The sequence below is a fragment of the Paenibacillus sp. YYML68 genome (assembly GCF_027923405.1).
Lineage (GTDB): Bacteria > Bacillota > Bacilli > Paenibacillales > NBRC-103111 > Paenibacillus_G.
Window position 1 is genome coordinate 4,950,430 of sequence record NZ_BQYI01000001.1, and the last position, 57,671, is coordinate 5,008,100.

The following is a 57,671-nucleotide window of genomic DNA, read 5'->3' on the forward strand; positions in this document are numbered from 1 at the left end:
CGATGCTGCCGATCAGCAGCGTCGTGAGCGGCGTCAACGGCGAAGGAAGTACCACTCCCGTACAGCCAGAGGCGAGGATCGGACCAAGCTTATACCCCAGGTTCAGCAGCGGGAAGTTCCAGGTCAAGTAGCCGACCACGACACCGACAGGCTCTCTTGTGATGAAGCTGCGGCAGGAGCCGTCCTCCTCTTCCATGATGCGACCATGCAGCCGCTTCGCTTCCTCGTAAAAATATCTCAGGCAGCGCGGCAGCATGTCGAAGTCTTCCTCCGCTTGTACGAGCGGCTTGCCCGTCTCGCTCATCAGTACGTCGAGAATATGCTCGCGCTTCGCCTCGATCGCTTGTGCCAGCTCCTCCATCCATGCGCCCCGCTGCTGCAGCGGCAGCTTGGACCATGCCGGGAATGCCTCCTGCGCAGCTACAAGCGCAGCCTGCGCCTGCTCCTTCGTAGCTGCCAGCAACGTGCCAGCCTCCTGCTCGGTAGCAGGGTTGCGAACAGACAACGCTGCGCCTGAGCCTTGAACCATCACACCACCAATATAATGTGCGTACATTGTCCCCACGTCCTTAATTGAGTATATAAAATATAATTCTATATATAAAATTGTAACGGTAGCGTTTTCAGCTGTCAACTTATTTTTAAATAGGAAGAACAAATTTATATGTAACTATCGCTTGAACTAACTGTTTATTTTTAAACAACATATTTATATAATATTAACACGGGTCGATACTGGAGGAGATTGCATATGCTTATCAAGAAATACAAAGCGCCAGCAGCCGAAAAAATGCTAGACATTATCGAGCTGCTGACGAAGGAAAATAAATATTTCAGCGTCACCGAAATCAGTCAACGGCTCGGCCTAACGTCGAACTCCGTCTTCCGTATCATGAAGGAGCTGGAGGACAAGGAATATATCGAGCGCAATGCGCAGGACAGCACATACCAGCTGACCGCTAAGCTGTACTTCCTCGGCAGCTCAATCGGCAACCGCCTCTCCCTGCACAGCATTGCGGCGCCGTCCATGGAGCGTCTGAGCGAGCTGACGAGGGAGACGACACTGCTCACCCGGCTCGGCACGCGAGGCACGACGCTGCTGCTGCATCAGCTGGAGAGCCCTGAGCCAGTCAAGTTCCTGTCTGCAGTCGGCGTCGAGTATGCGTCCCATTGCTCCGCGCTCGGCAAGTCGATGCTCGCCTTCAGCTCGCCAACGCTCGTAGACGCTTACCTCGAACACCATGACCTGCAGCCGGTCACACGCCATACGATCACGGAGCGCGAGGCGTTCCTGAAGGAGCTAGAGGCTGTTCGGCAGCTCGGCTGGGCAACAGATATGGAGGAGTCGTGCGAGGGCTTGCGCTGCATCGGCGCTCCGATCCGCAATCCGCACGGCGAGGTGGAGGGCGCGATCGGCATCTCTGGTCCGATCTTCCGCATGTCGAAGAACCATATACGGCGGTACGCGGAGCTCGTGATGCAGGAGGCGCGGTATATCTCGGAGCTGCTGGGGTATCAGGATTAGAAGTTTTCGCCAATGTCATTTCCGGTAAAAAAAATCAGCCGCCAGAAGCGACTGATTACTCTACCTATGTTGACGCACCATTGAAACCCTCGAATAGTTGTTCTGTAATCACTTGGGGCTCTAGCATAGCTGCCCCTTTCGCCGTAAACAATGACTGCTTGCGAAGTGTAAATTGCCCCTCGTTCCATTCATATTCGTACTGCATATACCCAATAGGGTAATTCCGATGGACGCCGGGAATCAGCTTGACCAGCTTGATTACAGCCGCTGCATGCTCGCTTGCTTGTTCAACATTGATCGTTGTAAACCATTTGGCAGGTTGGAGTTGCTGCGCAATATTTGGAGCTTCAACCGCTTGTTTGTAAAGTGTTTTGTACTCCTCATTATAGAAATCAATCTGAAAATCACTCGTAAAGCCAGTAGCTCGATCTTTGATATGGATATGGCCCACTTGATCGAATTCAACCTCGTAACTTCCTGCTTGCTCCATCGGAAGCTCCGCCGAACTGAAGAGAGTATTTAATTTCTCTCCTTGCTTGCCAAGGACGAGAAGCTGCCATCTGTCATCGATTGGACTCGAGACCGTTTCCTCAGATGCATAGTAATGAATGTGAACTGCGAGCGCCTTTTGTCCCTTGGTGTCCAAATTAAGTACTTGAACAGATTCTGGATAGCCTACCTCCTCGAAAGGCACCACCAGCTTGTCCTTCGCTGTTTCTGCACGAAGCTCAATCGGTGGGACGTTGCTATAGCTAAGCTTTACAGCCTCAGCTTGCGATGCCCCACTCCACGAGATCGTCATATCAGTCAACACTTTGAACGGCTTGCTTGGGGACTGCTGCTCCATCTCTTTGTGCTGCGCTCGGTTCGGGTCCGATACAGGCAGCGCCTTCGGTCCGCAAGCGGTGAACAGCACAACAGACAATAACCCCGTCCACAATAGCTTCTGCCTTCTTCTCATTCGTATCCTGCTCCGCAATTAATGAATCCCCCATTTTATCTTTTTCACTTTACCTTATGACTTTCTGTTCGACTTATCTATAATTACCAGGTAGTTTGCGCCAGTCAAGAGACCCCCCTCGAAAAATGCCAGTTGAATCCCTTTTCCATCCACATTAGACCCGCCATAAGTGACAACGTTAGCTTCTGATTCGCAAGAGGAGCCATGCTACGAGTTTCAAGACTTTACTGGAAATTATCAGCCGTCAAGCATAACGATTTATCGGGGCAATTTCTGATGATGAAAGACAATGAAGAGGCCCCTTACTCCGAAATTACGTGAGTGTTGACATTAGCGCACGCTTACTGACGGTTCAGCCTGCTTAATCATCACTAAAGAGTGAAGAAGCTAATCGTTTAAATTCGACACAAAACCTTCTGTTACCTCTCTATTTGTTCACAAAATGACATGTTTACATTCTTAAATATGTAATGTAATGTAATATAAAGCATAATTCTCTAGAAAGTTATAATCTACCACTTCCGCAATAATTTATATAATAATTGATATATGGAGGTTAGTAATGAAGAATCGCAATAGTTATTTCTACACATATAGTGTTATTGTCGTATGGATCGTTGTAATTATGGCTACAGGGTGTACAGCTTCTCCAACTAGAACCGAAACGAAACAAGTAACCATTCTCTATAGTTCAGTATCGGATTTTATGAATGATTTTGGGGGAACTTTGCGCAGTGAGTTTACGGATATAAATATTCAAGTAATCGAGTTTGAATCTGTTTTGGGTAAGGGAGTTTGGAATGGATTTAAATACGTTCCTGCTTCTGGGCAGAATTGGGATGACCAGGCCTTCATACAATTGATTAAAGAGACAAATCCGGACATTCTTTACTTTCCGGAATCACTTTACCCAAAGCTATTAGAGGAGGGACTACTTCGGGATGTTACAAATCAATTAAGCAGTGAGCAGTATTGGAATATCGATCCTTCGTTGATAGAAACATTTAAAAAAATGGGTGATGGAAGGGTGTTTTTTATATCAGATTCTTTGGCCTCGCAAGCTATATATTATAACAAGGATATATTCTTGAATTATGGACTGGATGAACCTCATGACAAGATGACATGGGAGGATGTGTTGGAATTATCCGATCTCATTACAAAGAGGGGGCTAGAAGATCAAGTTATTGGATTACAGACACCTAATTACAGCATGATTGATTTACTGTTTATAATAGGAGAAGCTCAGGGTCTGAATTGGTACGATACTCAAAGCCAAACTACATTATTTTCAAATCCTGGCTGGAGGCCTGTTGTAGAGAAAGTCGTACGAGAATATAAGAGCGAAAAAGGTATTAAAATAGAAAACAAATCAACAGCTCATTGGTTTAATGGTGGACACGTCGCAATGGTCCTAGATACGTTTCGCTTAAAGGATGAACTGCAAAAATTAGATAGTTCTGTAAATTGGAGAATGGTTTCTGCTCCGATCGTTCATGAAGATGATTCATTGAGCAATTCAAATACGTTTCAATATTTAAATGGAATTCATGAGTCTACGACTCAAAGTCAAGAAGTATGGAAGGTTTGGTCATATATGAACAGCAGGGACGTAGGGCTAGCAAGGCATAATGGGAGTATGTTTAGGTTTACAATACCTGTCCGATCTTTTATCAGAGATGATGAGGTGAGGAATCTAGCTTCATTATATAAAGTCACACCTTGGGTGTTATCAGGTAAGGCAAATATGAATGCTTCAGTTCGAATGGAGAACACCGCAAAAGCCTATTTACTACAACAATTGCAAAAAATATTAATGGATGAATTGACTCTAGAAAATGCATTGACAAGATGGGATACAGAGTTGCATAAAGTTATGATGCCTTAAGGAATTATGGGAGGGAATTATGAAGAAAATTCTTGTGTTTATAATGTTAAGTTCTGTTCTAGTAGTGTCAGGCTGTACATCATCACAGCCTAAGGTAGATGAAGACTACTCTAATAAACGATTTATCATACATACATCATTTTCTGACGAGGCCTCGTTCTACAAATCCTATGGAAATTTGATACTTCAGCATTTTCCAGGGTTGGATGTACGACTTGTTCTCAGGCATGAATGGGAACATGAAAGAGCGAATGGGCAATCGCCTGATCTGATATTCGCCTTTACAACTGATTATGTGAAACTACGCGATGATTCATACTTAATGGATTTGAGATCTAATATGAAAAAGGATTCCTTTAAGTTGGATCGATACTCTGAAGACATGATCAAGGCGTTGAGCGATGACTCGGGAGTTTTATACGGCCTAGCACCCAATGTACATATTTTTGGGATGTTCTATAATAAGCAGCTTTTTGATCAAAGACAGATTCCCTATCCTCAAAATAATATGGATTGGTATGAAACGCTTCAATTATCTACACGATTTGATGGTGTAGCAGGCTATGAAAGTTCTTTTTCTGCAAGTGACATGTTGATGAATATTGCACACACCAATAAGTGGAGAATTCTCGATCATGCGCGTAGTAACATTACGATGAGTTCGGCAGATTGGGTAAAGGGAATTGAAGCTGTTCAGCATGTTTATCAGACAGGTTCTATTGTTAAGGGGACGGGTGAGTTTTTCAATCAAGGTAAGTCAGCGATGCTTGCAGAACATATATCTTTCTCAAAAACATTGAATGATCGTCCATCTTTCTCTTGGGGAGTAGTTCCTTCTCCAGTTAATACGAATAATAGACAAGAAAGTCGAAGCGTGTTCTTCCATCAAGTATTGTCTGTGCCTAAAGCCACGACACAACCTGAGTTAGCATGGGAGGTGATCAAACTGTTAATGAGTGAAGAGGCTGTGCAGTATTATGCAGAGAACCATAATCCAGCAACCGTGCCTACCTTAAAAAGTAAGATGATGGATTATAACGGAATTAATTTAACGGCATTTTGGGAACAGTCAATCGATTCCAGTCCTGGGATACCAGATTACTCATTCTCGACTGAGTTTACTGGTGAAATATACGGAGTAACTGAGAAGTACTTACAAAAGATTATTCAAGACGAAATATCGGCCTTGGAAGGGCTGAGTCTAATAAACAATGAGCTGAACACAGCTTACGCTAAGGAGAAGTTAAACCATGAGTGAGCATTCAGAACACCGTAAAGGTTATGATGAAGCATCATTATTAAATATCCAGAGCAGGTTCGAACGTATGAACGTGTATCTATATCAAGCCAACTATGTTGATGAGGCATACAAAGGAGGAGACTTATAATGACACAAACCAAGCTTAACTTTCGGTTAACGGATGAAGAGGATCGTTATTTAAGTAAGGTTCTGGATCGACTGATCGCAAAGGGAGCACAGGTCGATGTGGTCAATCAGGCTAGAGAACATATTCTGGAGCATTTTCAAGAAGCTCGCGTTCAGGATCAAAATAGCTTAGAAGGCTTAGGAACTGCTGATCACTTCGTAGAAGATTATTTAAAACGATCAAACCATAATTCTTCTCGTACCTTTAGGTATGTCTCCATCCTTGTGTTCGCGTTGATCGTTTACGGTGGTTACTACCTCTTTTTGCGTTGAATATGGTTCTTCTAGTGCACCTCAATCGTGACCTCTGTAGATCCTTTTACTCGCTTCTCACCGCTTACCCCAAAATCAACAGCTATAGATATGGTGTAAGTCCCCTTCGGTAGCTTCGCAGGGTTAGTAGTCGTGGTCTCTAAAAATGTCTGATAATCATGCCGCCCACTTCGAAGATAGTTGTATTCGCGGATGCTATGAAAAGGAAGCGAGCTAACCACTTCATTTCCTTTCTCTACATGCTTGCTCATTTTTTGAGCGGTCGAATATCCGCCTACCTTCAATCCGCTTGCATCTGTCATGGTGTAAATTAACAATGGATATCCGTGTGTGATATGTATAGGGTCCTCACCCATATAGCTAATCGAAGACCATACACGTATCAGATCGTCCTGATCGTATATCTTTTTCTCCGAGTGCAATTGTAGCCTAAAATCATTAAACTCTGTAGATGAATGGTGGGAAGCCCATACTTCATTGTTCGCTACATCGTTGAATTCAATCCCATTCTCGCTATAAAATACAGATGCACCCATTTCTTCAGCAAAGCTCCTTAATGGCACATAAGCTTGACCGTCGATCTGATACATCGCGATAGAAGATTTGGGTTCTCCATTAAAGAATAATTGCTTCGGGTACTCGAACGCTTTACTAAACGGCCCGACATTCGTGAAGCCTACAAGCAAACCTGAGGCGAGCAAGCATGCACCTAGGATGACACCTTTACTACCACCAATACTGAACACGCCAACACCTCCCTCTAAATGTATTCTTAACAATATTTTACCACTAATATGACAAAGAAGCACTGCACCTGAAGATCTCTCTTCAAATGCAGTGCTGCTCATACCTCTATTACTTCTTGCCTACATAAGCATCATGGTACTTCTGATACATACCTACGTACTCATCGATCTTCAGCTTCTTCAGCTGCGCCAGGTGGTTATCCCAATCTGCATCTGTGAAGCCGTCCATGACGAACTTCGCGAACATGCTGGAATAGTAGCCGTTTCTCTCACCAAGGTCAAGCTGAATTGGCGCGAGCTTCTCGGCATCCTCGCTCGACCACAGCGTATTCACGACAATGTCCTTCGGCGCGAATGCATCGTACAGCTTGTAGTAGCTGCGCTTCTCGTCCGCTTGTGCGTCCTTGTAACGGTCAACCATGTCCTTCAGCACGATCACGACTGCGCCGTTGCCCGGAGCCTCGGAGTGCTTGAACGCGCCTGCGCCTACGCCTTGCGGAGTCGGCAGCTTCTCGATGGTGCCATCTGCATTCTCCTTGGACGTCAGACCGAATGGACCGGATTCGAATTGGAAGCTGAGCTTCTCATCGAATGCGGAATCGATCCACTTCATCGTCACCTCTGGATGCTTGTTCGCCGAAGTAATCGCGAACGAACCGATGCTGTAGCCAACCGACGTGCGCAACCAGCCGCCCTGCTCACCATTGGGACCCTTCAGCGGAGCTACCGGAACGTAATCGTTGTTGGCGCCGCCGAATACGCTAGCGAGCGAGTAGCCGTAGAACGCACCGACCAGACCTTCCTTCGTTCTGACCTTCGTCAAGTACTGATTCAGGTTGTGCGTGAACACTTCCTGGTCAATCAGCTTCTCCTTGTACAGCTTGCTTACATATTGCAGGTAGTTCTTGTATTCCGGCTCAGCAGGTGCGAACTTCAGCTTACCGTTGCTATCTGGGAACAAGTGGTGCTTCGTGTCGTCCATCTTGACGCCGAACGAGCCAGCGAGCGAGTTGGAGCCGTTCTGCGAGTTGTTGAACAGGAAGGAGAACGGAATCTCATCATTCTTGCCGTTGCCGTTCGGGTCTTTCTCCTTGAACGCCTGGAGCGTCTTGTACAGCTCATCGGTCGTCGTCGGGATCGGGAGACCAAGCTGGTCGAGCCACTTCTTATTCATGAAGAGAGTCGATGGGATTGCATTGAATTCACGCTCTACGGTCGTCGGCAGCGTGTAGATTTTGCCATCCGGCGCAGTGAGCAGCTTCTTGAATTCCGGACGCTTCTCGAAGATCTTCTTCAGGTTCGGTGCATGTGCATCGATCAGATCGTCCAGCGGAATGATCGCGCCTTGGCTGCCCAGCTTCACAACCTCTTGATCCGTCAGCACCGCACGGCCATAGAATGCATCCGGCAGGTCGCCGCTCGCGATCGTAATGTTCTTCTTCTCAATGAGCTGCTCCGTACTAACCTGAGTCCACTCCACCTGAACGTTCGTCTTCTGCTGCAGGTCCTTGAACATCTGCATCTCGTTGTAGCCCTTCTTCACCTGTGGGTCAGCGCTGGCGAATATCTTCAGCTGAACCGGCTGCTCGAGCGGGAACTGCACTTGCTTCGCAGCGGCCTTCTCCTTATTGTCCTCGGAATTTCCGCTAGTGCAGCCTGTTACAGCCAGCGCAGCGGTGAGCATGATGCTTGTACTTGCAGTCAGCCATTTTTTATTCATTGTGTGATCCCCCTAGTATGAATAACTCTCTATCCATGAAGCCCGGCAATCCGTTAATCCATTAACCTTTGACCGAGCCGATCATGACACCCTTAACGAAGTAGCGCTGCAGGAACGGATACAAGATCAGCACCGGCAAGCTGGAGACGACGACCATACCGTACTTGATCAACTCGGCTACCTTCTGCTCTTCAGCGGCATCTGCAGACACGTCGATCATATCCATCTGCGCCTCGCTGATGATTAATATTTTACGAAGGACAATCTGCAGCGGATGGAGCGCAACGTCATTCAGATAGATCAGCGCCTGGAAGTACGAGTTCCACATCGCTACCGCGTTGAACAATACGATAACCGCGATAATCGGCAAGGACAGCGGCAGCACCATACGTAGGAAGAACTTGAAGTTACCACAGCCGTCCATCATCGCCGCCTCGAGCATCTCCTGCGGAATCGTGCTCTGGAAGAACGTACGTACGATGATGAGCTGGTACACGCTTACTGCGCCCGGGATAATCATCGCCCAGATCGTGTTGACCATGCCGAGCTCCTTCACGAGCAAGTATGTCGGGATAAGTCCACCATTGAAGAACATAGTGAACAGAATGAGCATCATGATCGGACCAGACAGCGGCAAGTCTCTGCGCGACAGCGCGTAGCCGCCGGTGATCGTCAGCGTAACCCGGAAGATGGTGCCCAGCACCGTGTAGATGAGCGAGTTCTTGTACCCGTTCCACACCTCGGCGTCACCTAGAATACGCTCGTACCCGATCCACGATATTTCGCGCGGGATGAACGCAATCTTCCCCGCATTCACAAGGTCAGGATTACTAATCGATGCAATGATGATGAAATAGATTGGATAAATGACGATGAAGAGCAGTACACAGAAGAATGCGATATTGAACCAGTCAAACAACCGATCGACTCTACTTCTATTCCAAGTGTCCATTATTGTCGTCTCCTTCTACCACAGACTTGCCTGACCGAAGCGCTTGGCTATGAAATTCACGAGCATCAGCAGGATACAATTGACTATCGAGTTGAACATACCGATCGCTGCCGAGTAGCTGTATTGCGCACCGAGCAAGCCGCTCTTGTACACGTAGGTCTGAATAACCTCGGCTGAAGTGACGTTCAACGGATTCTGCATGAGATATACTTTCTCGAAGCCGACCGACATGAAGTTGCCGACATTCAGAATGAGCAGCACGATAACCGTTGGCATAATGCCCGGCAGGTCGATGTGAAGAATACGCTTCAGCTTGTTCGCGCCGTCGACTACGGCCGATTCGTGCAGCTCCGGGTTAATGCCCGTCAGTGCGGCGAGATAGATGATCGTTCCCCAGCCTGCATTCTGCCATACACCGGACCAGACGAAGATCGAGGAGAACAGCTCCGGCTTCGCCATGAAGAATACGCCTTCGAAGCCGAGGGAGACGAGCACCTGATTGACAATACCGTTACGCGGCGACAAGAACAGATAGAGCATACCAACGATAACGACGGTAGAGATGAAGTGCGGCGCATACGTTATCGTCTGCACAACCTTCTTGAACTTCGCGCTGGTCAGCTGGTTAATGAGCAAGGCCAGAATGACCGGAATCGGGAACAGCACGAGCTCGTACAGACTGATCGTGAGCGTATTGATTAATACTTCCCAGAACTTATAGCTCTCGAAGAAGCGGATGAAATGATCGAACCCGACCCATGGACTGCCTTCGATTCCCTTGAACGGGGTGAAATTTTTGAACGCGATTTGCAAGCCGTAGATCGGACCGTACTCGAAGATCGCGAAATACAGCAAGGCAGGGAGCAGCAATAGATACAGCTCGTAGTGCCTTTTCAATTGATTCAACACGTGCTTTCCCTCCAGATGTCAGCTTCCAAAACCATGAGCACGACACTCGCCAAGCTCGTCTCTTCACGGGATGACCGTCAGCCTGGCTCGCTGTGTGCAGCTTCCTATATCGCAGCTAGTGACTATGCCTCTCGCTTGCACTGACCAAGACCTTGATCGCCTTGAATGGCTTCCGCCACCTTCGTCCAGTTGTCCGCTTGATCCATAATGAACTTGAACACGTTCTTCATGTTGACTTGCTTCAAGCCGCGGTAATCGGCCAGCTTGCCAAGTCCTTGGCGCCACTCCTGCAGCCTTGCCTCCATGCGGACCTGCTGCTCGGCATAGTCCGGGTTCCCGAACAAGTTGTTCATCTCGTGCGGATCATTGCGCAGGTCGTACAGCTCACCGCCCACCAGCGGTCCATCGAAGAACGGAGAATACTTCAGATAATGGTCGCCGTACAGCTTCTCGTGAATCGACTCCTGCTCTGGATACAACGTCAGCTTCCACTCCGCATCTCGCAGCATCATCGCCGGCTCGACATGGATCGATCCACAGAAGTACTGGCTGTGCACCTCCGTCCGATGCACCTTCACCTCACCGCGGCATACAGGCAGCAGGCTTCGACCTTGAACATGATCGGGCAACGGAATGTCGGCCGCGTCCAGCACCGTCGGCAGGAGGTCAATAATCTCAGCGAACGTATCAAGTCTCGTCCCCTTATTCGCGTTCTTAGGCAGCTTCACCAATAGCGGAATGCGTACGACCGGCTCGTACATATGGCCCCACTTCTCAATGAAGCCATGCTCCCCCATCATCGCGCCGTGGTCCGACGTGAAGATGATGAGTGCATCGTCGTACAGGTCCAGTTCCTTCAGCCTCGCGATCACCTTGCCCATACGATCATCCACATGCGTCACGAGTCCGTAGTAGCTGGCAAGGCTCTTGCGGTAGTCCTCCTCGTTCAGCTTGTCGAAGCCCCGTACCTTGTGGAAGTAGCGCTGCGTGATCGGCTTATCCTCGAGCGTCCGTCCCGCGTTCGGCGGCAGCGGCATCTCGGCTGGATCATACAGATCCGCGTAAGGCTTCGTCGGCATGTACGGCGTATGCGGGTCAAGGATCGACAAGTAGTGGAAGATCGGCTGCCCGCTCTCCTTCACAGCCGAGATCCGCTCGATATAATCGTCGACTAGGCGTGAGCAGGAGGTCTCGTCCGGGTCGGTCGGGCTAACGCCGTGAATGACGAGCGGAATGTCGCCCTCGTTCTTCTTGAACGTCGACTTGCGGCGCATCTCATGGTCACGAATACCGAGGAAGCTCGTATAAGGGTCCGGGTAGCCGTACTGGAACTCGTCGAAGCCGCACTCCTCTGGCGTTAGATGCACATGTAGCTTTCCATACATCGTCGTCGTATATCCATTTTCTCTCAATAGATGCGGCAGCGGCTGCTCATCGTCCACCATACGCATCGCATTATCGAGAATGCCGTGGCTGATCGGATTGCGTCCGGTCATCATGCTCGCTCTCGCCGGAACACACATCGGACAGTTCGTGTATGCGTTCTCGAAAATAACGGAATCTGCTGCAAGCTGGTCCAGATGCGGCGTCTTCACGATGTCGTTACCCATAAAGCCGAGTGTATCGGCACGCAGCTCATCGCACATCAGAAAAAATACATGCGGTCGCTTCGGTGTACTCATGCTCCATCTCTCCTTGAAAACGATATTTGTTAGCGATTTCATTCGATCACAGCACCGTTCTTTAGTTGAAACTATACCGTATAATTTATATATAGTCAATAATTTTATATTTATCAGAAGGCAGAAATGACGCATGTAGCCCGACATTGAAACGTTAAACATGGTATAATAAGTAGAAGCTAGATTTGATCCCCATCCATACTTGTTGGAGGCTGTATATATGACCGAAACTGTCAAAAAATATAAAGCGCCGGCCGCCGAAAAAATGCTCGACATTCTGGAGCTAATGGCTAAGGAGAACAAATATTTCTCCGTAACTGAAATAAGCCAGCGCCTCGCGATTACACCGAACTCCGTGTTCCGTATTATGAAGGAGCTGGAGGAGAAGAAGTATATTCAGAAGAACCCGCTGGACAGCTCGTACCAGCTGACCGGTAAGCTGTACTACCTCGGCAGCTCGATCGGCAATCGGATCGCTCTGCGCAATGTAGCTGAGCAGTCGATGCACACGCTGCGGGATGCGACGAGAGAGACGACGCTGCTGACGAAGGTCGGCTCGTACGGTCGAACACTCGTCGTGGAGCAGCTCGAGAGTCTCGAGCCGATCAAGTTCTTGTCTACCGTCGGTCTGGAGTATCCGTCCCACACCTCCGCACTGGGCAAGGCGATGCTGGCGTTCAGCCCGAGCAGCCTGGTCGAGCAATACGTGGAGAACAACGAGCTGAACCCGGTTACTCGAGCCTCGATCTCGGAGGCTGCCGCACTTCGAGAGGAGCTGGAGTTCGTCCACAAGCGCGGCTATGCGACGGACCTCGAGGAATCGTGCGAGGGACTGCGCTGCATCGGCGCACCGATCTTCAACGCCACAGGCGAGATCGAAGGTGCGATTGGCATCTCCGGACCGATCTTCCGCATGTCCGAGACGACGATCCGCCGCTACAGCGAGCTCGTGATGGAGCAGGCGCTGCATATCTCAGAGCTGCTCGGGTATCATCGCGGGTAGGCTGCAATGGAGACCGCTGAAGAGCTAACTTGATAGGATCGGCGATCTTATGTCATGCATAAAAAAGACGAACTCTCATCCATTTTTGGAATGAAAGTTCGTCTTAATGTTTTTGGCAAATGAAACCGTACAATTGTTGAGGATTCAAAAATTGAAAAAACGTAAGTCCCCAATTTTTATGTACATTTTCCAACTGGTCATTGTAATTGTCGTTGTAGCATGCCATATATATGAAAGGTGTACAGAAATATTGGGATAAATAAGTATATGCACGTTTAAGGTACTCTACTTTTTTAGCATCCCGCTCATTGAGTTTGCTAATTGGTAAATTAGATGGGATTACATTTGCAATGTTAGTCTTACATTCTACAAATTCTAAAGGTTTCATTTCTTCGATAAAAAACACCGAATCAATCTTACTTTGATTCCCTATAAGTATACCATCATGTGTAATTATTGGCTCGATGTAAACCATTTTCCTATCTAATTCTTTGGTAAATGGGCCATATTTATACACGATGACCTCAAGAATTTCTGATTTAATTTCCCTAAACTTATTGCTACGATAAATACGTTTTAAAACATCCCCAAGTTTGGATTTTAAGACTTGGTTCAATGCATGTCTAGGCGAACTTAGAGTACTGTCTATTACAGCATCCACTATATCAAGAACCTCTACATTTCTTTGAGTATTAAAAACTCTAGAAATTAATATAAACGCAACTGGCTCTTCTTCAATAATAGCAATTACTTCTTGAACTTCCGAACGTGCACTTGGGTTCCTACTGCTTACAAATAAGAGTGCCACTTGATTTCCCCCGCTAGATGGTTTTTTTTAGAGGGATTACAAGCGTCGGAAGTCTCATCTTGGTGGTTAGATTATGAACGATTTCCCGTATATACGGCCATGCGTTTATAGTTACATTTCTTTCTGCAAACAGTTCTAATACGTCAGAAAAGTCATGTACTACCTGTTCTTTTATATTAATTTCATCAGTATTGATGAAGTATGTTAAAAGCAACTCAATTTCAATACTGAACAAAGTATTTACTAGTGGAATCGAATCAATATTATCGTTCTCAATAGACTCGTCTTTATTGTATGCCTTTACCTTAAAAATAAAAGGAATGAGTATTTCCAAGCCCATTTGCTGAGCTTTTTCAACTGTATAGTCCATGGCCACATCCAAAGAAACACTGTCTTGCTTAAAATCTTTATTTTTATTACAGAATACCTTTTCCACACTGATGTCCTGAAGTTCTATTAATTCTATAAACTGATTATATTTTTCCTTGTTAACCTCTTTCATTTACATTACCTCGTTAAGCAATATTATAATAACCACTGTCGTTTAACTTATATTTTTGGTGTTGGACATAGTAGTTGTGTTCATTAATTTTCACTTCTGTTTTCTGAGACTGATACGACAACGAATCCACCGCCAGATCTACTTTTAGATACACAGGAGCATCCTTTATAAATGCAACCATGTTTTCCAAAAAAATAATATTTAGTTCTGAGTTAAGAATTTTATTAGCAATGTCAACCTGGTTTAATATAATATCTTTCAGTAGCTTTGAATCCTCTTTACTTAATCTACGCTTTCCTAATTCCGCTATAATTCCATTGATAATCGTCAATCCCTGTTTATGAAATCCCTCTTTAACTTTTTTAATTTCAATTAGCCAATTATGATAAGGATTTTCTGCACCGTAAGTTTCACTTGCCATCTGATAATACACCCAACACATTAAATTAGAGATTCTCTCATCTAAATAGTTCGAATAGCCTTCAAGTAATCTCTGAATTTCTAAAGAGTCCTGACGCCAACTTTTATTATGAAAATCATACTTAGGGACTGAATTTGGAATAATCACCGCACCGTTCAGAACAATCGCCTCCTTGTATAGAGACATGCTAATTACCCCCACTCTAACATATGGAAATTGTGTTGTAAAGTTTTACAAATGACTAAAAACGCACCAAATATACGGCTATATTCTCTCCAAATCTATGCAAAAAATACCTTTCTTATACCGGAAGTCAAAGAATCGGCCGCCCCGATCCTAAGCGTTGCAAATCACAGAGCTACTTGGGGATCATAGCAGCATTAGATTATTCCGCTGAGATTACATTAGCATCATGCAAAGGCTGGATAATGGATTTGATTATTTTCTTATCGTTAATCGATAGGAGACTGTTGGAGATTGATTTTTATTTCCATGAAGAGTTAGTAGACGGTGCGTTTCCTCTAACTCACCCTACCACTCTAGCAACGCGAAGCAGGCCATGGAGCTGGATTTCCGCTCCATGGCCTATTTTTAGCTTAGCTGAACCATTCCTCTTACTTCGACTGAATCGTCTTGTCGCCGCGCTCCTTGATGTTCGCGATCGTCTTCGCGAGGTCCTGCTCCTTGACGAGGTACTTCTCGACTTCCTCGGTGACCACCTTCTCATACTTCACGTTGTTCGGTCCCATAATCTTCTCCCCCACGAAGATCGTATCTGGGCTCGCGAAGATGTGCTTCAGCTGCTCCGACGTAATGCCATCCTCGGCGAGCGCCTTGTTATAGACATCGAACAGCTCCTTCTGCTCCACCGTACGGTTCGCGGACTCGGACGAGTCGGCATACTTGGCCGACAGTCTGCTCAGCTCCACCGCGATGTCGAGCGCCAGCTTCGGATCTGCGGACGTTGGCGAGATGCCGAAGCCGTTCACGATGCCCCACGTCTTCATCTTGCTGCCGCTGTCGACTGGAAGCGGAGCGACGCCGATCTTCCAATCACGAGGGAACTTCGTCTTGTCTGCTGCCCACGGGAGCACCCAACCGCCCTGAATATCCATGCCGTACTTGCCGTTCATGAAGGCGGGTGGGTCGGTCTTCGCTGTTACTGTATTCGCATGAGAAGGCATGCTGCCGTCCGTATGCATCATATGGAACACCCGCTCCATCGAGCGTGCGAAGGCCGGATGCTCGATGTTCGACAGCTTCTTATCGTTGTAGAAGTGCTCGCCGCCGCCAAGCTCCATGATCGCGTCACCGTACCAGAACGTGCCCCACGGCAAGTAGAATGCGCCATAGACCTTCGATGCGCCGCTGCCGCTCGTCAGCTTCTTCGCTGTCTCCCGATATTGATCCCACGTCATGGGCACCTTCGGGTCCGGGTACGCCACGCCGGCCTTGTCGAAGATCGCCTTATTGTAATAGAGTGCCCATCTCGTAATGTTGTGCGGCACCGTGTACAGCTTACCATTATTCGAGGCGTTCGCGACATACGGACCATACTCCTTATTGAAGTCAACGCCAATCGACTTCGCGATGTCATCCAGCGGTACGATCGTCCCGGCATCCGCCCATTGCTGCTGAATCATCGGATTCGCCACAACGATAATGTCGACCTGATTCCCACCGGCAATCGCGATCGGCACCGCCGTCATGAAGTCCGCCTCACGTCCGTGGAAATCGAACTTGACGTTCTTGTACTTCTCCAGCGTCTGAATCTCCTTCATCGCCTTCTGCATCTTAATATCCTCATCGATGCCGTTCAGATGAATGACCATCTTCTTCTGCTGCTCCTTGGCCCCTGCGTCGTTCCCCTTCTCCTTCGCCTCTGGCGCACAAGCGCTTGCCGAGAACACGAGTGCTGCAGCCAGCACGGCAGACATCAGCTTCTTCATAGGTAGTTCCCCCTCGAATGGATATGTATCAAGCAGCGGTGAGCCGCTTCATAGCATGCTTATCACCTTGCACTTGCAAGTACCTTGCTTACCCCTTCACACCCGACAACGCCACTCCCTCGATAAAATGCTTCTGAGCCGCCAAATAAACGGCGATGATCGGCAGCAGCGCCATCGTCGCCCCGGCCATCTGCACGCCGAAGTTGGACGAATATTCACCCTTGAAGCTCGCAATGCCGACGCTGAGCACCTGCTTCGTCAGGTCGTTAATATAAATCATCGGACCTAAATATTCATTCCAGCCCCAGGTGAAGGAGAGAATGAACAGCGCCGTCAGCTGCGAGCGCGACAACGGCAGCACGATACGGAAGAAGATCTTGTATTCGTTGCACCCATCTATCCGCGCCGCTTGCAGCAGATCGTTCGGGATTGACATGAAGAACTGCCGCATCAGGAAGATTGAGAACGCATTGAACATCCACGGCAGCGCCACGCTAATCACATCGTTCAGCAGCCCGAGCGACTTGAAGATCATGAACTGCGGAATGATACGCACCTCGACCGGAATCATCATCGTAGAGATGAACAAGAGGAAGATCAGGTTCCTTCCCTTGAACTCCAGCTTCGCAAAGGCGTAGCCCGCGGCCGAGCTGACGAACAGCACGAAGAACACGACATAGACGGTCAAGAGCGCTGTATTGAAGTACCAGTTCATGAACGGAAATTCTTGTATCGCAGTTGTAAAATTGCTGAGATGCGCGTTGGCCGGAATCCAATCGATCGGCATCTTGAACACGTCGCTCTCGTACTTCACCGATGCCGACAGCATCCACGCAATCGGGAACACCATGAACACCCCGACAGCGGCCAGCAGCACCGTCAGCCCGACGCTCATCCCGAGCTCTCTAGCCTGTCTCATTCCACTTCGCCTCCTCTCTACGTGTACTTGACCCATCGCTTCTGCAGCGTCCACTGCACCAGCGTCACCAGCACGACGAGCACGAAGAATATCCACGACACGGCCGACGCATAGCCCATGTTGTACTGCTTGAACGCCGTATCATAGATGTGGTACACCATCGTGACCGAAGCCGTACCCGGACCGCCTTGCGTCATCACCTGCACCTCTGCGAATATTTGGAACGAGGAGATGACCGACGTCACGACCAGGAAGAACGTCGTCGGCGACAGCAGCGGCACGGTCACGCTCATGAACTGCTGCAGCTTCCCGGCACCGTCAATAGAGGCCGCCTCGTAATAATCGCGCGGAATGCCCTGCAGGCCCGCCAAGTAGATGACGATGCAGTAGCCGATGTGCTTCCAGATCCAGAACAGCGCAATCGTCGGCAACGCCCAGCGCACACTCGTCGCCCAGCCAGGCAGCTCCTCGACACCCGCCGAACGCAGGAACGAGTTAATCGGGCCATACTCCGGATGGAACAGCGCCGAGAACACGAGCGCAGCCGCCGTGATCGTCGTAATGTACGGGACGAAATACATCGCCCGCATAATGCCGCGGCCATAGATGCGCGTATTCAGCAGCGTTGCCAGAATGAGCGACAGCACGATCAAGATCGGCACACCCATCGCCGCCAGCACGATGTTGTTGACGAAGCCGACGCGGAAATATTCGTTCTCGAACGCTTCCCTGTAATTATCGAGCCCGATGAAGGTGGAGCCCTCCGCACCACGGAACATGTTCCAATCCATGAAGCTTAAGTACAGCGAATTCACCAGCGGATACGCCATGAACATGACGAATCCGACGACCGCAGGCGCTATGAACGAATAGCCGATCATATCGCCCTTCCAGCCTGACCTTCCTCCCGCTCCCATGATGCCATCATCCTTTCTTAGAGCAGTGATAGTTAGCGCAGTTACTTCATAATTTATTTGTAAAATTATATTATATACTTAGATATTAGGTGAAGCGCTTTCAAATGTCAAGTCTTGGATTTATATTTTGACTATATATTTATATATAAATAACTTCCGTCGGACAGGTTTTCATACCAAATAAAGCTTACCGTATGCGATTCTAGGAATCACACATGGTAAGCTTTTGCTACTAGATATTCTTTTTACTTCATCTCAACTTCACGCCACGAAGTACGTCCATCCTTGTCATATCCGGTCATCTCGGAAGCGTTCACGATTTCCTTTCTTTCTCCAAGACCACAGCGTAACATCGCAGAAAATCGTAAAACAAGCGATAACTGCAAACAACAAGCTCACTGGTTTGAACGCTAACTCCATAAAGAGGATCATGAAGGATGCGCAATAGGTGATAAAGGAGCATGCACCATGGAAGTAATAAAACAACCTATGCTTTGAAGACATCGATTCAACCTCTTGTGAGATCGAAGTGAATCCGACGTCCAGATTCCTTTTCAGCAAGTATCTTGAAATAAACAGCAATCCAAACAACCCACTCCACAAAACCTTGTCTGTGTCCAAATATATGGTTATGATTCCATACACAGCATAGCTACCTACGGCTACCATGAAGATGGTGGTTATCATTTTATATAAATTCATGTGTGGTTAACTCCTGGAACAGGTTATAGAGCTACTCAATCTTAAATTTCCAGCAACTGTATGAATATGTTATTCGTGAATCCGTGATAAAAGAATATGAAAACAAGAGAAAAATAGAGGGAATCCAAGATTTTGTGTCGAAATTAAAGGATTATAACGATCCAATACTTTCACCAATGGGGTGATTGGCTTGAAGTTCGAATTCGTCCAATCTAATGAGTACTTAACCACACATACCGGGTTAACCGCTATTGGAGCTTTGCTAGCAAAGACTAATCTCGGTGCACGTTTGAATAAAACGGTATTGCCCGAGAACCCGAATCCAGATATCTCGAATGCTGATGTGATGAAAAGCTACTTGGGTCTGCTCTGCCAAGGCAAGAGCGACTTTGATCATATTGAGCCATTCCGGCAAGACGATGCGTTCAGCATCAGTCTTGACATTCGCGATGTTCCATCTAGTCCAACCTTGCGCCAGCGCTTAGATATGGCGGGTTCGTCGATATGGAAAGATATTGTGCTGGAAGAGTCGGCGGACCTGTTACGCCGAGTGGCCGCCCCGCTTACGGGTGTTGATCTTCTTGTCCTGGGCGAGAAGGAACGGACTACGTTGTTGCCGCTCGATATCGATGTGTCTCCCTTTGACAACTCCCGCACGAAAAAGAAGGCGTATCTCGCACCTACAAAGGCCATGATGGTTTTGCTCCGATCTTCTCTTACTTGGGCAAAGAGGGCTACGGCGTCCATGTGGAACTGCGTGAGGGCAGCGTGCATTGCCAGAAGAACACGGATGAATTTTTGAAGGCCAGCATTCAATATGCACGCCGAGTCACAGACCGTCCGCTCCTTGTTCGAATGGATGCAGGCAACGACTGCTTGGCGAATCTGAAGGTCTGTCACACTCAAGAAACTCGTGCCGATTACATCATCAAGAAAAATCTGCGAAGAGATCCAAAGGAGACGTGGCTCTTGTTCGCACAAGATCTGGGCATATGCTGCGAAGAACGCGAAGGAAAGAAGGTATACATCGGGTCGATGCTCATTCGTGAACAAGGATTTGACGAGCCGCTGCGTCAAGTGTTTCGTGTCATCGAACGAACCATAAGCCGTGAAGGTCAAATCTTCCTCGTTCCTGAGATCGAGGTCGAGGTGTACTGGACTTCCTTGCGTTGCTCGGCTTGGCGGGTCATTGAACTGTATCGCGATCACGGCACCAGTGAACAGTACCACAGTGAGATCAAGACAGACCTTGATCTGGAACGCTTGCCCGCTGGCAAGTTTGCAACCAACAATCTCATATTGCATGCGGGCGTGTTCGCATACAATATGCTTCGCTTGATGGGGCAACTCAGTCTGCAGATTCCCGACTCTCCGATTCGAAACAATGTTGGCCGCAGACGGATTCGCACGGTCATTCAGAATATGATCTACCATGCTTCACGACTCGTAAGACATGCTAGGCAAGTCAAATTCGCATTTGGAACGCACAGTCCTTGGTTTCAAACGTTGCGACGTGTGTATCTCACCATCCTAACCACTTGAGACTCAATGTTTAATAGGGGTGTATACGCCTTCACGCGTAGGCGTGTTTCAACATGTGCTTTTTTTGTCCACGCGAGGAAGTTCAATTGAAATGCTCATTACCTTGATGCTTTTACCATTTCCCTACAGTCACGAGCGGGCTGTCACGGATTCACGTTATTATGAAAATATATTAACAAATATGAAAGGAGAGATTCAAATACTTCACAAGAATCTTCTTTGACAGACAGACTTTGTGGGGAGTTTCATTTCACTATTTGCTATGCTATTCGGAGGTGCACGTATGAAAAAAATGATTGTGTATGCTGTGACAGCGGTCGCATGTGCGGTTGGAGTATCTGCGGCTTATGCTTCTCAAGCAATTAAACCGTTCCAGGTACCATCCAGCGTTGAGGAACACGCATTGGTCCATGATCTTACAACTAAACTCGAAAACCGCAAAAAAGAAATCATACTAGAAGCCGAAGGTCTTCATGGTGTCCAACTATCCTCTTATAAAGAACTGGGGTCGTACGCAGATATCGGTGTTCATAACGATGCGAACATGAACTCGTTGCGACTTGCGATCAAGGAGCATGTGATTCGGAACCAAAGTCAGCAAGGTGATGTTGCACCTTTCATATACTTGAATACCAACGAGAAAGAAGCAATTACGGTGCAAAAGAAAGTGGACGGAGCTTCAGTCATCACTACATTTGTGGCAGATCATGAACGTGCATGGATTATCAAGGAGCAAAAAATAGAAAAAGGAAAGCCAGCCGCTGAATTCATCAAGTAACTCGACAACTAATGGAAGAACGTGACGCAAGATACCCAACCTCCTCGTAAATACGAAAATACCTTGTAAGCATGGAGTGTGCTCCAGCTTACAAGGTTTTCATCGCTGCGTATACATTCTAATTTATAGCTTCCAACTTAGAGAAGTCTTCTGCTCAGAGAGCGTCCATAACTTGTCTGCCATTTCCTTGTTCAGGGCAAATGCCTCTAACGTACATTCACCGACGGGACCCACCATCTCAAATGTTGTAGGGCCGTAATACTTGGCATCCTCCAGTCCTTCTTCAGTCGCACACATGACTTCAGGCCAAGCTCCTTTCTCAGCCGATTGTGCGAAGATAGATAATACGGACCAGAGAGTCTTCTGAAACGTATTCGCTGTATCCTGTAATAAATTGGTTCGTGACGCTCCAGGATGACATACCAGTACCTGAACGCTCTTACCCACAGCCTTGATGCGACGTTGTAGCTCATAGGCAAACATCATCTGCGCCAGCTTGCTCTGAGCATAGGACGACCAAGGAGAGTAGTTCTTATCGAAATTAAGGTCTTCGAACCGAATTCTCTGATCCCCCATCTTATATCCATTACTACCAACGACAACAATGCGTCCTCTTGATTCTTCCATTCGTTCAAAAAGTAATCCACACAGGAGGAAGTGAGCCAAGTGGTTAACACCAAGCTGGCTTTCAAAACCATCGACTGTGATCTCCTGTTGAGCCACCTGAGCAATAGCGGCATTGCAGACCAGAGCGTCGATGCGAGGGACCTTCTCCATCACCTCCGCAGCTGCTTCCCGTACAGAAGGAAGAACTGCCAAGTCCATTTGTATAAAAGTCACGTCAGCATGACTGCCAAATTCTCGTTTAAGAGACGAGATGGTGTCCTTCGACTTATTAGCATTTCGGTTCAACATGACTACTTTTGCACCTTTGGATAGGAAGATCCGTGTTGCCTCTAATCCCGTACCACTTGAAGCACCAGTGATCACATACGTTTTACCTGCCAATGAACCGAGTCGCTCCGGTGTCCATCCTTTAGCTCCAAACCTTTGCTTATTACCCCTTATATGATTCCCCATGATTGAAGCTCCTTATCTATATGTCGTTAAAGTATCAACCTTACATTCCGTCTAATGCAATTATAAATCTCATCCATCAGTATAAACAGGCGTAATCATCGTAAAAACTTGCCTAATCGTATCATTAATGTTACATCGGGTGCTAAAACGTGCTACACTTGCTACATGAATAAACAACTAATAAAACAACTTATTGAAAACAGAATTACGGAAGATGGCATGATGGAAACGGGTATCAAGGGGGTGCAACTGTTCCGAGTTAGCAGTTCGCTTCGCTGTGCCCCAGCGGTGTATAGACCTACGGTTGTGGCGATCGTAAGCGGCTCTAAGGAGGCTATATTGGATGGCACGTCCTATGTATATGACAGTAGTCAATATATGTGTTGCACGATGTCGATGCCTGTGGAAGCAGGTACCCCCGCAGCTTCTCCGGACAATCCTCTCCTAGGCGTCTATATCTCCCTGGATACTAAAGTGATGACCGAGCTAGCAATAAGGATGGAAACTGCCACTGGTGCAATCGGAAAGCCTAAAAATGATTCTCTACCACAAGGATTGGCACTTGCCCATTGGGATGATGCATTCACTGAAGCGCTATTGCGCTTACTACAATTAGGAGATAGCCCCACCGATACAGCGGTACTTGGTGACTGCAGGCTTCGAGAGCTATACTACACCGTTATGAAAGGAGATGCTGGCGAATCTGCCCTGCGTGCATTCGGAGTCGGTAATGAAATCTCCCGCTCTATTGCGTATCTGTCCTCTCACTTAGACAAGACGTTCACCGTCGAAGATATGGCCGCACAAGTCGGGATGAGTCGGGCCGTGTTCCACCGCAAATTCAAGCAGGCTACAACGATGTCACCTATCCAGTTTGTCAAATCTATGCGACTTAACAACGCCGCTATGAAGATGGCTGGAGGGATGAATGTGAACGAAGCAGCCATGGAAGTAGGCTATGTGAGCTCCTCTCAATTCAGCCGTGAGTTCAAACGCATGTATGGGCAGTCTCCCAAACAGTGGAGCAGCTCTAAACAACTTTCGTCAGAAATGATGAGACGGACGGCATACTTTTTTGACCAGCTTCAACGTTCATCGCTGTAGGTAACGTGCATTACGTTACAATTTCATACCAACTTCTCTGTGGTCCCTATAATCCTCTACATCAGTCAGAGGTTATGCCTCGCGGTTGTCTTACCAAATCACATAATAGATCCAAAGGAGTTGAGGTCGAGTGAGAAAGTCTCTATTGTTTATGACCTTCGTCGTCCTAGCACTTATCTTGGTCGCAGGGTGCAGTAATTCAGAACAACATATAGCAACATACAAGGCAAGTGGAATTATTGATGCAGTGGAAAAAACGGGAGGAATAGTTGAGGGTGTTAAGTCCGAATATATCGTTAGACTAACAGACATGCAACAGGAATCTGAGTCGAACAAAAGCGAAGCTGCGAACGGCACGTTTTCAATAACGAACAACACCTCCATTTACAAACAATCGGGTGATAAAAAAGAAAAGGCCGATATTTCGGCAGTCGAAAAAGGGAAACGTGCAGAAATGATTTGGCGTTTCGCAAACGATCATCTTACTGAAGCAGTTGAAATTAACCTAAAATAATGGGAAAAGCCAGCGCGGTTGCAGCTGGCTTTCTTATGAACTTGGCACTCGTATAGTACGTTGTCCTGCCGTCCAAGGTTACGGAAACATCGTGTCCCTCTTGCATCACTTGACTCGATGAATCAGCCCCTACTCCTGTAGTAGTCGTCAGCACCATGGTCGACAGCACGATACCTGATATGACCTTGAATAAGCTCATTTTTCTCCAACCTCTCTTCATTTTACATTTGGTTATTAATACCATATTATATGGTATAGGATTGATCGGTTGACCACACGAGCCTGGATAACGATTTCAATGCATGACGTGGTAAGCTCTGTCCATACATCCGAGCAGGAGGAGAATGATATTGAGTATCCGTTTATCCAACATCGGTAAAACCGGAGCGAAGTGGATCATAATTCTCATTCTAAGCTTGTACGCACTGGTCTGTATCTTCGGAATCCTCTTCTTTGCAGCTCTGCTATATTGGGATCACATGTAGATGACGTTGCACTTTCCTGAGCAGTCTATCTTCGACAATAAAGCCGAGCCCACCCTATCGGTGAGCTCGGCTCCTATCATACGCCTATAGCTACTTCTTCCTTCACCCGCCTACCCCTTAAGGCTTAGGCTTAACCTCCAGCAGCAGAACGCCCTCCGAGCCTAGGCTGAAGCTTGCGCCCATGCTCTTGCCAGTCAGCATGTTCTTCACCGTGACGTTCTGGTTGTTCGCCATCTTGAGGCTAATATTTGAAGTATTCTTGCCAATATTGACAATCGTCATCAAGTAGGTGTTCGTACCGTTCGGTACGACGCGCCAGAAGGCACCCTTGGACGACAGACCGTTAGTCTCGGTCAGCACAACCGGCGGCAGCTGGCCTTTGGCCGACAGCTCCGTCGTTACTCTGGAGGACATGTTGGTCACCGCGTTGTTCGTCAGCTTAATTAGCTTACCTGTTCCTGCGGTGAGCGTCTTCGCGCGAGGCTGCTTGTACTCATTGAGCTTCAAGCTTACATCATCGATGATGACGGTGCCGCCGTTGTTCAAGTAGATCTGCAGCGCGTTGAATTCTGCCTCCGTCACTTCCTCCGTCTTGCGGACGACGATTACATCCCAGTCTGAGTTCGGCTGCTTGAAGATGATATTCTTCGTTGCGAAGCCGAGCGGCACACCGCTGAAGTACATCGATTCGTACAGATCGAACTGATCGTGCATGTAGTTCGAATCGTTGATTGCGGCTGCCTCGGAGTAGAACAAGCGAACCGGCTTGCGCTCCCGCTGGAACTTCACAATTTCATTCGAGAAGGCGTTCAGGTCCATCATCGTCTTCGTCAGCTCATGCGCCACGCGAGGCTGCTGGGCGACGGACGCTGCGTACGATTCGCCAAGTCCGCCTGTTGCGTTCTGAAGTCGGTCCTCAATGGCGCCATCTGCATTACGTCCCCAGAACCAAGTCAGTCCCGCGTTCATGCCGTGGAGCGTCGTCTGCCAATACGTCGAGCGCACATATTCCGGCTTCATGTACAGATCCCGATACTGCGTCGTGGAGAGCAGATGCACCTCAGAGTTGATGTGAGGCTTATTCGGGCTGACCGAATCCATGAAGTCATACGTCACAGCCATCTCTTCCCAATAATACGCGTACTTCGACTCCCAGCTCTCCGGTCCTGAGCTGTTCATATTGCGCTTGCGAATCTTCGCATCGTCACCGATGATCTCGGTCATCTCGGTCAATGCCTCGAAGTCGATACCGTGATCGCGCGCACTCTCGACGAACAGGTCCGGCATAATCTTCAGATGCGTCCGGGCCGCCGGGTCGTACTTCTTAATCTCATCATGCAGGAACGTCAGCCACTCGGTGCCACGGTCCATATTGAAGCGCGACCAGTCATACCAGATCGGGGTATTCTTGTACGACGTATCCAGTGGAATCGCCAGATTCACTTGGTTGAAGCCGGTGTAGCTCGTTCCCCACAGCGAGTTCAGCTTGGCAATCGTGCCGTGCTTCGTCTCGAGCCACGTTCTGAATTTGCTCATCGTGTACGTCGATACGTTCGCAATCGCTGCCCAATGACCCTTGGCCGTGAACCAATGCGGCTCATTGGCGAGAATGTAGCCGAGCTTCGTGTAGTTTTTGCCTGCGGTGGTCGGGATCGTTCCCTTGAGGACGTCCTTCCAGATCTCTCTAACCTGCGGGTGGTCAATATCGTACTTGGTGAAGAAGCTCTGCCCCTTCAAGATCTCCGGGCCGTACTTGGTCGCTGCCCATTGCGGCAGCGGGTCGTGCCACAGCATCATATAACCAGCTGAATTCGTCGGGCGGTTCTGCAGGTCGGCCATCTTCGTCTGGTCAATCGTCCCCGCTTCGTCGAGTGCGAAGATCGGACTGATCGCCTTCGGATGGTCGACATTGCCCAGGTGATCGTTGTACAGCGTCGGGTCAGAGGTCGGAATGTGAAGCGGCTTGGAGAAGTAATCGTAGAGGAAGACCGGCTTGCCGTTCGACATAAATTGATCGTTCTGTACCGTAATGTTCGACCAGTTCACCTTCGGAACTGCGCGTCGCGTCACCGTACCGTTGATGACTTGCGTCAGCTCCGACTTCGCGGTATCGAGCATCTGGATCACTTCTCTCCGCTCGAAGTTCGGCAGATCGTTCGCCAGCTGCTGCGCAGTGGCCTGATACTTCTGGACACGCTCGAATTGCACCTTGTTCTTCGTTACATTCGCCGCATCCCAGTCTGCATACTTCAGGAACTCGCTCGCCATCCAGGCTGCGCTTTCCTCTCTTGTCGTATCATGTCCACTTCCTTTCGCCTGTGTAATTAATGCATTCAGCTCACCCAGCTTCCTTGTAGCCTCCTGCTTCGGTGTCTCAGCAGCCAGCGCGATCGATGCTCCATCCGCAGCAGCCAAGCTTAGGGCCAGTCCGACGCATAGTGTCAGATGAGCAAGCTTTTGTTTCTTTCCCATTCATGCACCTCCGTTTTATATTTAAAATGTGTTACGCTTTCATAATATTTCACAGTTTATTGAAAGTCAAGAAAAATATGTATGTTATTTCATCGTTGTCGCTCTTGTGTGCAATCGCTTACAAATTGGTGCATAAAGAAGCTCGCTTGCTCGACACTACTCGACAAGCGGCTTCCTTCCTTCACAGCTACATACTTACGCCATACGCTGCAATGACACTGCGGTCCACCTCGACACCGATCCCCGGTCCCTGTGGAATGGCAACCATGCCGTCCTTCATCGTGATCGCATGCTGAATCAAGGCCGCCCGGAACGGATGGGACGACTGGTCATACTCCAGCATCGGCTCCTCCGGATACAGCGCCAGCGGCGCAGGCGCGAGCGTCGCGATGAACTGCAGCGACGCCGCAAGACCGACGCCAGAGCCCCATACGTGCGGAATCATCATCGTGTTCCACGCCTGGGCGAGCGTCGCGATCTTCTTGCACTCCGTGAAGCCGCCAGACGAGCACAGGTCCGGCTGCACAATGTCCAGCGCACCTTGAGCGATCCAGCTCCGGTAGCCGGTCTTGCCGAACAGATTTTCCCCTGAAGCAATATAGGTCTCCGTCAGATGACGAATCGCCAAGTAACCCTCGATGTCCTCCGGCGCCAGCAGCTCCTCGAGGAAATACAGCTTCGCATCCCGGCTCTCGATCATCAAGCGTCTCGCCAGAGCCGCGTTATACGCGCCGTTCGCATCAGCCATGAGTCGAATGTCCGGACCGATCGCCTCGCGCACCGCTCGAATAAGCGCAAGGTCCTCCTCCAGCCCGAAGCCGATCTTCAGCTTCATCGCACGCAGACCGTTCGCCTTATGACGCAGCGCCTCCTCGACGCCATCCTGCGGGTACACCCCGTTCGCCGTACGGTAGAAGCCTGTCGCATACGGCATCACCTCGGTCCGGTAGTTGCCGCCGAGCAGCTTGCTGACCGGCAGTCCACAGCTCTTGCCCTTAATGTCCCATAACGCAATATCGACGCCGCTGATCGCATTGACCGCTGCACCGCCTTGACCGTAAGGGCGCGTCTTGTTATACATCTCTTCCCACAGCACATCGGAATCGAACGGATCGCGGCCGATCAGCATCGGTGCGAACGCATGCCGAATGAATGCCGCTGCGATCTCTGGCGGCTGCAGTCCGTGGCACAGACATTCGCCCCAGCCTGTCACACCCTCGTCTGTCTCCAGCTCCACGAGTACGGCAGAGCGCTGATGCACCCAGCCTTGGGAGAAGTAGAACGGCTCGTCCAGCGGAGTTTTGAGCACATGTACATGTACTTGTGTAATTTTCATGCGATAAGCCTCCTTGAATTTCGTACATGACATCACTATATCGCCGACAAGATTTGTATGTCAAATGTAAATATATATTTAGATTGTAGAAAAAACAGGCTGGAGCCCACCATTCTGTTCCATAATGGTCATGATGCGCCAGCCTGCCTCTCCTTATACTCCGCTTACTAGAGCCCCAGTAAGCGATACATGAACACTGCAGCCTGCGCACGAGTCGCCGACTCCTGCGGGCCGAAGCTGCCGTCCTCGCGTCCTTCAAGCAAGCCGGACGCCTGCATCGCCTTCACGCTGGCAGCTGCGTAGCTGGCAATCCCACTCTCGTCCTTGAAGGCTGCGGAGGAGGACTCCGTAGCCGCCGCAATTGTAATCTGCTGCGATTCAAGCAGACGATGCACCATGACCGCCATATCTTGTCTCGTGATCGTATCTTGAATACCGAAGCTGCCGTCCTCCTTGCCAGTTACGATGCCTAACGCCTGAGCTGCGCTCAGCGCATCGCTGTACCAAGCACCCTGCTCGGCATCCTTGAAGGACGCAGCTGGATGACCGCCTGTCAGCTCATACGTATTCATCAGCATCTGAATGAATTGTGCCCGCGTCACCTGCTCCTCAGGCATGAACGTGTCAGCGCTGGTGCCCTGAACGACCTCGCGCGCAGCCAGTGCCTCGATGCTCTCCTGTGCCCAAGCTACCGAAGCAAGATCCTTGAAGCTGACACTCGCGTTAGCCGCCGTATAGTAGCTGAAGTGCTTCACATCGAACACAAGCTTCCCTGTCTTCTCGTCATAGCGGCTGTTCTTCACAGCCTCCAGCTCGCCCTGCTCCGTGATGTAATAGCCGACGATGTGCTTGGCCTTGTCGCCTGCCTTCAGCGTGTAAGGCAGCTGCAGCTCCACCGTCTGCCCGTTGCCGAAGGTGCTAATGGTCTGACCATCTACAGCAAGGGTGAAGTCAAATACCGGATTGTCCTTCACCGTTGCTCTGGCCTTGTCGCTCGCAAGCTCCACGGACACCTTCTTCACCGTCAAGTCTACGTTCTCTGACTTCGAGCTGATCGCCGCCTGCAGTAAGGCAGGCGGGATCGAGACAACAGCGAAGCCGGTATCCACAGCAAGCTTCTTCACCTGGCTGTCGCCTGCTGCAAGCACGCTCAGAGCAGGGAGCTGCAGCTGTACTTCCTTGGCAGCTGCAGGCACCTCCAGCTGAATACGTACAACCTTGTCTGACGCTTCCTTCATTGCGCTCTGCAGCATACTGGATGCAATCTTCGAGGATGCGACACCATCCTTTGTCGTGCTGGCTGTTACTTTGACTGGTGGGGACGGCTGTGTATTCTTATCTTTATCCTTGTCTTTGTTGTTATCCTTGTCTTTATCTTTATCCTTGTCCTTATCTTTATCTTTATCCTTGTCCTTATCCTTATCCTTGTCCTTATCTTTATCGTTATCACCATCGCCGCCACTTCCGCTGCCGTCACCGCCACCATTGCCCGGTGTCACTGGGTCCGATGCGTTCGCGGTCACAGTAACGGTCGTCTCCGCATAGAGCATCGGATTGTCATCGCTAGTCACGCGAATCTTGGCCGTTCCGGCCTTGTTCGCCGTTACGAGTCCGCTCGCCGATACCGACGCCACTCCCGAGACGCTCTCGCTGTACACGGACCACGTCACAGACTTATTCGTAGCTGTATCCGGCAGCACAGTCACCGTCAGCTGCCCCGTCAGACCCGCGGTCAAGCTCAACGTACTCTTATCGACCGTTACGCTCTGCACCGCAATCTTCTGCGGCTGCGGCACTGCCTTGAGCTCCAGCAGCATCACGCCCTCCGGCTTCAGCGTCAAGCTCGAGCCGAGGCTCTGGCCTGTCATCATATCCGTCACCGTGAACTCACGTTGGTCCGCCAGCGCCATATTCAGCGAAGCCTCGTTCTTGCCAATGTTGACTACGGTCATCACATAGCGGTCTGCACCGTCTGGCACTACACGCCACATTGCACCACGCTGACTCAGCCCGTTCGACTCATTCACGACGACTGGAGACAAGCTGCCCTTCTGTGCGAGTACGCTGAACGCTTGCTCAGCCATGCTGCTAACAGATGGATCCGTCGGCTGCATCAGCACGCCGCTTCCACTTGCAAGCGCAGCGGTACGCGATTTCTTGTACTCATTCAGCTTCAGGCTGACGTTATCCGTAATGACTGTTCCGCCTGCATTCAGGTACGACTGCACGGCTGCGAATTCGGCGTCTTTCACTTCCTCCGTCTTGCGCATGACCACAACGTCCCAATTCGAGTGCGGCTGCTTCTCGAGCATGCTCGCCGTCACGAAGCCGACCGGCACGCCGTTGAAGAACAGCGACTCGTACAGCTCGAATTGATCTTCCATATAATGCGTATCGTTAATCGCCGCTGTCTCCGAGTAGAAGATGCGGACGGGCTTGCGCTGCTCCTGGAATTTCACGATTTCTTCCGAGTACGCATTCAGATCCATCATCGTCTTGCTCAGCTCATTCGCCACACGAGGCTGCTGAGCGACCGTTCCTGGGTACGACTCGAGCAAGCCTTGCACCGAGGTCGTCATCAGTCGGTTCTCAACGGAGCCGTCCGGATTACGTCCCCAGTACCAGGTGAAGCCTGCATCCATACCGAGCAATGTCGCGAGCCAGTACGTATTGCGCACATATTCCGGCTTCATGTACAAGTCACGGTAAGCAACCGTCGACAGGAAGTGAACCTCCGAGTTGACATGCGCCTTGTTCGGGCTGACCGACGACATGAAGTCGTACGACATTGCCAATTCCTTCCACATGTACGAGTAGTTCTTGTTCCAGTCCTCCGGATGTCCGGTAGCCTTGAAGTTCTCCTTGCGCGTCTTCGCATCGTCGCCAATCATGTCGACCATCTCGGTCAGCTTCTCGAAGTCGATGCCGTGCGTCCGGTTATCCTCTACGAACAAGTCCGGCATAATCTTAATATGCGTCTTCGCCTCTGGATCGTTCGCCTTCACCTGCTCATGCAGGAAGCGCAGCCACTCCGTACCCCGCTCCATATTGAACAAGCTGACGTCGTAGCCGATCGGCGTTCCCTTGTACTTCTTATCCATCGGGATCACACTCCGCGAAGCTTCGTCGAAGCTCGCATACGTCGTGCCCCACAGCGTATTCATCGCATCGAGCGTCTTGTGACGGGCCTCCAGCCACTTCGCGAACTGCCCCAGCGCAATATCCGAGATGCCCTCCTGACCGTTCGCCTTCTTCGGCGTCGCCCAGTGGCCCTTCTCCAGGAACCAGTGCGGTTCATTCGCCAGCAAGTACCCGAGCTCTGTATAAGGCTTGCCTGTCGTAATCGGTCCCGTCTGCTTCAGCACATTGCTCCAGATCGACCGAATTTCCGGATGATTAATGTCATACTTCGTGAAGGTCGTAATGCCATCCCGCATCGTATCTCCGTTAGCGCTCACTGCCCAAGCCGGAGCCGGATCGTGCCACAAAATGGTGTAGCCCATATTGTTCGACGGACGATTCTGCAGATCGCCGTATTTATCTGCCGTCGGCGTGCCGTTCGCATCGATCACAAAGCTAGGGTTAATCGATCTTGGCAGATCGATCTTGCCGAGGTAATCGTTATACAGCGTCGGGTCATTCTTCGGAACATCGAGCGGCTTGGAGAAGTAATCGTGCAGGAACACCGGCTTGCCCTCGCTGTAGAAGTTCGTACCCTTCAGCTCGATGCCGTCCCAATCGACGAGTCGCACCGGTCGGCGTACAACAGTACCGTCGAGCACAGCTGTCAGCTCGGCAATCGACGTGTCGAGCAGCGCGATTACTTCCTTACGCTGGAATTCCGGCAGCTCCTGTGCCAGCTCCTCCGGCGACTTGCCGCCTGGGCTGTAGGTCGGAATAACGGCGAACATCTTCTTGTTGACGTCTACATTGTTCGCATCCCAGTCCGCATACTTATCGAATTCCTTAGCGAACCAGACTGCGCCCTTCTCCCGCTCTGCATCGAGCTGACGTGCCTGGGCTTGAGCGATCAAGCCCTCGAGCTGTGTAAGCTTGGACTGGATCAGCGCCTTCAGCTCTGCAGCAGACAGCGCTCCGTACTTCAGAATGGCCTTCGCCACGATCGCGCCGTTCATCAGATCAACCTCGATCGTCGCTGTCCGATCGTCGGCCGCCTTCACCGTGACCGATACCTTCTTCTGCTCCTTCGACTTGACCGTCATCGAGATGCGATCGTCCTGAATGACAGCAGTCAGCGCCGTGTCATCCGAGGAAGCAGCTGCTACGCCGACAATACCAAGCTTCGCTTCCGTATTCACAATGCTCGCATCGGTGAATGTACCGTTCGACTGCACCGCAATCTCCTTCGGAATCGAGCCGATCACCGCCAGCTCAGCACCCGATTGAACGGTCAGATCCGTCGTCAGCGACGTAATCAACGGCTTCAGCACCGTTGCCTTGCCCTTCGTAATCTCCATCCGGTTCTTCGCGTACATCGTCACGCTGGAGTCCGGCTCGACTCTGAGCATGCCCGTCTGGCCGATCGTCTCGCCCTTGCCCTTGATGTACATCGCGCTGCCAGGCTCGAATACCGCCGAGCCGACACCTGCGGAGCCGACGATTCCATTACCGATAATGAAGCCTTCATCGCGGAAATCCTGCAGCTGTCCCTTTACCGTCACGACCGCATGCACCGTCATTTGAGCGGTGAACTTCAGTCGAACGTTGGAAGGTACCGTTATATTTTTCGTGACAGTGACAGGCTTGAATACTTCAACGACGTTGAGGGTCACTCCGCCTACCTTCTCATCAGCCAATCGCTTCGCCACTGGATCTGTGCTGCTGCCGAATCCGTTCAGCGCCTCCATCAGCTGGTCGGCTGTCGTAATCTGTCCCGCCACAATGAGACCCGGCTGCTTCGCATCATTGAACGTCTGCGCTGCCGCCTCAAGCGACGTAACCGCTGTCTTATAATTGTCCTCAGTAGCCGAGCTGCTATTCTTCACACCAAGAGCCGACTGAATCGCTTGTGCGAACGTATCGCGTACAGCAGCCGTCACCCACAGCTGATCAGAGGTCAGCTCTGCACCGTTCACGCTCACAAGTGTCGAAGCTACATTCGCCTCAGCCAGCTTGATGAGCTCATTGAGCTTCGTCAGATGAACACTAACCGGCGTATAATCGATTCCCGCTCCAACATTCGAAGCCGTTGCGTTGAACACCGCCTCAGGTGCGACTGTAATGCGCTTAATGACTTCCGTCGTGACCGCCTTGGCCAGAGTGACCGTACCCGTTGCTACGCGCAGATGATGATTCGCCAGCACCTCAACACTAGAATCCGCACCCAGCTTGAATGTGCCGTTAGCCCCTACGACCTCGACACCTTGCTGGTAGTAGCTGCTTCCCGTATGGAACACGACCGCACCCGTTCCGTTACCCGCAAGCCCTGCGCCACGCTTATCTGGAGTACGGCTATCCTGCACGACGCCCTGTACCGTAATCGTCGCGTTCACCGTCATATCAGCGAAGCTCTGCAGCTTCACACCGCTAGGGATGGCAAATGGCTTCGTGATCACGATATTCTCATACAGCTCCGCCGTATTCCCGTTCACCTTCACCAGCGTATCGTTGACCGTGATCGACTTCAACAAGGCCGCAAGATCCTGCACGGTCTTGACCTCCGCAGGCGCCCCGGCATTCGTCCCGTCCTGCTTCGCTGCATCGAACGTCTGCACGGCCGCCGCAAGCGCAGTCACTGCATCCGACACTTGAGTAGCTGTCGCTGCTGCATCATCCTTCACCGTCGTCGCCGACCCGATCGCCGCCGTGAAGGCATCCATCGCCGTCGACGTCACCCACTTCTGGGTGGTCAGCACATCCGAGCCGTCTACGCTGACCACGACTGCATCCTTGTTCGCTGTCGCATCGGCAATCGCTTGAATGAGCGCGGTCTTGTCTGTCGGCTGCTGACCTGAGCCAGAGCCTGTAGGCCATGTTACGGTTACGCCGTCAGCGATCGTTCCATTCACCTGTAGCGCCGCTCCTTGAGCAACCGTAATCTGCTTGAACATATCAGCGGTCACCGTCTTGTACGTTGCCACTGTCACCGTTCCCGAGCTTACCTGCAGATGGCTATTCGCCAGTAACGTTACGCTAGAGTCTGGACTGAGCTGCAGCACGCCAGCCGCCCCGACTACCTCAGTACCTTGCTGGAAGTAGGCACTTCCCGTATGCAGCACGACCGAGCCTGTACCCGTACCGACGACACCGTCCTTACGGAAATCGAGCGCTCGGCTGTCCTGCAGCTTGCCGTGTACCGTAATCTGATCGTTCATGTTCATCTTCACGAACAGCTGCAGCTTCACGCCGCTTGGCACGTTGAATGGCTCGTTGATCGTCACTGCGGTGCTGACCTGCGCGGTTGTGTTGCTATCCGCCGTCTTAATCTTGGTCGCATCCCCGCCTGCATCCATCTTCGTCTTGAGGAAATCCACCAGCTGCTGCGCATTCGTGATGACAGCCGCTTGCGACGGAGCAGCAGGTACGGCCAGCGCGACAACAAGACTGATGCTAAGGAATAAGGATAATAATCTTTTCATTGTGCCCTCCTGTATACATGTAATCGAATTGAAGCTGTTCTAGCTTACATAACCTAGGTAGCTGCCACCATATTATGGGAGCGCTTACACCTGCTCGGTTAAAAAAAAGGTCCCACTAGCCGAATATTCAATTGGCTTGCTTGGAATGCTGACAACAAGCCGCTTCTGCACACTCTACACATTAATACCCCTCCATTTATTTTTATATTTAGATGATTATTTTACTTGTAATTAAACATAGCTTGTTTAAATGGAAAAGTCAATGACAAAAAAACGAGCACGGCTGCAAGCTTTATGCTTGCAGTCGGCTCGTTTTTTTCACCTACCACATTGCTGGCTCCTCCTGCCTATTCAACGACGAGACGAACACCCTCGGGCACCTGAAGCTGTACCACCTGTTGTCGATCATACTGCAACGTAATTCGCCCTGCCGCTGTCTCGAATTCCAATCGCAGCGCATCCAACGATGCAGGGAGCTTCGGACGGAACGCCACCTCGGTCCAGCCCGGAGAGAGCGGGGACAATCCGACCATATCCTCGATCAGAATCAAGATTGGAGCGCTTGCCCACGGATGGCATAAGCTCGTATTCCACTTGTGCTCCTTGGACCACGCCTCAAAGCAGGTAGTCGCACCTTCCTTGATCATCGTAGCCCAGGAATGCTCGTCAGATGAAGTAATGAGCTCATAAGCTAATTCGTGCTCTCCCGCAGAGGTTAGAGCCTTCAAGACGAAGTAGGCCATATATACGCCGCAGACGAGACGCTTGCTGCGAATGAGCTCTACGATCGGCTTCGTTCTATCGGCAGGCACAAGTCCAAACAGAAGCGCTAACGCATTCGAGTGCAAGGACGAATGTCGGGAGCCCTCGGCATCCACGAACAGTCCTCTCGTGCGGTCATAGAATGCGTCGGTGTAGGCTTGACGCAAGCGGGTCAGCTCCTGACCGTCTACACGTTCCCCGACGATACTGCCGATCTCCGCTGCAGTTACACGAGCTCCGTAGTAGAAGGCATTCAGTACGTTGTGACAGCCTTCACCGACTGGTTTGGTCAATTCGAAGTCGTAGCCGTCCCGCAGCTGCTCAGGCCAATCGACCAAATTCCATTTATCCGTAACGTTCGCGAGCAGACCGTCCGACCGTTCATAAGCAGCGAAGTGGTCCAGCATCGCTCTGACATGCGGATACATCTGTCGAAGGAAGTCGATATCTCCACTCAGCTTATAATATTTCAACAGCTGCATCGGCCATTGCATAGAGAAATCGGCAATCTCTTGCATGTAATGTCCCGGTGCAACAGCCACTAGACCTGGGCAAACCTTGGAGGAGAGAATGACATAGTCTAGCAATGCCTTTCGATATAACCGAAGATCACCGCTCAAGTATGCCTGTGTTGGAGCTATAATCGTGTTATCTCCCAGATATTGCCCCTTCTCACGCGAGGGACAGTCGACATAGCCCTCCTGAGATCCATACTTGACTCCGTTACGGCAGATCGACCAGATGCTGTTCAAGAGCGGGTCGGAGGACTCGAAGACGCAAGCCTCCTCTTGCATAGGATAATGTCGTACGACCGCGACTAGACTAGCCAGCTCAAGCTTCACGCTCGGCTCATACAACAACACCTCTACATAGCGGAAGGCCTTATAGTCGAAGAACTCCAGCTCATCAACGCCGCCCGATAAGGTGCATACCTCCTGATACCGGCAATTGCAACGCATCTCATAGCGAACCGCTCCATCGTCGAGAAGCTCTTCCCCGTATCGGAGCTCTATCCGATCTCCCGACCGGCCCTGCGCCTGAAGCTTCACTTGGCCTGTAACCTCTTCCCCGAAGTCGATTCGATAATGACCGGCCGCTACCTCTTCTATTCGTGCAGGAAGCTTCTCATATACGGCAACAGGCGGTGTGGGCTGTAGATATAGCACATGGTCATCGTGGGAATGTACGGTCGCTGGTGTCCACCCCGAATCATCATAATTGATCCCCTTCCAGCCCGTCTGCTTCAGCCGCAGATCGAGGGGCTCCGCATACTGGGTGTTATAGCCGATCACATCCCCGCGCCCATATTCCTTGGTATGATAGCATCTCCATGTCGCATCGGTCTGCAGGAGCAAGTGGTGATCGGCGTGCAGCTCTGCGATCATCCCTTGCCGATGATCGGCACTGTTATAGGATCTGCATATCAATCCATGATAATAGACATGCACCGCGATGACGTTCTCACCTGGCTGAAGCAGGTCGGTTACATCATAGCTATTATAATAGTAGTGATCGGAAGTGGATTGAGCGGGACCTTGACCGACCGAGCTTCCGTTGATGTACAGCTTGTAATAGTCATCCGCGGTAATATCCAGCACAGCGCGCGTCACGCTGTGATCTAGCTTGAACGATCTGCGGAAGAGCATGTGGCGGTTTGTCAGCTCCTCTCTATGCTCGATTACAGCAGATTTATCCATTTCTTTATGATAGAGCGTATCAGGAGCCTTCAGCCCCTCGAAGGCGTTGTCCATGATCCAGCGTGCTGACCACATCTTCCTCATCGTACCCCACTCCTCTGTTCGTTTAGAATATGATGTCCTTCCGAATCCCTTGAACCTCTCTTTGCTTCCACTGTCCGGGACTGATTCCTTCCAGCTGCTTGAACACTCGGTTGAAGTGATGAATATTTTTGAACCCGATTTGTAGGGCCATTTCTTTAAGCGTGATCTCGGTATACGCCATGAATTGCTTGGCCTTCCCAATCCGCACTTCCTGAATATATCTCGAGATGGTGCATCCGTACCTTTGCTTGAACATGTGTCCCACGTAATTGTTGCTGAACCCAATATGCTTGGCGATATCGGCCACACGAAGCTCCTCTGCATAATGATTGGTGATATAAGCCCTGGTCTGCTCCGCCACTGTCACAGCCTCGCCTGGTAAGGGTGCTACGTCAGCTTCAGAAGTCTGAATGGGGTATGACACCTTCATACCGTATGAATGTCTGTGCAGCACATACAAGATGTTCAATAAATACACACAGGCCATCTCGCGAAAAAACGCCTCTCTACGCAGCCCCTCCTGCTTGATCTGCTCCAGCAGCAGCACAATTTCCTTAGACACCTGAGCATGCCACACTTGAATGGACTTCAGCCATGCGTCTACCCGACAGCTGCGGGTGCGAAACTTCATATCCAGCGTCTTAATCGCTGCGTCACTTCGTGAAGTAAAGCCATGAGCCACAGAAGGTGTAATGAAGGCACAGTCCCCTGTACGTAACACACGTCGCTCGTCCCCACATGTGAAGACAACCTCTCCATCGATAATATAGATGAGTTGATAATAATCATGAGCATGCAGCAATAGACTGTTGCCCCTGCCATAGTCATATCTGGACGCCCAGATCATTTCCACATCGAACTCATGCAAGGTATACACCTCATTTCACCAAGCTGTACCCTTCAAGCAGATAAACGTTCCCATGCTCCAGACAAATACTTTATGCGCGAACTGCGTTACTATTTATATAGAGATATACGATATAGAGGAGTGACTTACTATGGAAATCAGCAAGCAATTCCCACGATACACAGACTATGAGCCCCGTGTTCCAGTATGGTGCATAACACCCCATACACCCGGATGCTTCCATCGCTTCTTCGATACATCACCCGTCAGTCCATCCGGCCGCTACGTCGCGCTGCTGCAGCTCCCGCAGGAGCATCGACTCCCGGAGCCCGGAGAAGCTGCCAGCATTGTTCTTGTCGATCTGCATACCGCGGAGGAACGAATTATCGCCCATACGTGCGGTTGGGAGACACAATTAGGCGCTAATCTGAACTGGGGACCCGACGATCATTCGATCTATTATAACGATGTCGATACAACGACATGGGAGGCCCAATGCGTACAGCTCAACCCGCATACCGGAGAGAAGCGGATCATGAACGGCAGTATATACAGAATATCTCCAGATGGTAGAACGATTATAGCCTCCTGTCCAAAAAGGATGCGTCGTACTCAGTATGGCTATGGAGTCGTTGTACCGGAGGAACACATCCCGCGTAACTACGGCTTTCGTGAAGACGACGGCTTGTATGCAATCGATACGGCGACCGGCGAACGCAGACTGCTCGTATCGATCAAGGATGTATTCGACCGCGCTACACCTGCCATTGATCGATCGTTGTACGAGCATGGCGAATGCTACGGCTTCCATTGCAAGTTCAACCCGCAGGGCGATCGCATTCTCTTCACCATGAGATGGTTTCACACGGACCGCGAACAACCTTGGAACATGATTACAGAGGGCTTGAAGTTCTGGGTCGTCACCATGAATACCGATGGGAGCGATATTCGTGTCGCTGTAGGTCCGGAGCAATGGAGTAAGGGCGGACACCACATTAACTGGTTCCCAGACGGACATAGACTCTCCATGAATCTGTGCCTTGATGGCGACAAGCAGCTGTATCTGGTTCAAGTCAATGCCGATGGAACACAGCTGAGCAAGATCATCGATGGGATTCCAGGCTCCGGCCACCCAACCGTTCATCCGAATGGTAAGCATATCGTGACTGATACCTACGAGCAGGAGAAGGTAGCCTTCGGTGACGGCACGGTTCCTCTACGATTCATCGACCTGCAATCAGGGAGCGAAGAGACGATTGTGCGAGTCAATGTGGCCAACCCCGGAACGCAGGCTACCTATGCGCTGCGCGTTGACCCTCACCCTGCCTGGACACCAGACGATAAGCATCTCGTATTCAATGGCTACGTAGGGGGAACCCGCCGCGTATTCATCGCTGACTTATCCGGTCTCGTATAAGAGAAGCAGGTGGTACGTAAGCCTCCTACAATACAAGCTGCCCCGTAGAAGGGGCAGCTTGTATGCTTCAATCTCGGACCATGGGTGTTCCGTGGCGTTAGCTAGTTATTTGCAGCGGCATTCAGATGAACAACCTGATTCGTAGACGCCGACTCATAACAGGCATACACCGCTCTGACGGAGGCCAAATAATCAGTGCCGCTCGTTTCGAAGGGGCTTCCCTCCTGCAGAGCATCGACAAAGTGCTGCTGTGTGGCAATCGTACAGCCGCCCTTCCAGCCTTTAGTCGGAATGACGTACTCATGCTTTCTCTCGATCCCGCCACGAGGTGTGTAGTAGATCGATCCGTCTCCTTCCAGGCGCAGCTTACCCTCGGTTCCCTCCATCGTCATGTATCCATAGGTCGGGCAACGCACCTGCTCCATATATGTGACTCGATTAGCATCATAGAGTCCGACCGCTCCACCTCTAAAATTCATATGGATGACTGCCAGATCCTCCCCCTGAATAACAGGATTCAGAGTCCGCACTTGACAATACAGACTGTCAATCTCTCCGAGCAGGTAACGGTACGTATCGATGTAATGAACACCTGTTTCGAAGATGAGAAATTGCTTCATCTCCTTGAAGTACGGCTGTACAGGGTATGGATTGTCTCCCCAGCCGTCTCCCGGCCGCATCGCCATGTAGGCGGAATAGACATGGCCCAGCATTCCGGCATCCATCATCGCCTTCATCTCCCGGTACCAAGCCTGCCAACGCCAATTCTCGTTAATCATCAAGGGTACGCCGCGTTGCTCACAGTACGCGACAAGTGCCTCACCCTCCTGCAAGGTAGGGGCAAGCGGCTTCTGACACAGGACGGGAAGCCCCAGGTCAGCTGTTAATCGGGTGTAATGGTAATGAGAATCCGGTGGTGTACATATGTCCACGAAATCGGGCTGCATCTCTCGGATCGCCGTATCCCAATCATCGAACGCCCGTATGCCGTATAGATCTGCGAGCTGCTGGGCATTCTCCATCGTAAGACTCAGCACAGCTGTAATTCGCGCGCCCTGTACCTCCTGCCATGCCTCAAGCTGAATATGGGCGAAGTGCCCCGCTCCAACGATGATGCCTGTAAGTGGCATATCGCTACACCCCGCTTTGCAAGGCGGCAGCTACCGCATCGCCTACCTGGGTCGTAGAGGAGGTACCGCCAATGTCAGCCGTGCGAATGTCCTTCTGACGTAATACCGTTCTGACCGCAGCATCAATACCTCGGGCCGCTTCCTTCAACACCGGATCGTGATGACGATCAGCCAGCCAGTCCAGCATCATCGAGCCCGACAATATCGTAGCGATCGGATTGGCTACATTCCTTCCCGCAATCGTGGGAGCCGAGCCATGAGAAGGCTGGAACAACGCGTGCTCATCACCGATATCCCCCGAGGGTGCCATACCGAGACCTCCGATCGTGGCCGAGGAGAGGTCGGAGATGATGTCAGCGAACATATTCTCCGCAACGACCACATCGTAGTGGTGAGGGCTTAGCACCTGATACAGCGTCATCGCGTCCACATAAGCATAGTCTTTGGATATTGCAGGATACTGCTCCGCCACCTCATCATACACACTCCGGAAATAGGCATACGAGCTGAGAACATTCGCCTTGTCGACACAGGTGACGATCGACTTGCCATCGGTCGGTCGTCCCGAACGCTTCTGGGCGAGCTCGAAGGCGAACCTCGTAATCTTGGTCACGCCCGTCCTCGTCATAATAATCGTATCGGTTGCGACCTCGCCGCGAACGTTGCAGCCTCCTGTGCGGGAGGCGTAGAGCCCTTCTACATTTTCACGAACGATGACATAATCGATGCCCTTGGAGACATCGCGCAGAGGGCTGGTGACCCCTTCATACAGCGTAACCGGTCGAACACCTGCGTACAGGTCAAGGCCGAACCGGAGACGGAAGATGACATCTCCATTCACCTCGCGACCGTCCGGATGTCTCGCCTCCGGCAGACCTATTGCCCCCATCAGTATAGCGTCAGCTTGCTTGCACACCTCATACTGATCGTCAGGCATCGTGACTCCGGTACGCAGGAATCTCTCGGCACCGCAGTCCAACGATTCATAGTTGAGCGTAAAGCCGTATTGACTCTGTGCTGCGTCCAATACCTTCAGCGCCTCTGCCGTTACCTCTGGTCCAATGCCATCGCCCGGTAGTACGGCAATATGGTAGTTGCTCATTAAGGTTGACCCCCTAGATGTTAAATATTCGTTGCGGATTCGTCACAAGAATACGCTCGAGGTCGGCATCCGACAGCCCGATCGATTGATACTTCACTAATTCGACCGGCAGGTTGCTGAGATGATCGGAGCCCATAATGATGCGTTCAGCACCTATGGCGCTGATCATCTTCACAACGGTGTAGGTCGGACACCAGGAAGGCTCGAGTATGATGTTGTCGCAATACTTCGCTGCCACGACTGCTTCATCCGTATACACGGCAAAGCCGGCATGGGCCAGCACGAAGGTAACGTCCGGGTACCTCTTGGCCGCGTCGATCAGAAGCGAAGGCAAGGAGAACGGATTGCCGATGCCGGTATGCACCAGAACAGGGACCCGGTATGCGGATGCCGTCTCATAGATTTTCTCGCAGCCTGCGGAGAGTGGAGAGATGTTGTGTCCGAGCGGATGCAGCTTCAGTGCAACGAAGCCATACTGCTCCATGCAGACAGCGGCCTCCGCCCGATACGCCTCCTCACTCAGCCAAGGATCGATGCTGGCCATCCCATATATGCGGCCGGGGTATTGCAGGCTCATCTCGTGAATCGCCTTATGAACGTCGGGTATCGATTCCAGTGTCGGCTGCGGCATGACCAGACTGGTATGAATTCCGTAGCCGTCCATCGCTTGAATGATCGCTTCGGGTGTTGTACCTACGCCGGAGAAGCGCGAAACGCCCAAATGCACATGAGTGTCAATCACTCCCGGACGCTTGCTGTGTATGGTCATATCCGAAGTCTCCTCTCAACTAAGCCGATCGTCTGTACCAAGAGCTGCTTGATTCACAAGCTCACCGATGCCCTCTACGCTGCACTTGATCGTATCCCCACGTCTGAACAGGTCCGCTCCTGCAGGCGCTCCAGAGAGAATGACATCCCCCGGATGCAGCGGCATCAGCTTCGTCAAGTAAGCAATGATGTCCGGAATCGATTCAATCATCCGCTCTGTACCGCTGCATTGCTTCAATTCGCCGTTCAGCTCGGAACGGATGACAGTACGCGTCAGGTCCAGCTCCGTCTCGATGTAAGGACCAAGCGGCGTGAAGGTCGGGAATACTTTGGACAAGGTCCAGTTCCCATTGGGATGAAAATACGAGGTCGCAGTGACGTCATTCGCGATCGTATAGCCGAACACGTAATCCAGCGCTTGCTCGGCTGTAACCCGGTAAGCCGATTTACCGATAACGACTGCGATCTCGGCTTCAAACTTAATTTCCGTAAGATCATCAGGAATGATCAACTGCTCGTTCGGTCCTACTACGGTCGAAGGCGGCTTGAAGAAGAAGGTGGGCATCTGCTGCCCAGCCTCCGGCTTAGCCTCACCTTGTGCTACATAGTTCAAGCCGATCCCGATGATCTGATTAGGTATGAGGGGAGCACCCAGCTTCACATGCTCCAGTGGATAGACGTCATCCGTGGGCAGCCACTGTCCCAGTATGCTTCCCTCTACGACCCGCAGCTTTCCTTCTTCTTCAAGTATTCCGAATTTCCACTGGCTTTCGTTGCCAACGCGAAAACGGGCGAATTTCATATACGATTGCTCCTTATCCGTTGGGCACGCTATACACCCAGCTTATTTCATGCGCTGTTGAATGAATGCGGCATCTCTTGTTAGGAGCTGTGACGCAGCAGGTTCAATGCCTTTGCCGTTCTGGGCAGCCACTTGATGAATGAACGAACCGAGGATATTGCCAGATGTCTTCTGCTGCCCCCTATCCAGAGCTGCTTGAGCAGATGTGAGCTTACTCATTAGACTGTTCATAAGGCTCGCTTCGATATGTCCCTGATCCGCTTCACGTTGAACATGCTTCATTAAGGTCGGGATATCGGTTGTTAGATGAAACGGTATCGTTGCCGTAGACTCATTGCCTGCATGGTCGACTGCAGTAAGATGCAAGGAATGCTCGCCAAGAGGCAGCGTCCACAGTGGCAATGGTTCATCATGCTCGAATGGCACCTCATTCACTGTAGCTGTGACATTGGCCACACCACTCATCGCGTCCGACGCCTGGATCGTTAACACCTCAGAGCTAAGCACAGTTTCGTTGGGCGCTATAGAAGCATGAATCACAGGCGGTTCCTGATCTACTGTCTCCAGGGAAAGCACCATGACAGAATCAGAGGTCGTGTTTACTGTCATTTCGTAGTAGCTTCCCTTGTCAACGAGCGCCCCTGTGTAGTTTTTCAGAGTCAAGGAATCCTTCATCATGGCTACATACGCATCATAATTGCTCGTAATCACCTGATTGGCTTCCGCGGTTTCTCCCCCCATACGAACAGGGTCGGAGATCACACCTGGCTTTTGCGCCTTGGGCTGAAGCGTTCCCGCGTTGTGCATATCGGTTTTCAACCGCTGATACACATCCGTCTCATCGGATAAGAGTGTATACGTAATCTTCGATTGATCGGACAAGCCCGGAGCAATATGCTTCGGAATATATACGGTGACATCTCCTGTAACCTTATTCGTTCTGTTCATATTGAAGGAGGACACCATCAGCAGATTCATTCCGCTATTTGCACCGAAGAAGCCTACTGCCTTATACTTCTGGGTTGCCGTATCGGTATGCTCAGGAATGCGCGTATGCAGCTCATAGGTCTGCGCCCCATTGGCATAGTCGAATATACTGAACAGCCAATATAGCGACGACAGGAAGGTGTACTTATTATTGTCAATATATACATCCTCGGTAGTGTTCCAATGATAGACCTGCTTCAGCCCCATCTCTAACAGGTTCATCAAAAAGTGAAAGTTGCCCGCTGCCCCTCTTGCTCCTTGCTCTCTAGTCGCAAGTCCAAATTCATTACTCCAGAACCAACCGTATTCATGTATTTCTAAGGGCAGATTACTCCCGTTTGCTGCGGCATCCTTTACCATCTGCACGGAATTTTTCAACTTCATCGCTTCGAGATCCGGGTCTTTGCTGGCCCCGCCCGCATATGTAGAAGCTGCGATCCAGTCGAACTTAAGACCCTTCTCCTTCGCGTAGGCGGCTACACTGGACATATGTCCACCAAAGTCCCCAAAGCCGTTATATGCACCAAAGCCAGCGCCTGGAAGCACTTTCATAACTCCCTTTGCTGTAGCTTCATAGAAGGCAAGGTACTGTTCAAGTGTCCCGGTAAATCTCTTATGATCATTCCCTTCTGTTGCGACTCGGAATGACCAAGTATTCACCAGCTCATAGCCATATAATCGCACGAGCTCCCGACACATCGCTTCGATGAAGTCTTCCCACTCCTGCAAATCCTTAGGAGGCGCATTCTGCCCGTACTGAGCGACACCTGGAGCTTCCGGGAAGGCATACGGTACGTTGTCAATCACGATACGTGGCTGGGTATAGCCGCTTTGAATATACGGATCGATCCTAATTTTCACATAGTTTTGGTCGTCCGGTACCCCTTCACCGAATCTGTACCGTATGTTTCCGGCTTCATCCCTGTAGGCCAGGTCATACTGCGACACCCCTTCAACACCTAGGTTTGTGCCGTAATAATTTTTCCCAGCCGGGTTCCATCCTCCCAAGAATCGTACAATGTTCAGATGATCGCCAAATATCGCTTCCATCTCGTATGGCCGGTTGATATATCTGAAGGTCACATCATCATCACTTGCAAACGTCTTGAATTCCCGAAGAGGGGCGCCAAGGTTCTCGCCAAGCGCCGGGTGATATCTCCAAAACGGGCTCAGTGTACCCAAATGGTGCTTGACTTCTGCGGGATGATTGTTGGAGGCTCCTTGCTCGGAGGCTACCGCAACTGACCAAGACCCCACTCCTGAACACAGCAGCGTGAAAGCTAGTAGTAGAGCACATGCTACCCTTACTAATCTCAACCTCATACACCGTCCTTCATCTATCGTCTATTTAGCTAAGCTCTTGCCCCCAGCTATGGCTTAACTATACTGACAGGCGCCCCATTCCGTAAATATCCGCTTTCGTTGCCGTAATCGAATGATTCAGCGCGCTACATAATCAGCCTTCCGCATAGCAAAACCCGCATCCTTGGACAGATACGGGTTATAATCGTATACGCGGGGCGTTCTCGCGAGCAGAGCGATCCTTACCAGAACAGCTCTGTATTCCCCCTTAATTTAGACAAGGCTTCTGTGAAGAAATAATCGCCATAAATAATCGGCGTGTTGATCCCGATGCCTGCAGGGTAATGGGAGGTGCCCTTCACGAGCAATGCTTCCTCCTCCGAATCCCATGCTCCATAATGCTCATAGAGCGACTTCACGATCCGCTCCGCCCACTCGAGGTACGTCCGCTTCTCCGATTCATCCACAAGCCTGCTGATCTCGATCAGCCCGCTCGCCGCGCAAGCCGCCGCTGTCGAGTCTCTCGGCATATCAGCCTCTATCGGCGCACGCAAATCCCAGTAAGGGACACAATCCTCTGGCAGACTGGCGATGAAGTAGTGCGCAGCCTTCTTCGCCGCCTGCAAATATCTGAGCTCGCCTGTATACCGATAGGACAAGGCGAAGCCATGAATCGCCCAGGATGCACCTCTGGACCAAGCTGAGTCTGGCGAATACCCCTGTCCGCCCATCGCGCCAACTCGTTCCCCCGTGTCCGGGTCAAAGCAGACGATATGATGCACAGAGCCGTCATCACGAAGATGCTCCTTCAGTACGGTATCTGCGTGGGCGATCGCGATGTGCTTGAACCTCGGGTCACCTGTCGTTTCAGATGCCCAATATAGAATAGGAAGATTCATCATGCAATCGATAATGACCCATCCTCTGTTGTCTCTGCCACCACCCTGCTTACTATTCCAAGCACGGATGAAGTTGCCTTTGATATTGAAGCGACCTGCCATATGGCTTGCCGCAATAAGCGCTCTTCGCTTGGATTCCTCATGATGAAGCAGCTTGTATTGCGCTACAGACGTTAAGCTCCACACGAAGCCTACATCATGATGCAGGTCATAGAAGCCATTCAATACGTGATCCAGGTCATTTTCGATAGCGATGGCAATATCCTTCAGCTGCTCATCCTTCGTCTCTCTATAGATGAGCCACAGCATCCCCGGCCAGAAGCCCTTGGTCCAGAAGCTGTTGTTGTTATCATAGACTCCGTTGCTGGAGAGGTGCGGATACGACACACCTATTCGCTTACTCGTCCTGCCCACCTTCTCCACGACCTGATTCCAGGCCTGGTCCATCCAATCCTTATGACTCATGTATGCCTCTCTCCTTCATCCGCACCGATTTACTATCCTTTCAAAGAACCAACCATGACACCCTTTACGAAAAATCTTTGCAAGTATGGATATACCATCAAGATCGGCAGGGTGGAAACCATGATGGTCGCATATTTGATCGTTTCACCAATCTGGAACAGGTCCGAGTTGGAGCCATTGGAGGACATGCTTTCTGTCGAATTGGAGATCAATATTTCCCGAATGACCAGCTGCAATGGATACAGATCTCTGTCCTTAATGAAAATAGAGGAATAGAACCAGCCGTTCCATTTGTCTACCGCGTAATACAGTGTCATAACGGCCATAATGGGTAACGATAACGGAAGAATGATGCGGAACAGGATGACCCAATGGCTTGCACCGTCCATCTTCGCCGCTTCCTCAAGACTGTCCGGTATCGATTGGAACGAAGTACGCATAATAATTAGATTGAACGTATTGATAGCAAACGGAATGATCGGCGCCCACAGCGTATCCAGCAGACCTACACCCTTTACAACGAGATAGAAGGGAACCAGACCGCCGTTAAAGAACATCGTGATGACGATGAAGATCATGAAGGGCTTATTCAGCATCACATTTTTACGTGACAACACATAAGCTCCAAGCGCTGTCATGAACAAGTTCAAAATAATACCGAACACAATGATAAACAACGTATTTCGGTAACCGGTCAAGATCGCTTTATTCGCGAATACACTTTTGTACGCCTCGAAGTTAATGCCCACAGGTCTCCACAAAATCCCTTGGTGGGCTACGATATACGACGCGTCGCTGATCGAAGCGAACGCTACATACACAAGAGGGTACAACGTAATGACGACCAGCATCGACAATACGACATAGATACATGCATCGAACAGACGCTCTAGCTTAGAGGTTTTTATTTTCAAGGCGCTTCCCTCCCCTACCACAGACTATTTTCGCTGAATTTCTTACTCAGACGGTTGGCTACTACTAAGAGGATCAGATTGATCACTGAATTGAAGAGTCCGACCGCTGCACTGAAGCTCCAGCCGAATTCGAGCAAGCCCTTCCGATAGACGAATGAAGAGATGACGTCGGCTGTATCATAGATGGCAGGGTTATAGAGCAAAATAATTTTCTCAAAGCCTACACCGAGCAGATGCCCGACGCGCAGAATAAGCATAACGACGATGGTCGGGATAATTCCAGGTATAGCGACACTCCATATTTGCCTGAACCTGCCTGCACCGTCGATGCGAGCAGCCTCGAATTGCTCCTGGTCCACATTCATCAGAGCAGCTAAGTAAATAATGGATTCCCAGCCTACCTTCTGCCAGATCTCCGATACAATATAGATGGTTCGGAACAGCTCCGGCTTCTGAAGCATCGCCTGTCCGTCTCCGCCCAATTGCGTAACGAAGCTGTTAATTAATCCGCCGCTGTTCGTAAAGTCCTTGATCATCCCGCATATGACGATAAGTGATATAAAGTGGGGCATATACGTAACGGACTGAACGATCGACCGAAACCGCTTATGTCTCACTTCATTAATTAATATCGCAAGTATAATAGGGGCTGGAAACTCAAAGCAGATCGAATATAAGCTGAGCACCAGCGTGTTCTTCAGAATACGCCAGAAGTAGTAGCTCTCGAAGAACGATTGAAATTGAGCCAAACCAACCCATTCACTCCCGAATACCCCTTTAATCGGAGAATACTCCTTGAAGGCAATAATGGCTCCGTACATAGGGCCGTACTGGAATATGATGTAGTAAGCAAGCACCGGGAGCATCATTACATACAGATACTTGTTTAGTACCAAATCCTTCATTAATCGCTTCATATACAACTGCCTGCTCGTCATGGGATTACCAGCGCTTTGTGGGGAAGCTACCTGCCTCATACAATCACCCCTCTTTTACTTGATGGCTCTTTCTCATAATCAGGTGGCGGCCTAGGCTGTCATCACGCTAAGCCGCCACCCGTGTACATTAGCGCTTATTGTAGCGCTCCAGTGCTGCGTTTTGGATCTCAAGCGCTCTTTCGAACTTCAACGTTTTAAGCTTCTCCATGTAGCTGTCGTAGCTCGATACAGGCTCGCTTCCGAGAATGATCTTCAAGGTCATTTCATTGACCAGCGTCTCTACATCGGTCATAATTTTCGCGAATTCCGTGCTTTCCTCAGGCGTCGGCGAGATCGGTGGCAGCTTCGTCTTGGCCGCTTCGGTCTTCCAGACCTTAACCGAATCCTTCTGGGCCGGCAGTACATTATATTGCTCGCTATAACGCTTATCTTGCACGAACGGACCGAAGTAATTGCCACGAATATGCAAGGACATCGCTTGAGCAGGAGCCAATTTATCCGGATTTTTCATCAGCAGATCCGTATAGGTCGGGTATCCATTCTCCATCTTGTAGCTGACGCCTTCAACGCCGAAGTTGAAGAACATTCGCCCTGCATCGCTGTAGCCGTAATCCAGCATTTTAACCGCAAGCTCCGCATTTTTGGACGTAGACGTAATCGCTGCAGTACCATTAAGTCCGAACGGGTTATCCCGATGCCCGAACTTAGGCGTGTCTCCTTTTTTCAATACAGGATACGGAGCCGGCACGAGTACGGCCTTAGGGTCCTTGGCCTTGAGCAGAGGTGTCCATTTACCAAGCTGTGCCCCCGCATTACCGATCGATGCACCTGTTGCGCCGCTCGTAATATTCGCATCTAACGTTTTGTTGTCTGTGGTGGCGATGTTCTTATCGAGAAGCCCCTCGGCATACCATTTGCTGAACGTCGCAAGGAACTCCTTGTACTGCGGCTGGGCAGGACCGTACTTCACCTGACCGTTATCCAGGTAGAACCCTTGGTTAATGCCGAATGCTCCGATGAAGGCCCCGTTCCCCAGATTGTACAATCTGCCATCACTGAAGAAGGAGAATGGTGCAGCAGCGCCCTTCTTTTCCTTGAACGCTTTCAAGACGGTATACCATTCATCAATCGTTGTCGGCATCTCGAGGCCCAGCTCATCCAGCCAGTCCTTGCGCACGATCGGCCCCTGGAATACTAATAAGGACTCATCTCCGCGAATAAATGGAAACCCATAATAGCTTCCTTTATCCGTCTTGACCATGCGGTCGATTTCCGGATTTTCCTTCAAATACTTCTTTAAATTCGGAGCATGCTTATCAATCAAATCGTTCAGCTTCAAAATATATCCATCCTGCATCGCTTTCTCAGGACCGCCCGGGAAGTTCATCCAGGAAAACTCAATAACATCCGGCAGCTCTCCAGAGGCGAGCATGACGTTGAGAGCCTCTCTCTCTTGGCCCATCGCAGGAGAGACGAACTTCAGATTCACACCGGTCTGTTTTTGCCATTCCTGGAAGAAGGGCACCTCATCTAAGGAGGATTTGATTCCAGCGAGATTGCTGTTGATGGCAGCCCAGTACACGAGCTTTTTATCCGTTTGGATCGGATAGGTTGTCGGACCGCTTGGGGTTGAGGACTCCTGACCTGGAGTCGCCTCCTCGTTTCCCTTTGAACACGCCACCGTCAAGCTGCTTAGAATCATCACTGCTGCGATTCCTGTAACCAACGCTTTTTTCTGTTTCTTTTTCACTGTACCCATCAACCTCCCGTTTATACGATCAGAGTGTTTAACGACTCCACACCGCAAGTATAAGGGACGATATTTACGAGCGTATATGGACAGTTTGGGGAATCCGATGTGCAAAATCTGAAATGAAGCATGCAATTCCCGAGTCTCCATCAGCAAAAAACGCTCACGACATTGACGGTAAGAAATATACCGACAAAAATGCGTGAGCGCCTATATCTTAGATCAATTTACCCATTAATTCCCTGTCTGAAAATCATACTCATGAATCTCGCTTGTCGCTCCTGCCGTTGCAGGCTTCTCTTGAACAAATGCCGAGATAATCCCGTCCTGCTTCCAACGCAGATAATCAACAGATGGTGCTACACTATCCATGCTGACATTGTTATAAATGACTCCCCAGTCTGACCAGTTGGTAGCCTCCGTAGCCGCAGCAATTCGGAAGCGGTCTCCTTGACTGAAAATCATGTAGGCGTTGTAGTTGTTATCGACTAATATGGAGGACCGACTGCCTAACGGCACAGAGCCCATCACATTTTTATGCCACACTTTATCCGTCCCGCGCCAGTAGTGTGTGTACTTAGCATCGGCTCTTGCAGAGCTCCAGTCCGCATAATTCGGATTGCCCTCAGGAGCATGAGACGTTATGACATGCACGCGACCCTTATTATCGACATACGTGTACCCATGATTCAGCAAGCCGTGATTCTGGTTGATCGTCCACACCTTCAATCCGGAGGTCGTAATGCTCATCGGATTGCTGCCTACTGTCGCGACAGTAGCTCCGCTGTTGTTTTTCCACGTAACACCATAATCTTCGCTGTACGCGAACATAATATCGTGGTTGCTCATCGCATCAGGTGTCTCACGCCAAGCCCACGTTAAGTATAGCTTGTTGTTGTAATATTGTGGACGGTCGAGATACGCGTTACGGTCTGTAGATCCATTGTAAGTACCCGACTTGGAGATGATGACGCCATTCTTCGTCCACGCGTGAGTCGTGTTCCCATTGTACGTGTACAGAATCGTATCCCCGTTACCCGAGCCGCCATCTCTGCGGATGAATTGAAGGTTACCGTTCGGCACGTCAATGAATCGAGGATACGTGACCTTCGTTTCCGTCTGCCCTGGGATTAATTGAGACTTGACGGGACCGAACAAATTGGTGCTCCAGGCCACCGTATCCGGATTGTTCGCTACCCCCTGCTGAGACACTCTGTAGTGCAAATCGTTAGCATGATGGTCAAAGGCCAAGTGAATGGTACCATCCGCTCTGCTTATGCCGATCACCGCCGTATTATGTGTATCCGTGGATGTAAACTCGTAATCCGTGAATGTAATGACACTCCACCCCGACTTGGGAGAGAGCTTGCGTCTTGCCACATTGACGTAGCTTTTTCCATTACTCTCCTTGCTGTAATACACCGCATACTGATAGTTATTATGGCTTACCATCATATCCTGCGCATGTATGGCACTGTTTGGATTTAATCCGAATTTGCCTGTTGCAAAATTGTGTCCCTGGGAATCAATAATTTGATCATTGATTTTGGTCACACTTACGCCCGTTACAGCGTGTGCCGTGTCACTTGAATAGAGAAAGACAGACAAGACCATGGCCATCACCAGCACAATAGCTATCCCATTTTTCATCATCACTTAGCAAGCCTCCCACATTTTTTTTATCCAGTCCCCATACCACTAGATGCATGATTCAGCTCCTTAATCGTTCACTGCTCCCCTCCTTTACCTAGACCAATTGTAGCAAGCTCACTTAAGTCCCACATTATTGCTACAATCCCAGATTATCACTTGTTTGGCTGGGAAATAAATAATCACTTCGACGATTATGCGAGCGCGATCAACGCTCAGATCAATGATTACTGCAGCAACATAGGCTAACTCGTGATCTTCCGCTCGCTGCTGCTGTTCCGGTGTCTGTATTCGCCTGGAGTCATACCGACCACTCGTTTAAACGTGCGAATAAAGTTTTGCGAATTATTGTACTGGAGCTCTTCGGCAATTTCGGATATTTTCAGGTATGTCGAGCTTAATAGCTCCTTTGCCTTTTCCATTCGGTATGTAAGGACGTAGTCTGAGAAATTGCAGCCCATCGCTTCTTTGAACAAATGACTGAACTCCGAATTCGATACCGATAGCCTTCCTGCTACAAGCGGCTGAGATAAATCCTCGTTGTAATGGTCATGTATATAGTCCAATGCTCGTTGCACGATATCCAAGTGTTGTCGGTTATAACGATCAGACATAACATTCACGACCTTCGGATACACCTCGTTCTCCAGCCAATGGATCATATGGTGCAAGGAACGGAGCTCCGTCAATTTGCAATACAGATTATATCCGAATAACGAGGCTGCTTTCTTCGAGTCCGCTTCGTGAGCGATCTTCAATGCTCCGGCAATCAGCTGCATAAAGCCCTGTATCGTGAGCTGATAGTTTAGATGCCCCGTACGCTGCAGCAAATGGTCATAGAGCAACTTCAAATGCTCCCGAGCCTGCCCGAGGTTAGCCAGCTTTAGAGCGGCGGTAATATGTTTGTCAGCCTCCATAAAGACATCATAATCGCCGGCATTCGTATTCAGTCGCTCGATGAACAACACCTTGCCGCCGCCTTCCACGAGCTGGTATTGCAGAGCCTCCTGCGCTTCTTGATACGAAGCATGGATGTTATGAAGCCCTTGGTGAGCTCGGCCGACACCAAGAGTAATCATGATGCTCAATGCTTGCTCCACAGCCGCTCGTATTTCCTCCGCAAGCAGGAGCATATTCGATTGAATGTGCTCCACGGATTGAGAGGCCGTACCGGACTCGCATACTGCTAATAGCTGAGTACCCTTCACTCGGAATACCCACCCTTCAGCCGTCCGGTGCATGATTTCAGAGCTTATATTGATGACAGCATATGTGAATAAATATACGTCCTTGTTCGTCTGTCCTCGAATGCCACGGAGCTCCATACACATCACCGTGTAATAGGAGCAGGTTGAAGCCATGCCGTAATAGGCTGCCTGCTCTGACAGGTGGTCCAGATCTTGCTCATGATGAAGTAAGCTTTGAATAAAGCTCTGCTTCAGCAGAGGCATCGAGGACTTGAATTGCTGCTCCAGCGTATCGTTCCTCACCTGCAAGGCGTGAATGTCATGCCCATGCAGCATGAATTCATCCTGTCTGGCGTATCGATACGATAGCACGAGCGCCGCGACAAGGCTGACAATAATCATTACACCGGCAGATAGTGATACGGTCATCGAGCTCATCATCGGACTAGCTCACAAGAGGTGGTCTACACCTTGTACTGGCCTCATAAGTCATCCTCGCTCCTCCTGTCGCATGACCGCCCAAGCGAATCTCTGTATTTCCCCGGAGTCACTCCCTCATACTTCTTGAAGGCTCTTATGAAGGTCGTCGCTTCCGAGTAGCCGACCTGCATCCCTACCTCCTTAATTCCAAGCTGCTGCTCTTCGATCAGCCTTTTCGCTTGCTGAATTCGGTATTTATTAATATACTCGAGTATCCCTTCTCCCGTACGCTGCTTGAACAGCTTCGACACGTAGGTCGGACTCATCTCTACCACTTCACCGATCATCGATACATTCAAGTTGATATTGCTGTAATTTCTCTCGATATAGGTGACCACCTCCATGACGAGACCTTGCACAGCCCTCTGACGATTGTCTGCAATCTGTCCTTCACGTCTTGAGAATGTAGCCCGGCATATCGTATTGACTGTATCAATAAGCTGCTCCTTCATCTCCTGAATCGTTGCACTGTTCATCATTTGTTCGATCGTGCTCGTTGCACTCAAGCTTGATTGTTCCTCATCATCCATCTCGTTAATCGTCTTGACTAACGTACTTGCCAGATCGAACATCAGACATTTAACCAAGGGAAGGGATAGTAACGGGTTGCTGCAGTTCTGATCGATAATATCGTTCAGCGTGCTTACAGCCAGCTCCGAGTTGCCTGTCTTCACAGCATTAATAAGCTTCTGCTCAACGGATAGCGGATAATGATACGTCTTATGCTGCTCCATGTGAGGCTCCGAGCGGATCTGATCATACGTAATGATCTCTCTGCGTCCCATCACCAGCTTATAGTCCATTGCGTCTAAGGCGTTCAGATACGCTTGATGGATTCCGGACAGGGAGCGATGTATCGAGCTGATCGATATGGTCATATGAATCTGATACGAGCGGTGCAAGAAGGTCTGTGCTTCCTGCGCAATACGCATCAATTCCTCCATTCTCCGATCTTCTGAGGATTGCGAGAAATTCACTAGGCACGCTAGCATATCCTCGCTTTCGACCACATATCCAGTATGCTTCTGCCTTACCAATTCCTCCACAACATTCGACACAATAAATTGAAGCATTTGCTGCTGCTCATACGGCTGCATCCAGTCGATTTTATTGTAGAACTCCTCTGTTTCCTCAATGAGAAATAGCATCACCGCAAAGTCATCGCTTCTGAAGCTTATATCATACGTAGTCATGGCGTCTTCCACCTGCACCTTGGAGTCCGGCTTCCCCTTAAGAAGACGGGTGACCGCATGGGAGCGAAGCACATGACGGCTCTGCTTCATATGGACCAGCATATCGTCCATCGTCCGATACGTCTGGTTCAGGCTCTGTTCAATGAATGCAAACTCGTTGCCTACACGCTGTGACGAAGGATGGACCGCATTCTCTGTCACCTTCTGCAGCAGACGACGAATCGGACCGTAGTTGCGTCTCAGAAGCAGCAGCGCCAAGATGATGCCCACGACTAGACTGATCACGAAGCTCGCGTAGGTCAGATTACGAACCTTCTCCGCCTTCTCCCACAGCAATCGACTAGGAACCATCGTAATGTATGTGCTCTTAGTCAGAGCTGACTTCGTGTAGAACACCTCGTAGCTCTGCCCCTCGACCTCCAAGCTGACATAACCGGAGTCTGCAGACAACTGCTCCAGCTTTAGATTGTCTAAGAACGTATTGGATGTGCTGTCACTCGATAGTAAGATCTCGTGATGGTTATTAACGATGAATACGTTCCCTTCATTCAACAATTGAACCTTCCGAATCGCCTGAACAAATCGGGACTGGTCGATCATCACCACACTCATACCGATCGACCGACCAGCCTTTGACCCCAAAAAGCTCTGCAAATAAGCGATGGCTGCCTCGCCGTTCGATCTCTGAACAGCTGTAAAGCCCTGCAACGGACCTTGATTCATCAAGGAGGTCCATTCCTCATAAGAGAATGCTTCGTTCTGATGCTCGAACTGATAAGCCATCCGCGACTCATTAACAACACCTGGAAATATGACCATCTGAGGAGCTGTGAGGTATATATAGAACTGGTCAATTTCGAAGTACGACGATTTATATCGTGCTAATTGCTGCGCAACCAGGAAGGAATCATAGCTGAAGCTCTTCTGGGCTACGTCTTGATGATTGTAGCTCAGCATATTCTGCACATTATGATCCCAAGTGATCTGGTAGCTTAACCGCTTCATACTCTCCAGCTGATTATCCACCACTTCCTGCAGCTGCATAAGTAACGACGAGTAAGCCTTCTGTGTTTCGTGAGTAAGCGATTTGGAAAACTGCTGATACACAAAAAGACTAACTACAATCGGCAGCAAGAGCACGATCAAGTATGAGAAAAACCATGTTAGAATCACACTTTGCTTGCGCGTTCTTCTCATGAACCAGCCTCTCCTCCTCTAGCAGACTATACGAATTGCAGCGTTGTCTCGGCACTCTCGATATATCCGATGCGAATGGCTCTAGCTCGTATTTGGGTAGCACCCTCCGGTACACGGATGGGTCCGGTGTACAAGCTCCACCCCGTATCTCCATCATCATGGAGCTTATAGGCGATCGATGCCCCTTGCGTACTGCAATGCAGTTGAAGTAGTGCGGGTCTAGGAATAGTCCCTTCCTCCAACGCATGTGATGCACTGCTTCCCGCATCGATTCGAATGAACCGCGGCTTCGCTGTGTGGGGCTGCAGACCGTTCGGCCACATCTGTGCAACCATCTCCGTCTCCGGCACCTCGCCGAAACGATCATAGGCTGCTCGCCATTGCTCCAGAGCTTCCCTCATTCGATGGAGCTCCTCGGTGTATTCCGGCAGGTGTGCCAGGTTGGCTTGCTCATAGGGATCTAGCTCACAATCGTACAGCTCTTCGACGGGACGGCCTGAACCAAAGAAGCGAGCAGCTGTCCCTTCTAATTTCCCTTCCTCCAGCAGCCGCCACAATTCCATCTGAATCGGATGTTGATTGAGATATGGAATCCACAGCTGATAAGACAGATTGGGTTCATAGTTACGAATATACTTGTATCTCTTGTCGCGAACGGCCCTCACCATATCGTACGATTCATCGTACCGATCACGCGTAGCAAATACGTACGATCTCTTGTTCGGATTGTCGCTAAGAAAATGACGTCCCTGTAGATGAGCAGGAGGACGAGCATCTGCAAGATGCAACACGGTCGGGGCCAAATCCACCAAGCTCACCAACTGGTCATCCACTGTACCGGGGAGTATGTGGCCTGGCCAGCGAACAATGAGCGGCACCCGAATACC

42 protein-coding genes and 1 pseudogene (2 of these 43 only partly in view) are annotated in these 57,671 nt (G+C 50.1%); 11 read left to right on the top strand and 32 right to left on the bottom strand.

Annotated features, from left to right (window positions below):
- Positions 1-556: the 5' end (the start) of an aldehyde dehydrogenase family protein gene (locus tag PAE68_RS22120; RefSeq protein WP_281890603.1), read on the bottom strand. It extends 866 nt beyond the left edge of the window; the window shows 556 of its 1,422 coding nt (coding positions 1-556); the start codon lies at positions 554-556; its stop codon lies beyond the left edge, outside the window.
- Between the two features lie 195 nt (positions 557-751).
- Here PAE68_RS22120 and PAE68_RS22125 point away from each other — a divergent pair, with 195 nt between their 5' ends.
- Positions 752-1,525: an IclR family transcriptional regulator gene (locus PAE68_RS22125; RefSeq protein ID WP_281890605.1), complete on the top strand. Its 774-nt coding sequence runs from the start codon at positions 752-754 to the stop codon at positions 1,523-1,525.
- A 64-nt stretch (positions 1,526-1,589) separates the two neighbouring features.
- On the opposite strand, the gene PAE68_RS22130 is transcribed toward PAE68_RS22125, so the two are convergent.
- On the bottom strand, positions 1,590-2,486 hold the full coding sequence (locus PAE68_RS22130; RefSeq protein WP_281890607.1) for a hypothetical protein: 897 nt from the start codon (positions 2,484-2,486) through the stop codon (positions 1,590-1,592).
- A 562-nt stretch (positions 2,487-3,048) separates the two neighbouring features.
- Between PAE68_RS22130 and PAE68_RS22135 the strand changes: the two genes are divergently transcribed.
- From PAE68_RS22135 to PAE68_RS22150, 4 genes are read left to right on the top strand one after another with little or no spacing between them, the layout of a single operon-like run.
- Positions 3,049-4,374: an ABC transporter substrate-binding protein gene (locus tag PAE68_RS22135; RefSeq protein WP_281890608.1), complete on the top strand. Its 1,326-nt coding sequence runs from the start codon at positions 3,049-3,051 to the stop codon at positions 4,372-4,374.
- A 19-nt stretch (positions 4,375-4,393) separates the two neighbouring features.
- Positions 4,394-5,632, top strand: a complete 1,239-nt coding sequence (locus tag PAE68_RS22140; protein WP_281890610.1) for an ABC transporter substrate-binding protein — start codon at positions 4,394-4,396, stop codon at positions 5,630-5,632.
- Complete coding sequence (locus PAE68_RS22145; RefSeq protein WP_281890612.1) at positions 5,625-5,762, top strand: hypothetical protein; 138 nt, start codon at positions 5,625-5,627, stop codon at positions 5,760-5,762. Before PAE68_RS22140 ends, PAE68_RS22145 begins: the two co-directional genes overlap by 8 nt.
- On the top strand, positions 5,762-6,073 hold the full coding sequence (locus PAE68_RS22150; RefSeq protein WP_281890614.1) for a hypothetical protein: 312 nt from the start codon (positions 5,762-5,764) through the stop codon (positions 6,071-6,073). Before PAE68_RS22145 ends, PAE68_RS22150 begins: the two co-directional genes overlap by 1 nt.
- 11 nt (positions 6,074-6,084) lie before the next feature.
- On the opposite strand, the gene PAE68_RS22155 is transcribed toward PAE68_RS22150, so the two are convergent.
- From PAE68_RS22155 to PAE68_RS22175, 5 genes are all read right to left on the bottom strand, one after another.
- A complete protein-coding gene (locus PAE68_RS22155; protein WP_281890615.1) occupies positions 6,085-6,921 on the bottom strand; it encodes a hypothetical protein in 837 nt (278 codons plus the stop codon).
- Positions 6,922-6,928: 7 nt separating this feature from the next.
- The gene (locus PAE68_RS22160; RefSeq protein ID WP_281890617.1) at positions 6,929-8,539 is read right to left on the bottom strand and encodes an extracellular solute-binding protein; all 1,611 of its coding nucleotides are present in this window, start codon (positions 8,537-8,539) and stop codon (positions 6,929-6,931) included.
- 61 nt (positions 8,540-8,600) lie between these two features.
- On the bottom strand, positions 8,601-9,491 hold the full coding sequence (locus PAE68_RS22165) for a carbohydrate ABC transporter permease (protein WP_281890619.1): 891 nt from the start codon (positions 9,489-9,491) through the stop codon (positions 8,601-8,603).
- A 15-nt stretch (positions 9,492-9,506) separates the two neighbouring features.
- Positions 9,507-10,400 (bottom strand): ABC transporter permease, encoded by an 894-nt coding sequence (locus tag PAE68_RS22170; protein WP_281890621.1) that lies wholly within the window; start codon positions 10,398-10,400, stop codon positions 9,507-9,509.
- Between the two features lie 122 nt (positions 10,401-10,522).
- Positions 10,523-12,082 carry a sulfatase family protein gene (locus PAE68_RS22175; protein ID WP_281890622.1) on the bottom strand — a complete coding sequence of 520 codons (1,560 nt, stop codon included), beginning with the start codon at positions 12,080-12,082 and terminating at the stop codon, positions 10,523-10,525.
- Between the two features lie 220 nt (positions 12,083-12,302).
- Between PAE68_RS22175 and PAE68_RS22180 the strand changes: the two genes are divergently transcribed.
- Complete coding sequence (locus PAE68_RS22180; RefSeq protein WP_281890624.1) at positions 12,303-13,085, top strand: IclR family transcriptional regulator; 783 nt, start codon at positions 12,303-12,305, stop codon at positions 13,083-13,085.
- Positions 13,086-13,188: 103 nt separating this feature from the next.
- Here the strand turns inward: PAE68_RS22180 and PAE68_RS22185 are convergent, their stop codons facing one another.
- The 6 genes from PAE68_RS22185 to PAE68_RS22210 all read right to left on the bottom strand — a co-directional run bounded on the left by PAE68_RS22185 (position 13,189) and on the right by PAE68_RS22210 (position 18,601).
- Complete coding sequence (locus PAE68_RS22185; protein WP_281890626.1) at positions 13,189-13,893, bottom strand: hypothetical protein; 705 nt, start codon at positions 13,891-13,893, stop codon at positions 13,189-13,191.
- Between the two features lie 13 nt (positions 13,894-13,906).
- Positions 13,907-14,395, bottom strand: coding sequence for a hypothetical protein (locus PAE68_RS22190; RefSeq protein ID WP_281890628.1), 489 nt, complete (start codon positions 14,393-14,395; stop codon positions 13,907-13,909).
- Between the two features lie 13 nt (positions 14,396-14,408).
- Positions 14,409-15,002 (bottom strand): hypothetical protein, encoded by a 594-nt coding sequence (locus PAE68_RS22195; protein ID WP_281890630.1) that lies wholly within the window; start codon positions 15,000-15,002, stop codon positions 14,409-14,411.
- A 428-nt stretch (positions 15,003-15,430) separates the two neighbouring features.
- Positions 15,431-16,765, bottom strand: a complete 1,335-nt coding sequence (locus tag PAE68_RS22200; RefSeq protein WP_281890632.1) for an extracellular solute-binding protein — start codon at positions 16,763-16,765, stop codon at positions 15,431-15,433.
- Positions 16,766-16,853: 88 nt separating this feature from the next.
- Positions 16,854-17,684, bottom strand: a complete 831-nt coding sequence (locus PAE68_RS22205; RefSeq protein ID WP_281890634.1) for a carbohydrate ABC transporter permease — start codon at positions 17,682-17,684, stop codon at positions 16,854-16,856.
- A gap of 17 nt (positions 17,685-17,701) precedes the next feature.
- Positions 17,702-18,601 carry a carbohydrate ABC transporter permease gene (locus tag PAE68_RS22210; RefSeq protein WP_281890636.1) on the bottom strand — a complete coding sequence of 300 codons (900 nt, stop codon included), beginning with the start codon at positions 18,599-18,601 and terminating at the stop codon, positions 17,702-17,704.
- Between the two features lie 892 nt (positions 18,602-19,493).
- Here PAE68_RS22210 and PAE68_RS22215 point away from each other — a divergent pair.
- Both PAE68_RS22215 and PAE68_RS22220 read left to right on the top strand, forming a co-directional pair.
- Positions 19,494-20,845, top strand: a pseudogene (locus PAE68_RS22215) (IS1380 family transposase).
- Positions 20,846-21,128: 283 nt separating this feature from the next.
- Positions 21,129-21,623 carry a hypothetical protein gene (locus PAE68_RS22220; protein WP_281890638.1) on the top strand — a complete coding sequence of 165 codons (495 nt, stop codon included), beginning with the start codon at positions 21,129-21,131 and terminating at the stop codon, positions 21,621-21,623.
- A 123-nt stretch (positions 21,624-21,746) separates the two neighbouring features.
- On the opposite strand, the gene PAE68_RS22225 is transcribed toward PAE68_RS22220, so the two are convergent.
- Entirely contained in the window at positions 21,747-22,703 is a 957-nt protein-coding gene (locus tag PAE68_RS22225) for an SDR family oxidoreductase (RefSeq protein WP_281890640.1), read from the bottom strand.
- A gap of 165 nt (positions 22,704-22,868) precedes the next feature.
- Between PAE68_RS22225 and PAE68_RS22230 the strand changes: the two genes are divergently transcribed.
- Both PAE68_RS22230 and PAE68_RS22235 read left to right on the top strand, forming a co-directional pair.
- Positions 22,869-23,807 (top strand): AraC family transcriptional regulator, encoded by a 939-nt coding sequence (locus PAE68_RS22230; protein ID WP_281890643.1) that lies wholly within the window; start codon positions 22,869-22,871, stop codon positions 23,805-23,807.
- Between the two features lie 130 nt (positions 23,808-23,937).
- Entirely contained in the window at positions 23,938-24,321 is a 384-nt protein-coding gene (locus PAE68_RS22235; RefSeq protein ID WP_281890645.1) for a hypothetical protein, read from the top strand.
- A 602-nt stretch (positions 24,322-24,923) separates the two neighbouring features.
- Here the strand turns inward: PAE68_RS22235 and PAE68_RS22240 are convergent.
- From PAE68_RS22240 to PAE68_RS22260, 5 genes are all read right to left on the bottom strand, one after another.
- Positions 24,924-27,278: a beta-galactosidase gene (locus PAE68_RS22240; RefSeq protein ID WP_281890647.1), complete on the bottom strand. Its 2,355-nt coding sequence runs from the start codon at positions 27,276-27,278 to the stop codon at positions 24,924-24,926.
- A 187-nt stretch (positions 27,279-27,465) separates the two neighbouring features.
- Entirely contained in the window at positions 27,466-28,614 is a 1,149-nt protein-coding gene (locus tag PAE68_RS22245; RefSeq protein ID WP_281890649.1) for a mandelate racemase/muconate lactonizing enzyme family protein, read from the bottom strand.
- 167 nt (positions 28,615-28,781) lie between these two features.
- Positions 28,782-35,213: an S-layer homology domain-containing protein gene (locus PAE68_RS22250; RefSeq protein WP_281890651.1), complete on the bottom strand. Its 6,432-nt coding sequence runs from the start codon at positions 35,211-35,213 to the stop codon at positions 28,782-28,784.
- Positions 35,214-35,560: 347 nt separating this feature from the next.
- Positions 35,561-37,756: a family 78 glycoside hydrolase catalytic domain gene (locus PAE68_RS22255; protein ID WP_281890653.1), complete on the bottom strand. Its 2,196-nt coding sequence runs from the start codon at positions 37,754-37,756 to the stop codon at positions 35,561-35,563.
- 22 nt (positions 37,757-37,778) lie between these two features.
- Entirely contained in the window at positions 37,779-38,624 is an 846-nt protein-coding gene (locus PAE68_RS22260; protein ID WP_281890655.1) for an AraC family transcriptional regulator, read from the bottom strand.
- A gap of 130 nt (positions 38,625-38,754) precedes the next feature.
- Here PAE68_RS22260 and PAE68_RS22265 point away from each other — a divergent pair, with 130 nt between their 5' ends.
- Entirely contained in the window at positions 38,755-40,020 is a 1,266-nt protein-coding gene (locus PAE68_RS22265) for a TolB family protein (RefSeq protein ID WP_281890657.1), read from the top strand.
- Positions 40,021-40,121: 101 nt separating this feature from the next.
- Here the strand turns inward: PAE68_RS22265 and PAE68_RS22270 are convergent, their stop codons facing one another.
- The 13 genes from PAE68_RS22270 to PAE68_RS22330 all read right to left on the bottom strand — a co-directional run.
- Entirely contained in the window at positions 40,122-41,150 is a 1,029-nt protein-coding gene (locus tag PAE68_RS22270; protein WP_281890659.1) for a Gfo/Idh/MocA family protein, read from the bottom strand.
- Positions 41,151-41,154: 4 nt separating this feature from the next.
- A complete protein-coding gene (locus PAE68_RS22275; protein WP_281890661.1) occupies positions 41,155-42,252 on the bottom strand; it encodes an isocitrate/isopropylmalate dehydrogenase family protein in 1,098 nt (365 codons plus the stop codon).
- A gap of 13 nt (positions 42,253-42,265) precedes the next feature.
- Complete coding sequence (locus tag PAE68_RS22280; RefSeq protein ID WP_281890663.1) at positions 42,266-43,021, bottom strand: amidohydrolase family protein; 756 nt, start codon at positions 43,019-43,021, stop codon at positions 42,266-42,268.
- Positions 43,022-43,036: 15 nt separating this feature from the next.
- Complete coding sequence (locus PAE68_RS22285; RefSeq protein ID WP_281890664.1) at positions 43,037-43,822, bottom strand: fumarylacetoacetate hydrolase family protein; 786 nt, start codon at positions 43,820-43,822, stop codon at positions 43,037-43,039.
- A gap of 42 nt (positions 43,823-43,864) precedes the next feature.
- Complete coding sequence (locus tag PAE68_RS22290; RefSeq protein ID WP_281890665.1) at positions 43,865-45,991, bottom strand: GH39 family glycosyl hydrolase; 2,127 nt, start codon at positions 45,989-45,991, stop codon at positions 43,865-43,867.
- 362 nt (positions 45,992-46,353) lie between these two features.
- Positions 46,354-47,475 (bottom strand): glycoside hydrolase family 88 protein, encoded by a 1,122-nt coding sequence (locus tag PAE68_RS22295; RefSeq protein WP_281890667.1) that lies wholly within the window; start codon positions 47,473-47,475, stop codon positions 46,354-46,356.
- Between the two features lie 32 nt (positions 47,476-47,507).
- On the bottom strand, positions 47,508-48,389 hold the full coding sequence (locus PAE68_RS22300) for a carbohydrate ABC transporter permease (RefSeq protein ID WP_281890669.1): 882 nt from the start codon (positions 48,387-48,389) through the stop codon (positions 47,508-47,510).
- A gap of 14 nt (positions 48,390-48,403) precedes the next feature.
- Positions 48,404-49,306: an ABC transporter permease gene (locus PAE68_RS22305; protein WP_281890670.1), complete on the bottom strand. Its 903-nt coding sequence runs from the start codon at positions 49,304-49,306 to the stop codon at positions 48,404-48,406.
- Positions 49,307-49,454: 148 nt separating this feature from the next.
- A complete protein-coding gene (locus PAE68_RS22310) occupies positions 49,455-51,086 on the bottom strand; it encodes a type 2 periplasmic-binding domain-containing protein (protein ID WP_397379287.1) in 1,632 nt (543 codons plus the stop codon).
- A 225-nt stretch (positions 51,087-51,311) separates the two neighbouring features.
- Positions 51,312-52,730, bottom strand: coding sequence for a BNR repeat-containing protein (locus tag PAE68_RS22315; protein WP_281891191.1), 1,419 nt, complete (start codon positions 52,728-52,730; stop codon positions 51,312-51,314).
- Positions 52,731-52,972: 242 nt separating this feature from the next.
- A complete protein-coding gene (locus PAE68_RS22320; protein ID WP_281890673.1) occupies positions 52,973-54,355 on the bottom strand; it encodes a helix-turn-helix domain-containing protein in 1,383 nt (460 codons plus the stop codon).
- A gap of 41 nt (positions 54,356-54,396) precedes the next feature.
- Positions 54,397-56,784, bottom strand: a complete 2,388-nt coding sequence (locus PAE68_RS22325) for a helix-turn-helix domain-containing protein (RefSeq protein ID WP_281890675.1) — start codon at positions 56,782-56,784, stop codon at positions 54,397-54,399.
- Positions 56,785-56,810: 26 nt separating this feature from the next.
- Positions 56,811-57,671, bottom strand: the 3' portion of a protein-coding gene (locus tag PAE68_RS22330) for a sulfatase family protein (RefSeq protein WP_281890677.1). 732 nt of this gene lie beyond the right edge of the window; the window shows 861 of its 1,593 coding nt (coding positions 733-1,593); the start codon falls outside the window, past its right edge — the gene reads right to left on this strand; its stop codon occupies positions 56,811-56,813.

Coding starts and splice junctions, on each gene's coding strand:
- PAE68_RS22135 (WP_281890608.1), top strand. CDS start 3,049: ATGAAGAATCGCAATAGTTATTTCTACACATATAGTGTTATTGTCGTA.
- PAE68_RS22205 (WP_281890634.1), bottom strand. CDS start 17,684: ATGAGACAGGCTAGAGAGCTCGGGATGAGCGTCGGGCTGACGGTGCTG.
- PAE68_RS22180 (WP_281890624.1), top strand. CDS start 12,303: ATGACCGAAACTGTCAAAAAATATAAAGCGCCGGCCGCCGAAAAAATG.
- PAE68_RS22250 (WP_281890651.1), bottom strand. CDS start 35,213: ATGAAAAGATTATTATCCTTATTCCTTAGCATCAGTCTTGTTGTCGCG.
- PAE68_RS22130 (WP_281890607.1), bottom strand. CDS start 2,486: ATGAGAAGAAGGCAGAAGCTATTGTGGACGGGGTTATTGTCTGTTGTG.
- PAE68_RS22220 (WP_281890638.1), top strand. CDS start 21,129: ATGAAAAAAATGATTGTGTATGCTGTGACAGCGGTCGCATGTGCGGTT.
- PAE68_RS22270 (WP_281890659.1), bottom strand. CDS start 41,150: ATGCCACTTACAGGCATCATCGTTGGAGCGGGGCACTTCGCCCATATT.
- PAE68_RS22155 (WP_281890615.1), bottom strand. CDS start 6,921: ATGAGCAGCACTGCATTTGAAGAGAGATCTTCAGGTGCAGTGCTTCTT.
- PAE68_RS22200 (WP_281890632.1), bottom strand. CDS start 16,765: ATGAAGAAGCTGATGTCTGCCGTGCTGGCTGCAGCACTCGTGTTCTCG.
- PAE68_RS22195 (WP_281890630.1), bottom strand. CDS start 15,002: ATGTCTCTATACAAGGAGGCGATTGTTCTGAACGGTGCGGTGATTATT.
- PAE68_RS22295 (WP_281890667.1), bottom strand. CDS start 47,475: ATGAGTCATAAGGATTGGATGGACCAGGCCTGGAATCAGGTCGTGGAG.
- PAE68_RS22305 (WP_281890670.1), bottom strand. CDS start 49,306: ATGAAGCGATTAATGAAGGATTTGGTACTAAACAAGTATCTGTATGTA.
- PAE68_RS22315 (WP_281891191.1), bottom strand. CDS start 52,730: ATGATGAAAAATGGGATAGCTATTGTGCTGGTGATGGCCATGGTCTTG.
- PAE68_RS22190 (WP_281890628.1), bottom strand. CDS start 14,395: ATGAAAGAGGTTAACAAGGAAAAATATAATCAGTTTATAGAATTAATA.
- PAE68_RS22255 (WP_281890653.1), bottom strand. CDS start 37,756: ATGAGGAAGATGTGGTCAGCACGCTGGATCATGGACAACGCCTTCGAG.
- PAE68_RS22225 (WP_281890640.1), bottom strand. CDS start 22,703: ATGGGGAATCATATAAGGGGTAATAAGCAAAGGTTTGGAGCTAAAGGA.
- PAE68_RS22240 (WP_281890647.1), bottom strand. CDS start 27,278: ATGGGAAAGAAACAAAAGCTTGCTCATCTGACACTATGCGTCGGACTG.
- PAE68_RS22175 (WP_281890622.1), bottom strand. CDS start 12,082: ATGAGTACACCGAAGCGACCGCATGTATTTTTTCTGATGTGCGATGAG.
- PAE68_RS22230 (WP_281890643.1), top strand. CDS start 22,869: ATGAATAAACAACTAATAAAACAACTTATTGAAAACAGAATTACGGAA.
- PAE68_RS22150 (WP_281890614.1), top strand. CDS start 5,762: ATGACACAAACCAAGCTTAACTTTCGGTTAACGGATGAAGAGGATCGT.
- PAE68_RS22125 (WP_281890605.1), top strand. CDS start 752: ATGCTTATCAAGAAATACAAAGCGCCAGCAGCCGAAAAAATGCTAGAC.
- PAE68_RS22285 (WP_281890664.1), bottom strand. CDS start 43,822: ATGAAATTCGCCCGTTTTCGCGTTGGCAACGAAAGCCAGTGGAAATTC.
- PAE68_RS22160 (WP_281890617.1), bottom strand. CDS start 8,539: ATGAATAAAAAATGGCTGACTGCAAGTACAAGCATCATGCTCACCGCT.
- PAE68_RS22320 (WP_281890673.1), bottom strand. CDS start 54,355: ATGATGAGCTCGATGACCGTATCACTATCTGCCGGTGTAATGATTATT.
- PAE68_RS22165 (WP_281890619.1), bottom strand. CDS start 9,491: ATGGACACTTGGAATAGAAGTAGAGTCGATCGGTTGTTTGACTGGTTC.
- PAE68_RS22275 (WP_281890661.1), bottom strand. CDS start 42,252: ATGAGCAACTACCATATTGCCGTACTACCGGGCGATGGCATTGGACCA.
- PAE68_RS22280 (WP_281890663.1), bottom strand. CDS start 43,021: ATGACCATACACAGCAAGCGTCCGGGAGTGATTGACACTCATGTGCAT.
- PAE68_RS22245 (WP_281890649.1), bottom strand. CDS start 28,614: ATGAAAATTACACAAGTACATGTACATGTGCTCAAAACTCCGCTGGAC.
- PAE68_RS22145 (WP_281890612.1), top strand. CDS start 5,625: ATGAGTGAGCATTCAGAACACCGTAAAGGTTATGATGAAGCATCATTA.
- PAE68_RS22325 (WP_281890675.1), bottom strand. CDS start 56,784: ATGAGAAGAACGCGCAAGCAAAGTGTGATTCTAACATGGTTTTTCTCA.
- PAE68_RS22140 (WP_281890610.1), top strand. CDS start 4,394: ATGAAGAAAATTCTTGTGTTTATAATGTTAAGTTCTGTTCTAGTAGTG.
- PAE68_RS22310 (WP_397379287.1), bottom strand. CDS start 51,086: ATGGGTACAGTGAAAAAGAAACAGAAAAAAGCGTTGGTTACAGGAATC.
- PAE68_RS22265 (WP_281890657.1), top strand. CDS start 38,755: ATGGAAATCAGCAAGCAATTCCCACGATACACAGACTATGAGCCCCGT.
- PAE68_RS22210 (WP_281890636.1), bottom strand. CDS start 18,601: ATGGGAGCGGGAGGAAGGTCAGGCTGGAAGGGCGATATGATCGGCTAT.